Here is a 57,671-nt window from a genome sequence, read left to right as displayed (position 1 = left end):
AAAAGGCCTCTTTACTCCAGTGATAGCTAGCCCAATGTTGATATTAGAGATACAGACACGCGGCGGTATTGCATGGATAATCTTGTCGTTCCCAAGATAAATTGCAACATGCCCTTTGTAGAAGATCAAATCACCCCGCCGGCGGTCTTTGATTGGTACACTCATTAGGCGTGTGTCCACACGCATGTTTTCAGCATTGTGGTCCTGCCAGGGATCGTACATGTGAAGATATGGATTATAAATCGTATCCATTCCAACCGCATAGAAGCACTGATTAACCAAACCAGAACAATCGACACCCACACCTGGCGCACAAGCATAATCCCAAACATATTTTGTGCCGAGATAATCATATGCACGTTGGATAAACGCCTCGACAACTTGTCCCCTCGATGCATCAACGGAAATCTTCGAAGGGCTCACATACGAGTAAATTCCAGCGTTCGCATTGTAGGGGGGAACATTTTGACAGCTTACTTGGTAGTATTGAGCAGGGTTTTGCCATCCATATTTATCAACGGCGCCACTCGGCGAGAAACGCCTCTGACACCCATCTATGACGTGCGTCCCCGTGAGCATCGCGCCATTGTTGCTGTCATCGAGATAATAGTAAGAACCACCGACTCGCTGCCAGCCTGTGAGCATCGCTCCAGAAGAAGAGAGCAGATACCACCTGGATCCCACCTTTTGCCATCCAGTCTTCATAGCGCCTGAAGAAGGATCAAGGTAATACCGAGCGCCGTCAACTTCCTGCCAACCTGTCTTCATCTCGCCAGAATCAGCAAGGAGATACCAAGCAGACCCAATCTTTTGCCAGCCGGTTTTCATTGCGCAAGTGGAGGAATCAAAGTAATACCAAATGCCATCAACTTTCTTCCAGCCAGCATGGGCTTTGTACGTTTCAGTGTCGAAGAAATAGGTTGTACCATCTGGCAGATTAAAAAAGCCCGACGAAATCGACCCTGTGATTTCGTCGGCGTGGAACAATGACTCGTCCACCCTTACCATGCCATTTACGATAAAAGAGCAAGAAATATCTTGATACAGAATCCCATTCTTTAAGAACAGCGAACAGATGCCAGCTTTAGAAACATAGCATTGAGTCGAATCTCCAATATCAAACCAACCGTCTCCATTAAGCGCGCCACTGGAGCTTGCATAGTACGGAACACTATCTACCTCAAATACCCCACTTGCCATCCGTCCATCCGAGTAGAAATAGTAGGTTTTGCCATCTATCTTTCTCCAACCGGTCACCATTAAGCCGTTGCTCTGCAGGTAATACCAATCACCATCATAGAGAAGCCAGCCAGTATGCATTGCGCCAGATTGTTCAAGATAATAATTGCCACCTGATGAATCTACGATCCAGCCAGTCTGCATGACACCTTTGTTGTTAAACCAATACCAGGCGCCATTGATATAAGACCAACCAGTCCGCAGGACACCATTGTCTACGTAATACCAGACAGAGTTTACTTTTATCCAACCAGTACAATATCCAAGCCAATGACCCGATCCATTCGCTCGCGAATATCTTGAACCATCAAAAAACGTACCTGTTTTCATGGATCCCGAAGTCGGATCGAGATAATACCAATATCCCCCGACCCTCTGCCATCCAGTTGCCATGGCACCCGAAGACTGCAGGTAATACCAGAGTCCGCCAAGTTTGAGCCAGCCTTTTGCCATTGCTCCCGACCCGGAAAGGTAATACCACGTAGTACCGTCAAGGAGCCAACCCGTCTTCATGGCACAGGACTTAGAGGCTTCAAAGTAGTACCAATTACCTCCGATTTGTTTCCATCCTTCGCACAATACGCCAGAAGCTGAAGCGTAATACCACTTATTCTGGTATTTAATCCAGGAGGTTCGCATTGCCCCACCTGCAGCGGGATCAAATAGATACATTTTTCCGTCAATAGAGACGATTCCCGTTGCCATGGCACCATTCGAAGCTGGATCGAGCCAATACCAAGAGTTTTTCTCTTTAAACCATCCAGTTCTATTCGTTCCATCAAACTGGCCGTAATACCACGTACCGTCGACACGGTACCATCCGAGATTATCAAAAGAGGCATAGCAGTAGTTCATGTCGACGTTACCGCTGATTCCGTTCACGCTACCCTGACTGCTGTACTGCCACATGGAGTAAGTACCCTGATACGTGCATTCCGTATAGTACTGAGCAACCCAACGATCCCAATTGTTAAACACAGGGTCAGTCAGATAGTTTCTCCACCAGTTCAAATTCGCATACACGCCAGGTGTGAAGCCATTTGCAGAAATGATTGAACAAAAAGACGTTGCCATTTTTGCAAACGTCGCATTATCCCTAATGACGTGATACTGGTTGTTAAAGTCAACGCCGGCAGGCTTACCGTAATCCGGGTGATTCTTTTTTCCAACGGTATTCTCCAGGTCATAATACACGGGAAAAGCAAGGTCGCCTGGCTTGACACCCGCGTTGGACAGGAGATTCAATACGCCTTGCGCTTCGGATTTCGCGCTTTGCTCATCCCAGGCATAGGAATACAGATACACGCCAAACGGGATGCCATTCTCCTTGCATCCTTTTACGTTCTCAATAAAACGACCATCGGAATTACCAATACCGTATCCGACTCTCAAAATGGCGTAATCAACACCTGCAGCCTTGACCTTAGCCCAATCAATAGCACCTTGATGGCTGCTTACATCAATACCCCAGCCGGTTACACCCGCAGGGAGATTTCCGCTCGAGCGGCGCGCCCTAGCGCTCGGCTCAAGATCGCTCTTCAAAACACCATTTTCATAGCGCCACGAATTCTCGACGAAGCCATTGGCGGTGTTGTCGATTTCGGCTTCCGCGTCATCTTGATCTTCTTGCTCCGATAAGCCGTCGTCCAGGGAAGGAAGACCGGTATCCTCTCCCGATTCAGGTAGTACAGCGGAATCATCTTGGTTGGACCCAGTGTTTTCCTGATTCCCCGTTTCCTCATCGGAGACAGAGCCCTCATTTCCTTCAACGCCCTTTTCACCGTCTCCCTCGTCAGAAGCAGAAGCCGTCGTGGCGGAGTTTTGGGAATAGACCGTCTCTGCATAAATCGCAAAAGGCTGCATGGCGGACGACCATGCCAACACGCAGGTAAGAAAAACTGAAATGATAGGGCTGAAGCGGCGCATGCCGGGGCCTCCCTTGTCTAGAATTCACGAATGCCTAAATAATATCGTAAAACAAAACGCAGTAAGACTTGTTTCCTACCCTTAACTCATGCAGAAACCGTGCCCTCAAGGGAGCATGGTAGAATAATGGTTTGTCACTCAAACCGTTTGCCCAAGGAGCATTGCCCGTGGCAGATACCGCTACAACCTCCCCCGTCGTGCAATCGCACGCGAAAAACGAGACTGAAAAGGACCTGTTCATCCTCCATCAGCTCGTCACCAAGGACTTCAAGCTCAAGTACCGCCGCAGCGTGCTCGGCGTCGCGTGGAGCGTGCTCAACCCCCTGCTCATGATGATCGTCATGGCAGTCGTGTTCTCCACGATGTTCGCCGCCGCCCGCGGCGGGGACATCCCCAACTATCCCCTCTACCTCATCCTCGGCAACATCACGTTCTCCTTCATGTCCGAGTCCACCACGGCTGCCATGCACTCCATCATCGATGCCGCCCCTCTGCTCAAGAAGGTCAAAGTGCATCGCTTTGTGTTCCCCGTGCAAAAGGCCCTCTTCGCGCTGGTGAACTTCGCCTTCTCTCTTGTTGCAGTCGCACTCGTCATGCTGTGGTTCCGCATCGTCCCCACATGGCACATCATCTGGCTGCCCGTCTGCCTCGTGCTTCTCGTGATGTTCTGCATGGGCCTCGGCCTGCTGCTCTCTGCACTCTCCGTTTTCTTCCGCGATGTCATGCACCTGTGGAGCGTCGTCATCACCGCGTGGACCTACTTCACGCCCATCTTCTGGTCCATCAACTTCATCGACCAGATGCACCCGGCGCTCCAGGTTCTCATGCGCGCCAACCCCATGTACAACTACCTGGCCTTTATGCGTGACATCTTCCTGTATCAGACCAGCCCCAGCCTGCAAACCCTACTTGCTTGTGCTGTATGGGCAGTTATCGCGCTCGCACTTGGCTATGCCGTGTTCCACAAGAACGAGCACAAGTTCATTCTCTTCATTTAGGAGCCCCGCATGACTGCCGTTGCATCCTCTGCTGCTGATATGACTAGCGCCGCCTCTACCATGGCCGATTCCTTGAGCGAGGACACCACGAATGACCTCGCCATCGAGGTCAAAGACGTCACCATGATCTTCAACATGGCCTCCGAGCAGCTCAACAGCCTCAAAGAGTACTTCATCAAGCTCGTGCGTCACGAGTTGTTCTTCACCGAGTTCCGTGCACTCAAGCACATCTCGTTCAACGTGCGCCGTGGCGAGGTTGTGGGCCTGGTGGGCACCAACGGCTCCGGTAAGTCGACCATGCTCAAGATCATCGCCGGAGTCCTTGAGGCAAGCGAGGGCGAGTGCATCGTGCGCGGCAACATCGCACCGCTCATCGAACTCGGCGCCGGCTTTGACCTCGAGCTCACCGCACGCGAAAACATCTATCTTAACGGCGCGCTTCTGGGCTACACCAAGGCGTTCATCGACGAGCACTTCCAAGAGATCATCGACTTTGCCGAGCTTCCTGACTTCGTGGACATGCCCATGAAGAACTTCTCGAGCGGCATGGTGGCGCGTATCGCATTCGCCATCGCCACCATCACCGAGCCGGACATCCTCATCGTCGACGAAACTCTCTCCGTGGGCGACGTGTTCTTCCAGGAAAAATGTGAGAAGCGCATTCAACACTTCATTCAAAGCGGCAACGTCACGGTGCTGTTCGTGTCCCACTCCATCGAGCAGGTCGAGCGCATCTGTCAGCGCGCCATCTGGATAGAAAAGGGCGACCTGCGCATGGACGGCCCGGTCAAGGAAGTCTGCGAAGCCTATCGCGCCCAATTTGCGTAGTGGCAGTCTTTGCGATACGGATGGAACATGGTTGCAATCGAGCAGACATACGAGCAGATTCGACAGCTTGCCTCCGACGAGGGAGCTGAACGCGTTATCCTCTTCGGCTCGCGCGCTCGTAAAACCAACTCTCCCAAAAGCGACATAGACCTTGCCGTTGAAGGCTGTCCTTCGTTTGATCGGTTCAAAGACCGAATCGAAACAGAGCTTTGGACTTTGCTCAATGTCGACGTTGTTAACTTAGATGAATCTGCTTCACCTGAGTTGCTCCGAGAAATTGCTCGAGATGGAAAGGTGCTTTATGAAAAAGTACGATAACTTTGCTTCTGCACTTGCCACACTGCGTCTCTCGAGCGAACAAGATCTTTCCAACGAATTCGTGCAAGGTGGCATTATCGCTAAGTTTTCACTCCAGTTCGAACTCAGCTGGAAGCTCATGAAAGAACTGCTCAAATTCGAGGGAGATCGCACTGCTTCGACCGGATCGCCTCGAGAGATCATCAAGGCCGCCTACCAGTACTACGACTGGATGGATGAATCGATTTGGCTGGAAATGCTACGCGACCGCAACGACACCACGCACATCTATGACGCCGCACTTGTTGAAAAGTTGATAAGCTCAATCATCAACCGCTATATCCCGGAATTTGAGCGCTTCGATACGGAAGTCCGCAGGCGTTACGCGGATATCCTCTAGAGCGTCATATTACGCAAGCAACGATGCGGCCTGCCTTTGAATGATCCCCTCGAGCTTATTGAGCCGCCAAGCGGGCCAGTTATAACGAACGTGTTTGTCAAACACAAAGTCCAAAGCAGCGTCCAACTTTTCCCGCTGATCATCACCCAGGTACTCGCGCGCCGTCTGAACAAAACTTGAATACGCCCTAGGTATCTGCGTGGCAACGTACGCATCCAGATTGTCGGAGTCAAAGTCGCCTTCCATTGCCTGAAAGAGCAACGAGCAACCATGGTCAAACAACGGAGCGGGAGCGACAATCTGATTGGAATCGCTATCAACTAGCACGCCAAAATTACCAAAATGGCGATCGGTGTTCAGAATCAATGCATCGAACATCAACATGTCGGCAAGTGCATTGGAAAACTCAACACCAAGCTGCTGATAGTTTTCTGCTACTGCGGTCAATCCACCACGTTTTACCAAACGTGCCGCACTCACAAAAGACAAATCTTTGCTGGTAAACAATGGGCACTTGGAGCAAAAGTGCCCCTTCCACATGGTGGGAACGTAATCGACCGCGTTCACGCCAATAGACGATGCGAGGTTTGCCGCGTAATACTCCGCATAAGGCTCGCCACCTGCGTTCGCAGCGCCAACCGAACCCTCTTTGAACAGATATACTGTGCCATCGATGCGGCGCCAGCATTTGGCGTAAGCGCCGTTGGTGGTGAACTCAGGGGACGCGGACAATCCTGGGATGCCGCTGCTTCCCGTTCCCGTAAACGCCATCTGGGCGATGATGTTGCTAAAGCGGTTGTCATACAGGTTGACATTGGTAAAAGAATGCTGGTTATCTGCCTCATCAATCCAATAGGAGTCGTTGAGCGACAACCCGTGACAGAGCTTCATGATGCCAACAACATCATGTTCAGCCAACCCAAGTCTAGAAAGGAAACTGTTGACATATGCGCGGTTGGCAGGAATAGAACGGTGCCTCAACCATGCAGACAAACAGGCCGCGAGGCCTTTGGTATCGTTAAAATCGCGACATTCCCAATCGATGGGTAGCAGCTCGGGTTTGTCACTGCAAGTAGACGAGACCTCAACGATGAGCTCGCGCCCCTCGCTTACCATGTCAAATTCAAGCAGCGGATTGTCTTTTAGCTTCAAAATATACATGACTGCCCCATTTGTTCGCACCCTCACATCATAACGAATATGTGATCTTGCACGGAGTGAAAGACTAGAACAACCCTGCGATTTTCCGCACACTAAAAACGGGCGCCTAGCCCTTACAAATCCAGTTTGATCTCCGGCACTTTGGCAAGATCTGCCAGCGTGACACTGTCGACGTAGGCGTCAATCACCCGCTCAAGGCCCGTCCAGAACTTCACCGTGGAGCACAGGTCACTGCGCAGGCAAGTACCCTCCAGCCCATCGCAGGCAACCGCGGGCTTCTCCCCTTCCGCAGCGCGTAAAACATCGCCGGCCAGAATCTCACGTGCCGGCTTTGCTAGCACGTAGCCGCCGCCCTTACCGCGCACGCTCTTGAGCAGTCCCGCTGCCACAAGCGGACGAACCAGCTGCTCAAGATACTTGAGCGAAATCTTCTCCCCTTCGGCGACCTCGCGCAGCGACACCTTGGTAGCGGGCAGACCCTCCGCCGTCACAGGAGCTTCCATATCCCCGTTGCCACCAAACGCCGCGATGTAAATCATGAGTCGCAGGGCATAGCGCCCCTTCGAAGTGATGAGCATACAAGCCTTTACTCCGCCAGCATCGAGTCCAGCGTGCGCCACGCCAGCTCGGCGCACTTTACACGCGCTGGCATGTGCGAAATGTCACGCAGCTGGGCGGCCTCATCGAGGTCTTCAAAATCATCCTCAGAGAGCTCCTCGCCACGGATCATGGCCAAAAACAGCCTAGAAAGACACTTGGCCTCCTCAACCGACTCGCCCGTAATGAGATCGGCCATGATGTCGGCGCTCGCCTGGGAGATAGCGCACCCATGACCGGTGAACGCCGCCTCCTCGATGACGCCATCCTCAACGCGCAACGTCAGCGTAAGCTCGTCGCCACAACTGGGATTCACACCGTCATGTGTGTGCGTGGGCGCATCCATCTCGTACTTGTAGTCGGGATGCGAATTGTGCTCCATAAAGGTGGTGGAGGAATAAAGACTCATGAATGCTCCTCTGCGATAAACCTGTTAGCGACGGTCAGATACCTGCGACAATCTCTTACTGAAACTCTAGATGACCCAAGTGCCTCAAATCGCCCCGAAAGAGGCGGGCGCACGCCTGACGTGCGGCGCCCTACGATTGAGCAGCGAGATGGGGTGCCTGAACGCTACTTAGCCGTTAAAGACGTTCCAGACGTGCTGCAGGGACTCGATAAACCTGTCGATATCCGCCTTGTCGTTGTAGAACGCCAAGCTCATGCGGCAGCACGCCAGGTTCTCAACGCCTAGCCACGTGAGCAGCGGCTGCGCGCAATGATGGCCTGCGCGGATGCACACGCCATCCATATCCATGATGCTCGCCACGTCGTGCGGATGGATGCCGCGCACATTGAAGCTGATGGGCCCATGGTGACGGTCCCAGTAAATCGAACCGATGATGTCCACAAACGGCAGCTCGACCATACGACTCATGGCATAATGCGTGAGCGCCGCTTCGCGCTCCGCAACCGCGGCCAGCCCCACGCGCTCCAGATAGTCGAGTGCGACGCCCGTGGCGTAGATGCCTGCCGCGTCTTGCGTACCCGCCTCAAACTTCTCAGGCACAGGTGCCCAAACAGCACCCTGCTCGGTCACGGAGTCAATCATCTCACCGCCCGTGAGCAGCGGCTCTGCGGCATCGAGCAGCTCAGCCCTACCCCACAGCACGCCCACACCCATGGGGCCGAACACCTTGTGCGCAGAAAACGCAAGGAAATCCGCACCGAGTTCCTGCACGTCAACAGGCATGTGGGGGATGGACTGCGCAGCGTCGACCACCATGTGGCCACCCTGCGCATGCACTGCAGCGGCAAGCTTGGCGATGGGGTTTTCCACACCGAGCACATTGGACACGTGCGCGGCAGAGACGATCTTGGTACGCGGACCGATCTTCGCCGCAATCTCCTCGTCGGAAAACTCGCCCGTCTTGGTGGGATATAGATACACCAGCTTGGCACCTGTAGCAGCGCAAACTTGCTGCCAAGGAATCAGGTTGGAATGATGTTCCATGATGGTGATGGCAACCTCGTCGCCCGGCTCGAGTACCGTGGGTGCGAAGCACTTGGCCACGATATTCAGTGCCTCGCTCGTATTACGGCAGAACACGACCTCGCTCGCACGGGCGCGTCCATGCTCATCAACCACGCCGATAAAACGCGCAATCTGAGCACGCACGTCGGCAATCGCCTGCGTTGCCTCAACGGAAAGCGAGTACAAACCGCGCAGCGGGTTGGCATTCATCGTGCGGTAGAAGTCCGCCTGCGCATCGAGCACGCACTGGGGGCGCTGCGAGGTAGCGCCGCTGTCGAGAAACACAACTTCGGGACGAGCCGCAAACAGCGGAAAGTCCGCCTTGTACGAATTGGCCTCGATATCCACACGCGGCCAGTTGCGGCTCGCCTCGTCAGACGCATCGACCGTCATTCCAGCGGGCGCCGTACAGGTATCGCACGTAACGTTCTCAGTATCGATCATGCAATCTCCTCCTCGAGGTCTCCCTCGTCGTCGAAGTCGAATTCCTCCGCAAACTGCGGAATCAGCGCGTTGCCCAAGCGTATCACGTTGGAACGAATGGCATCGTCAGGTGCGTTCAAAGCAGCTTCCTCAAGTTTTGCGGAGAGGAACAGCGCTTCTGTCTCCTCCTGCGAAAGGCCGCGGCAAGCGGCATAAAACAGCTGCTCGGGACGCACGTGACCGATTGTGGCGCCGTGATTGCCCGCCACGTCGTCCTCGTCGCACAAAATCGTGGGCACCGTCTTGTTATCCACGCCCTTGCTCGCCAGCAGCACCGTTTCGCGCTCGTTGCCCTGTGCGCCCTTGGCTCCGTGGATGAGATCGATGGTGCCGCGCAGGCACTTCTTCGACGTGCCCGTGAGCACGCCGTTGGCATCCATATTGCTCAGCGTCCTTTTGCCGCGATGGCGGATGATGTAGTTGAAGTCACGCTGCTCCGTGCCGGAGGCAAGATAGCTCGTGTCGATGTCAATGCGCGAACGGTCTCCGCGCAGGTCGGCGGCGAGACCCGTAGCGGTAAACGCACCGCCGAGCACCACATGGCGCACCGTCACGCGCGCATCCTCGTCCAGCACAAAGCCGGAGTCCTCAACGACCGTAACGGCATCGCTCGCCGTGAGATACACCGTAAGATTCACGCGCGAACGTGCGCCGGCAAAGATACGCAGTGTAGAGCCTATAAACGCAGGTTCCTCCGCGGCGGAATCGAGCGAAAGGGCCAACTCGAGGGTCGAATCAGGAGCTGCCACGATGTCCAAACTGGCGCCCGACGCCTCACCCGCTTGTGCGGTAACGCGAATCGTCGCCTCTGCCTCACCGCCCGCCTCGGTGGCAAGCACGGGTGTACCGCCTGCAAGGAAGTTAAGGTAGGCGCGCATATCGATACCCACGCCGGTCTCGAAATCGCGGGCAACATCATCCGCGTGCTCGGAGAGCACCGCGCGACGCTCATAGGTGGAAAGCGCCGGCACATCGAGCTCCTCTGCACCGTGATCTTCTCCCGTAGCGGCGATGAGCATGGCACGCGTGTCAACGGGAGCGTCTGCACGAGCGGCATCCAAACGCTCCTGAAGCGCGGCCAATGCACCCTCAAAGCTCACGTTCGGCTCATACAGTTCGGATGCGGCCTCGATCTCAACGCGACATTTCCGCTCAAGATCGGCGGGAATCTCGATGCTGACGTCGTTCATCTTGAGCCAACCCCAGGTCGGAGCCGGCATGGCATTTACATGTTGTATCTTCAATGCGTCCATCTTGTTCTCCAACGCATACCTAACCACCAGATTCTACGGCTGTTTGCAGTGCCCCAGATTGCCCTGAAAGAGGAGGGAATACGCCTGATGCGCGATGACCGACGATTGAAGGGCAAGGTGGGGTGCTGCAGACAGCCGATCAGGTTCGTCACCCTATAGCCCCTTCCATCTCGAGCTTGATGAGATTGTTCATCTCGACGGCATACTCGAGCGGTAGCTCCTTGCTCACCGGGTTGGCAAAGCCGTTCACGATCATCGTGCGAGCTTCCTCTTCGGAAATACCGCGACTCATGAGATAGAAAATCTTGTCATCGCCGATGCGGCCGATTGTGGCCTCATGGCCGATGTCCACGTTCTTAGCGCGGATATCCATCGCGGGAATGGTGTCGGAACGTGAGATGTCATCCAGCATTAGCGACTGGCAGCTCACGCTCGCGGCTGACCCTTCGGCCGCAGGCGTTGCCACAATGGAGCTGCGGAACGTGGAGATACCGCCGCCCTTGGAAATGGACTTGGTCTCAACGCTCGCGGAGGTCTCGGGCGCACCCAGCACCACCTTGCAGCCAGTATCGAGATTTTGACCCGCGCCGGCGAACGTGATGCCCGTAAAGCTCGAACGGCTCTTGCGCCCTACCAGCACGCTCATGGGATACAAATACCCCACGTGGCTGCCGAAGGAGCCGCTGATCCACTCGATCTCGCCCTCTTCCTCGCAGCGGGCGCGCTTGGTGTTGAGGTTGTACATGTTCTTCGACCAGTTCTCGATGGTCGAGTAGCGCAGATGCGCGCGCTTTCCCACAAAGAGCTCGACCGCACCCGCATGCAGGTTGGCCACGTTGTACTTGGGCGCCGAACACCCCTCGATAAAGTGCAGGTCGGCGTCATCTTCGACAATGATGAGCGTATGCTCGAACTGACCCGCGCCTTTCGCATTGAGGCGGAAGTAGCTCTGCAGGGGGAAGTCGAGCTTCACACCTTTGGGAACGTACACGAACGAGCCGCCGCTCCACACCGCGCCGTGCAGCGCGGCGAACTTGTGGTCGGTCGGCGGGATGAGCGTCATGAACTTCTCACGGATCATGGCCTCCCATTTGGGCTCTTGCAGCGCCTCCTCGATGCCGGAGTACACGATACCCATCTGGGCAGCGGTGCCCTGCATGTTGTGATACACGAGCTCAGAGTCGTACTGGGCGCCCACGCCGGCGAGATACGAACGCTCCGCCTCGGGGATGCCCAGACGCTCGAAGGTGTTCTTGATGTCGTCGGGAACCTCATCCCACGTTGCCTGTTGATCGGTGTTGGGCTTGACGTAGGTCACGATGTGATCCATGTCGAGGCCCTCGATGCCCGGACCCCAGGTGGGATCGGGGAACTTGTTGTAAATCTCAAGCGACTTCAGGCGGTGCTTGAGCATCCATGCGGGCTCGTTTTTACGCTCGGAAATCTCACGCACGATGTCCGGCGTCAAGCCGGCATCCAAGCGCTCGAATCCCTCCTCGCCGTACCGGAAATCGTAAAGGCTGCGGTCGATGTCCGCGACCTCGGTGCGCTGTTTTGCCATTGCACCGACCTCCTAGCGCGTCTCGTCGGAAGCCTGAGCTGCAGCCTCGGCCCCACCGGCTGCCTGTGCCGCTTCGCGCTCGAAGGAGTCGAAGCCGTTGGCGTCAATCCACGGGATGAGCGACGCGTCGTCCTCACGCACGATGCGCCCGTTCACCATCACATGCACGCGGTCGACCTTGAGATGCTCGAGGATGCGCGTGTTGTGCGTGATGATGACAAGCGAGCCGTCCGTTGCCTTGCGATAGGCGTCCATGCCGCGCGAAACCACGCCGAGCGCGTCGACGTCCAAACCGGAGTCCGTTTCGTCAAGAATGGCGAGTTTGGGTTGGAGCAGCAGGAGCTGCAGCATCTCAACCTTCTTCTTCTCTCCACCGGAGAAGCCCACGCCCAGCTCGCGGTTGAGATAGGCGATGTCCATATCAAGTTCGGCGGCGAGCTCCTTCACGCGACGACGGAACTCCTTGCCCTTCATCTCAAGGCCCGGACGCCCGGCGATTTGTGCGCGCAGGAAGCTCGACAGCGGCACGCCGGGAATCTCCACCGGTGCCTGGAAGCTCAAGAACAGACCCGCACGCGAGCGCTTATCAGTCGAAAGCTCCGTGATGTCCTGGCCATCGAAAGTAATGGTACCTTCGTTCACCGTATACACGGGGTCGCCCATGATGACGTGACCCATGGTGGACTTGCCCGCGCCGTTGGGGCCCATGAGCACGTGAGTCTCCCCTGCGGCAACGTTCAAATCGATGCCATGCAAGATGGTCTTCTCATCAACGGAAGCGGTTAGATTCGATACGGAAAGCAATGGGGTTTGGGACATATCCAGCTCCTTTATCGCTTGGGCAAAGAACGAGAGCACTTCGAACGAAAGCAGGAGATACCACTGTTACGAAGATCTGTTTCTAAACCCTAGAAAATCTCTCGGATTAAGGATATGCCGCCGCCATGCAGAGTCAAGTTATTCCGACCATTCCACTCAGATTACAATCCTTTTGTTTATTCAGACATGTCGCTTCAATCGATTCACTCTTTTGGAACGCTCCAATTTATCGATAGCGCCCCTCAAAGAACAAACTAGACACGTTCCACCAATCAAATAACCCAAATTGGAACGCTCCAACTTCAAAAATATACCGTTCGCAGAAAAGAGATAGACAAATCGCGGTAGAATGGCACTGCATGTCAGGTCTGTCTAAGGTAAGCGCATGGTCCCACGCCGGCGCAACGCCACGGACACCAACTACGAAAGAGAGGAGAGGCATGCAGTACTCACAGGAAGTGGAGAACATGTGCCCCGTTGCCAAGGGCGCATACCACGGCCCGGCACCCATCCCCGAGGAGGGCAAGTGGGTCCAGGCCAAGGAGATCAAGGACATCTCCGGTCTTACGCACGGCATTGGCTGGTGCGCTCCCCAGCAGGGTGCGTGCAAGCTCACGCTCAACGTCAAGGACGGCATCATCGAGGAGGCCCTCGTTGAGACCATCGGCTGCTCGGGCATGACCCACTCCGCCGCCATGGCTTCCGAGATCCTTCCCGGCAAGACCATCCTCGAGGCCCTCAACACCGACCTCGTCTGCGACGCCATCAACGTTGCCATGCGCGAGATCTTCCTGCAGATCGTCTACGGCCGCAGCCAGACCGCGTTCTCCGAGGGCGGCCTGCCCGTCGGCGCCTCCCTCGACGACCTCGGCAAGGGCCTGCGCTCCCAGGTCGGCACCATGTTCGGCACCAAGGCCAAGGGTGCTCGCTACCTCGAGCTCGCCCAGGGCTACGTCACCCGCATGGCGCTCAACGAGCGTAACGAGATCATCGCTTTCGAGTTCATGAACCTCGGCAAGTTCACCGACGCCCTCAAGGCCGGCAAGACGCCGGAAGAGGCCATCGCCGGCGCCATGGGTCACTACGGCCAGTGGGAGAACGCCGCCAAGTACATCGATCCGCGCAACGACGAGGAGACCCACACGGTCGCCAACGTCTTCCCGGTTCACGAGTAGAAAGGGAGGGACATAACCATGGCTGTTACTTTCGAAGGTTACGAGCGCCGCGTTGAGAAGATCAACGCCTGCCTCGCTGAGAACGGCATCGCCTCCCTCGAGGAAGCCGAGCAGATTTGCCTCGACGCGGGCGTGAATGCTCGCGAGATCGTCCACGACACCCAGTCCATCGCGTTCCAGAACGCCGAGTGGGCCTACACCCTCGGTTGCGCGCTCGCCATCAAGCGCGGCGTCAAGACCGCTTCCGACGCGGCTTCCGTGATCGGCGAGGGCATTCAGGCCTTCACCGTTCCGGGCTCCGTCGCCGAGGACCGCAAGGTCGGTCTGGGCCACGGCAACCTGGGCGCCATGCTCCTGTCCGAGGACACCGAGTGCTTCGCCTTCCTGGCTGGCCACGAGTCCTTCGCCGCTGCTGAGGGCGCCATCAAGCTGGCCCTCAACGCCAACAAGGCCCGCACCAAGCCGCTGCGCGTCATCCTCAACGGCCTGGGCAAGGACGCTGCTCAGATCATCGCTCGCATCAACGGCTTCACCTATGTGAAGACCCAGTTCGACTACTTCACGGGCGAGCTCAAGATCGTCGAGACCATCCCCTACTCCGATGGTCCGCGCGCTGCCGTCAACTGCTACGGCGCCGACGACGTCCGCGAGGGCGTTGCCATCATGTGGCACGAGAACGTGGACATCTCCATCACCGGCAACTCCACCAACCCCACGCGCTTCCAGCACCCCACCGCGGGTACTTACAAGAAGGAGCGCCTCGAGGCCGGCAAGAAGTACTTCTCCGTGGCCTCCGGTGGCGGCACCGGCCGCACCCTGCACCCGGACAACATGGGCGCCGGCCCTGCCTCCTACGGCATGACCGACACCATGGGCCGTATGCACTCCGACGCCCAGTTCGCCGGCTCCTCCTCGGTGCCTGCGCACGTCGACATGATGGGTCTCATCGGCATGGGCAACAACCCCATGGTCGGTGCCACCGTCGCTTGCGCCGTTGCCGTGAACGCCGCGATCAACGGCTAGGCCGCGCGTTTACTTAGGTTGTAAGAAAAGCCGTCGTCCCCATTGGGCCGGCGGCTTTTTCGCGGGATTTCCCGTGAGCGTTGTGATGCACGGATGTCCAATCGCGCACGGTATCCCGCGTTGTTTTATCCACGGTAGCACCATCTTTTCACCTACAAATGGGATGAAGTGCACTATGCTAGTGCTGCCATAGTAATGCGGTTTTTTCCGCAGCGACAAGGAGGCTTTTATGTCCAATCGTATTGTCCTCAACACCATTTCGTATCACGGCGCCGGCGCCATCGCCGAAATCCCGGGTGAGATCACCCGCCGTGGCTACAAGAAGGTCTTCGTTTGCACCGATGCCGACCTGGTGAAGTTCGGCGTTGCCGCCAAGGTCACCGACAAGCTCGACGAGGCCGGCATCGCCTATGCCGTCTACTCCGACATCAAGCCCAACCCCACCATCAAGAACGTCCAGGACGGCGTTGATGCCTTCAAGGCCGCCGAGGCCGACTGCATCGTCACCATCGGTGGCGGCTCTGCCATGGACACCGCCAAGGGCATCGGCATCATCATCAACAACCCCGAGTTCGCTGACGTCCGTTCGCTCGAGGGTGTCGCCCCCACCAAGAACCACGCCGTGTTCACCATCGCCGTTCCCACCACTGCTGGCACCGCCGCTGAGGTCACCATCAACTACGTCATCACCGACGTCGAGAAGGTCCGCAAGTTCGTGTGCGTCGACACCAACGACGCCCCTGAGGTCGCCGTTATCGACCCCGAGATGATGGCTTCCATGCCCGCCGGCCTCACCGCCTCCACCGGCATGGACGCGCTCACCCACGCCATCGAGGGCTACACCACCCTCGGGGCCTGGGAGATGACCGACATGCTCCACATCAAGGCCATCGAGCTCATCGGCAAGAGCCTCCGCGATGCCGTCGCCGAGGCCAAGAGCGGCGAGCCCGGCTCCGGCCGCGAGGGCATGGCGCTCGCCCAGTACATCGCCGGCATGGGCTTCTCCAACGTTGGCCTGGGCATCGACCACGCCATGGCTCACACCCTCTCCGCTCACTATGACACGCCGCACGGTGTCGCCTGCGCTATGCTGCTCCCCATTGCCATGGAGTACAACAAGCCCGCTGTCACCCAGCGTCTTGCCGACATCGCCGTTGCCCTGGGCGTTGACACCACCGGCATGAGCACCGACGAGGCCGCTGACGCCGCCATCGCCGCCGTCAAGCAGCTCTCCGCTGACGTCAACATCCCGACCGTGTGCGAGGCCATCGTCGAGGAGGATCTCGACGTTCTGGTCAAGGACGCCATGGCCGACGCCTGCTTCCCGGGCAACCCCCGCGAGGCGACCGCGGACGACGTCAAGGCCCTGTTCCGCAAGATCATGAAGTAACTTGCAACAACAGATCACCGGCGTGATGAGGCGCGGTGCGGGCCAAGGTGCTCGCGCCGCGCTTTTGCTAACGGCTGCGGCTTTTTCGATTGCGATACCGCTTGCGGCTGCGGCCCTTGCCCCATCGAAGCTGCCTAATCCGACAACATCAACTTTGGGCTGTTTTTAAGCATTTGACACTTGTTTACGACCCTCAAATACGAAAAAACGGCCCAAAGTTCGAAACCGCATCCCTACAGAAGCGCCATCGCCGCGACATCATCGCATCCGACATCTGCGAAACACTCAACTGTGCTATGCGACGTACCCGCGCTCAACGTAGTCAATGAGCTCCTGCTGGCTATGCACCCCGATTTTCTGGTACACGTGACGCACGTGGGTCTTAGCTGTATTGCGTGAAATCACCAGCGTATCTTGGATATATGCGCTGTTGCGCCCGCGCGCCAGCATACGTGCGATCTCCTCCTCACGTGGAGTGAGACCTGTATCGCGGGCAATCTCTGCCACGCGCAAATCTATGACATCACTCTCGAACGTCGACGACTCGCTTGGTACCGAAGTGACAATCGGATCCGAAACTGGGACGATCGACGCAAACAACCCCGTAAAGCTAAATCCGCGCATGCCGACCCACACATACGCGACGATCACAAACGCAAAGCAACCTACCACCACGGCATCGTCCCCCGTGAACCCACGTCCCACCAAGATATGCAAAAACTGGCAGAACCCATAGCCCACCCACGAGCCGAACGTCGAGACGCCCAAGCCCAGCGGTACGACCACCAGCGCGCCGGATGGGTTTCTCGCCGCGATAAAAGCGAGCGTAGACAGCAACAATGCGTAAAAACCTTGGGAGCCGAGCGTGAGTGCAAGTGAGATGAAATCCGCGTTCGCGTGAGACGGAATGAGGACCAAAAAGCCGAACAGGACGGTTAGCCCGCACAGAGAGAAAAGCCGATCCTCATCAAACCCCCGCGTCTCCCCATCATGCGATATTGCATAGAGCGACAACAAGATAAACGCGATGGCGATGAACATCTGGTTGGAAAACGACTCGGAGCCCATCATGAGCGTTGACGCGTACCCAAACACCGTTTCAAACAGCAAAATGCAGGTAAACAGCTTGCTCCTGAGCGAAACGAAGGAGTACGGATTCGTGACCTCAAGATTTTGAGGCGTATCGGACGTGCACAGAGCGTCGAAAAGAGGACGCTCCTTCCATGTGCCCATCACCAGCAGCAACGTCACCGAAAAACAGCACATGAACACCATCGGCCCGCCTACCGTCACAAAGATGGCGTGCACCAAATATGCGAGCGACAGGCCGCTGCACGTGCAAATCACCAGGTTCTCGGGTCTTCTCATATGCGAGAGATACAGCGTGGCAAGGACGCCGCCCCAGGCGCGGGCGATGTTATAGAGAAAATCCGCTATACACAGAAGCACATAGCGATTCGGCATCGTTGTTGGGAAGAACCATGTCCAGAGCGCACATCCGGCCAACGCAAAAGCCAACGTAACGGCAAGACAGCGTGAAAGGTTGATGCGCTGCGGGGCGAGCCTGCCCATAAGCGCAATGGGCACATAGCACATCGGTGTGAAAAACAGGGTGACGCCTTTGTACCACGGATCGAAATTTGAGAGAAACGCAACGGAACGAAAAAGCATTGCAAGCGATACAAGTGTGACGAGCAATACGCCATACGCCTCCGAAGAGAACGCAATACCCTTCTCAGCCTTCTTCTTCCATGCGCTTACCTGCGACATCGCACTCCCATGTCCGCTCGAAACATTCGTTGTACAGCATGCATCATACCTAAAAATGCAACCGTTCACCCTCACACCAGCGGGGTGATATAACACATATCACCACACTTGAGAGCCCCATCACCCCACCCCCATTCCCTATGATGCGTTCCAGACGGCGCGAGAGCGGTTTGTCGACAAACGGCAAACATCCAACGCGAGCAGTTGGCCGACACCGAAAAATCGGGCAACGCGAGCGACCGTCCAACTCAAATGGTCACGTTGAGAACGGCTTCAAGAGAAAGGTAGGGGCATGAGTATCGTCGAAGAGGCACGGGCAATCCAGGGAGAGGTCGTCGAACACCGCCGCTGGATGCACCAGCATCCCGAGCTCGGGTTTGATCTACCCGAAACGCAAGCCTATGTGCGCGGCGTTTTGGAAGAGATGGGTTACAAGGTCACCGAGCCGTGCAAGGGAGGTTTGCTCACGCAGATCGGCAACCCCGACGAGGGCGCCTGCATCCTGCTGCGTGCAGACTACGACGCCCTGCCCGTCAAAGAGGAGACGGGGCTCGAGTTCGCGTCCACCAACGGCAACATGCACGCCTGCGGCCACGACACCCATGCCGCCATGCTCCTCGGTGCAGCCAAACTCCTCAAGGCGCACGAGTCCGAGATCCATGGCTGTGTAAAACTGCTCTTCCAGCCCGACGAGGAGGGCGCGCCCACAGCTGATGTCACGGGCGGCGAGGCCGTGCTCGCAGGCGGAGTGCTCGAGAGCCCCAAGGTCGACGCAGTCACCGCACTTCATGTGATGACGCCCGATAACCCCGCCGGTTCCTTTACCACGCGTTGCGGCACCATCTTCTCCTCCATCGATGACATCGAGATCAACATCCAGGGCAAGGGTTGCCATGGCTCCATGCCGCACCAGGGCATCGATCCGATCAACATCGCGTGCCACATCTACCAGGGCGTACAGAACTACATCGCACGTGAGCTCGACCCCACCGAGGTCTGCGTTGCCACGTTCGGCGTTATCGAGGCGGGCCGTGGGGCCAACGTCGTGCCCGACACCGCCCGCATGCTCGGCACGCTCCGCACGCAATCCGCCACGGTACGCAAGCACTTCCAAGAGCGCGTGACCGCCATGGCACAGGGCATCGCCGAAGCGTTCGGCGGCAGCTGCACCGTGGAGTTCCTGCGTGGCGTGCCCAACACGTATAACAATCCCGAGCTCACCGAAGAGCTGATCGACAACGTGCGGGAACTCTTTGGCGATGACCCCACCATCATGGAAAAACCCTTCCCAGGTACCGATGACCTCGCCGTCTTGTCCGAGAAGGTCCCCACTGCCTACTTCATCCTCGGCGCAACCGATGAGGACCACACCGAGTTCGGCATGCACCATCCCGGAGTTGTGTTCAACGAGGACGTTTTCTACCGCGGGTCGGCGTTCCTTGCGGGCAACGCCCTCTCCTATCTGGAAAAACGCGCGAAGTAAGCGCGCGTTGGGAGCTAGGTTCGAGCGCGCGGGTTGAGCCCCGCACCAGACATTAAACGTCAAACACTCGCACCAAACACCTAAACGCAGGCACGGCACACGCCAAACCTTGCGCATCTCATCCGTTTTGTTTGCAAGCCATATGAGAAAGGATTCTTCCATGGCAGAAACAACCAAGAAAAAGAAGAAGGGCATGCCGACCTCCTTCACCATCCTGATCGCATGCCTTATCGGCACCGCGATCCTGACCCAGATCGTGGCGCAATTCTCCCCCGACGTGACCGGCGCATCGCTTGCCATGGTCATGCAGGCCCCGTTTCTCGGCTTTGAGAGCGCCTTGCAGGTCTGCCTCTTCGTCATCGTCCTCGGCGGCTTCCTCGCCATGGTCAACAAGACCGAAGCCCTCGAGGCGGGCATCGCGGTGCTTGTGCAGAAGATCGGCAACCGCGAGACCCTGCTCATTCCCGTGATGATGATTCTCTTTGGCATCTGCGGTTCCACCTACGGCATGATGGAGGAGACCATCCCCTTCTACATCCTACTCGCCTCTGTGACCTACGCCATGGGCTTTGACACCATGGTTGGTGCGCTCATCGTCCTCATGGGTGCGGGCCTGGGCACCCTGGGCTCCACGGTCAACCCGTTCTCTATCGCCGTGGCGAGCTCCGCCCTCACCGACCTGGGCATTCCCGTCGACCAGGGCATCATCATTCCCGTCGGCCTCCTGCTCTTCGTCGTTTCCGAGGCTATGGGCATCGCGTTCGTCATGAACTACGCCAAGAAGGTCAAGGCTGACAAGTCTGCGTCCGTTATGACCCCCGAAGAGCTCGCCTCCGCCGATAAGGCCTACGCTGAGGACAATATTTCCCTCGAACATGCCACCATCACCGGAAAGCAGAAGCTCGTCCTTGTCCTGTTCGCCCTGTCCTTCCTCGTCATGATCGTATCCTTCATCCCTTGGGAGAACTTCGGCATCAACTTCTTTGCCATCGGCGCCACCGCTGAGGACGCCTCCACCGCATGGAGTGCCTTCCTCACCGGCCAGCCCCTCGGTCGCTGGTACTTCACCGAGTGCGGCATCTGGTTCCTGCTCATGTCCATCGTCATCGGCCTTATCGGTGGCCTGTCCGAGAAGGAGCTCGTAGGCACCTTTATTGAGGGTAGCTCGACCATGATCTCGACCGCTCTCGTGCTCGCCCTTGCCCGTTCCATCGCCGTCCTCATGGGTCTGACCGGTCTTGACCTCTTCATTCTCAACGCCGCTGCCGATGCGCTCGCAGGTGTTTCCGCCATCGTCTTTGCCCCGGCAAGCTACATGCTCTACTTCGTCCTCTCCAACGTGATTCCGTCGAGCTCCGGCATGGCCACTGTCTCCATGCCCATCATGGGACCCCTTGCCAGCAGCCTCGGTTTCTCTCCCGAAATCATGATCATGATTTTCGCCGCCGCTCACGGTGTCATCGCTATGATCACTCCCACGAACGGCGTCGTCCTCTCCGGCCTCGAGCTTGCCCATACAAGCTACGCTTCGTTCCTGAAGCTCACCCTCAAGTTCTTCGTGGCGCTGACGCTCGTTACCATGGCAATTCTCACCATGTTGATGCTGATCCTTTAATGAGCCCTTCCCCTTGTGGTCTTGGGGCTTGAACGTAAATGGTTCCTGCCCCTCGTATATCCGTCCCCCTTTCCTCGGAATCCTGGATGCAGCGATTACAGGATTCCAAAATCAAATGCCCTAAATGGGCAACCAAAAAAGAGCCGGTCCACCACCGGCTCTTTTTTCTTGAGACGAGTCCTCCCTGTTGCCTATGGGCAACCGCGGCTTCCTATGGTCGGTTGCCGTTGCCTATGGAATCCGACGTTTTGAAGCCTCCAAAACGCAAAAAACCATAGACAACGCAAGTAGTGATACAAATGCAATTGCCATTGCCTGTGGATTAATGCGTTTTTGAGCCACTAAAGCACAAAAAATCGTAGACAACAGTAACGAGTGCAGACTAATAGAGACCAGAAACGTAAGTGATAGAAGGAAAAATGGACGACAATTAGGGAGTTTGGACGTTACGTTTTAAGGAAATGGCCATTTTACCCCTAGGCTGGGGTGTTCGAACGATGTTAAACGACATTTTTCAAATCATCCGGCACAAGTAACTTTGCGAATCCTGCGGTTTTGTTGACGGGCATTCCCGGATGGACGTTCCCAAAGGCGTTTTGCTATCAAACCGAGGACCCAAATGCCCCAGTATGGCGTAAATTGACCACTCTTCCAAAATGCGACCTGATTTAGCGCCGGAGCAATCCTTTTAAGCTCCGCTCCGTGGGCAGGTTCGAATCCATGCGTGTGCTTCAGTCATGAAAAAAGCTCCTTTGCAGGAGCCTCAAATTCAATGGTGGACCGTCAGGGATTCGAACCCTGGACCTTGGGATTAAGAGTCCCCTGCTCTAGCCAGCTGAGCTAACGGTCCGTATGTACCAAAGGATGCAATGTGGTGGACCGTCAGGGATTCGAACCCTGGACCTTGGGATTAAGAGTCCCCTGCTCTAGCCAGCTGAGCTAACGGTCCATTTGCATCTGCGCACAAGAGAGGAATGGGGTGGGTAAAGGGACTCGAACCCTCGACCTACGGGACCACAACCCGTCGCTCTAGCCAACTGAGCTACACCCACCATGTGTCTCTCGCACAGCTAGATTATTATGCACACTAAGTGCCACGGATGCAAGCATATTTTTGGAAAACATGCTCCATCACAATGAGAACCAAAACCAGAAGAAACGTCATGTTGTCTGGACACAACAAGCCTGCACAAGCATTGCAAGGCTTCTGCAGAGATCGCAAGCGCGCGAAACTGCCCGACACCTGAACGCGCAAGCGTTCGGCGCAGGACCTCGGTCAAAAGCTCGAGCGCCCCTCGGAGACCTTCGCCCACACCCAGTCATTCGGCGCAGGACCTCGACGCATAACGCATATGAACAAACCCTTAGCGCGTTTCCTTCCGCACATGAACGTGAATCGATGCAAATCGCAACACGATGCCCGACACCGCGCCGCAGCAATCGAGCAGCACGTCTACAATCTGCCCACAGCGACCCGGAACAAGCAGCTGAATCGTCTCGTCAATAGAAGCGGTCATCACACAGGTGAGCACTACCGCAACCAGTGCTCCACGAGATACGTCATGCGCTTTAAAGGCTTGAAAGGAGACCACGCCAAGCAACAGGTATTCCATAAAATGGCCTGTCTTACGCACGATAAAGTTGGTAACCCAATCAAAGGGCAGCCCAAGTGAGGCCAACACACGTCGAATCGCCTCAACCACCGCAAGGCTCATGCCACCGCTGCCCTCGCCAGGGACGAGCGAGTTACCCCATATGCATACGATTGCGATACACATAAGGGCGAGCCATGAAAGGCTCGCCCTTGAACGAAGCTGCGTGATAAACGTTTTTTGAATCACTTACGCCTCGGCGCGTTTCAGTGCGGGCATCGCAGCGGTTCCACCCTCGATGACCTTGAGATACTCGTGTGTTGTACGACGCACGCTCTTGGACTCGACATGCTCGAACTCTTCCTCGATCAGCGAGTTGACGCGGCTGTGCAGCTTGGTCGCATTCTCCCCTTCCGCAACGGCCGCCATTCGGGCAGCCTCAGCAGAGGCGGCGTCATTTGGAACGAAGCGCGGTTCAGCCACGGGAAGCTCTTCTTCATCCAGAATCGCAAGAGCAGCCGCCCACATATCCTCATGGCCGGAATAATCCGCCGCAGGAACGTTCACCTCATGCGTAGCCACAGATGAGGCAATGGGAGACGCAGCCGCAGGCGTGGGGGCCACAGCTCCAGCAGCAGTCGCAGACGTTGGGGCGGAAATGATCGGCTGCTGGGGAATGCAGCTCTTGGGCCCGTACAGCGACTCGATGGCCGCCTGGTAATCGGACACCTCGTCAAGATCGTCATACGGCATGAAGGTCCCCGCAAAGGCATTTGACGCCTGCGTTGCAGCAGCGGAAGTGGAATACGTTGCGCCGGTGGAAGATACGGGTGCGGCAGCCGCAGAGGCGGCCTGCGGCACACCGGCGAGCGACATGTACATCGCCGTCGATCCGGCCGAGGGGGATGTATAGGCACTGCCCTGCACAGACGCAGGCGCGTCCGTTACAGCTGCAGAGCGACGCAGCTCCTCGAATGCAATCTGGTACACGTCATTGGAGTGTGCAGGGTCGCAGTTGACGGGGGATGTATCATCAAACACGGCGTCGATGTCAGTCCATGCCGCAGCCTCGTCAAGCGCATTGGCCGCACGCGAAATCACCGGAACATCGTCCGAGGCACCATGCACAAAACGTGAACCGCGACGCGCCGACTCCTCATGAACACCGCTCCCCTGCTCTTGAGAAGCCATATGGGCAAAAGCCTGTAATCCCGAGGGGATATCCCGCACCTCTTCGTCCGCAACTCGGTCCGCACGAGCATCGAGCACATGCCCGGTAACGGCGAGCATGCCCACGCCTGCGAGGATACCCGCGGCAAAAGGCATGGCGTCCATGCGGACGATTTCGTTCACACCATCGAACGGCAAGGTCGCGGCATATGCGGCGAGCGGCGCGGCAATACCCAAACCAGCGGAAATACCGATGGCGTTCTTGCGATACGCAGTCTTTGCAATTGCCATGACGTGCTCCTCCATCACCCATGCGTCCGTCACAATGGCCCACGATTTTGCCGTACGCGCAGCGAAAGAAAACCGTGAGTCGGTCGCTGGAAAAGATGATGAAAGCAGCTATGGGAGAATGTATCCCCCGAGCAACGGATTGTGGTTCGTTTCATCTGCGTTTTCCGTCGCGATCTTCGAACTATTATGCGAAAACCCGCAGGTATTTGCAAGCGTTATCACCATGTGTTTGACATCTTCTGAAACATTTCCCCCTCACACGTTACAAGTACATGGCAAGACATTTGCGAAATAAGGCGATTGAAGGAAAACATCCCTCGACAAGATGGGCAAAGAGAGCATTATGCGTAAAAAGCAATCAAGCCCAATGTGTTTGTAAAACAGGGCAATCGGGAACAAGGGTCATATTGAATGCCCGGTGCCCATTATGGAGTGGGTACCGCGATTTTGCCAGTAAGGAGCGATCATGTCGCGTATTGCCATCGTAACGGGTGCAAGTTCTGGGTTGGGCCGTGAGTTCGTCAAGCGTATCGATGCCGGAGAAGCGGGACACGTCGACGAGATTTGGGTAATCGCACGCCGCGCCGAACGCCTTGAGGCGCTGCGCCGTACTTGTTCGACCCCCGTCCGACCCTTCTGCCTCGATTTGACCGATACCGCATCATTCGAGGTTATCGAGGGCGCTCTTACCGAAATTCCTGACGTACAGGTATCGCTCCTAGTCAACAACGCGGGTTTCGGCACCTTCGGTGCGTTTGCCACTCAGGGAAAGCAGGATGCGCAAAAGATGGTCAAGCTCCTCATGCTTGCCCCCGTCGAGATGATCTGCCGCACGCTTCCCTATATGCATGAGGGCTCGCGCATCATCAACATCGCCAGCGTGGCGTCGTTCGTCCCTCAGCCCAAACTCGCGGTATACTCCGCCGCCAAACGCTTCGTGCTCGACCTTTCCCGCTCACTCGACGCCGAGCTGGGCGATTGCGACATCCACGTCACCGCCGTATGCCCCAAGTTCATGCAGACGGAATTCCTCGACAAAGCGGGCGATGAGGCAGCAGCGCAAGCGATGACCGCGATCGGATTCGAGCGTGTCGACCACGTCGTCACAGCCGCTCTCAAGGCCTCGAATACGGGAAAGGGCCTTTGCATCCCTTCGCTTGATATGAAGGCGTATTACGCCCTCTCGCGCGTTCTGCCCTATAAGGCCGCACTCGCCGTGGAGCGCCATCTCGGCATCCTGTAGATTACAGCTCAAGCCGACCATAGAGAGATCTTAGACGCGCGGACAATTTCCCTTCGGGCGTGGTTTCGCTTCGCTCCACAAAAACGCCCTACGGGAAGCAGTCCGCGCGCTGAATTGACAGCTTGTCGACCAGGCAGTGCCATTGGAAAAGGTGAGGACCTGGCATATTTCCGGAGGGTGTTTTGTGAGGCGAAGCCGAACCACACCCGCAGGAATTATGCCAAGTCCTCGATATCAAGGCGGCAGTTTGTCGGAAACCGTTACATCAAATCGGGGTGGTCGGCGGCCTTCTTGGCGGTTCGGATGAGGAACTCCTGGTTGGAATTCGTGCCCTTGAGGCCCTTTATGAACGAGGCCGCGGCGCGCTCGGTGTTGTTCATACCGGCGAGAATACGGCGGATGCCCCACACGAACGGACGCATCTGCTCGCTGATGAGCAGGTCCTCGTTGCGCGTACCACTCGCCACCGGATCGATAGCCGGGAAGATGCGGCGATCGGCAAGCTCGCGGTCGAGCTTGAGCTCCATGTTGCCGGTGCCCTTGAACTCCTCGAAAATCACCTCGTCCATCTTGGAACCCGTGTCGATGAGTGCGGAGGCCAAAATGGTGAGTGAGCCGCCATTCTCGATGTTGCGCGCGGCTCCCAAGAAGCGCTTGGGCGGGTACAACGCGGCGGAATCCACGCCACCCGAAAGGATACGGCCCGAAGCAGGCGCGGCAAGGTTGTACGCGCGGGCAAGGCGCGTAATGGAGTCGAGCACCACCACGACGTCGCCACCCATCTCCACGATGCGCTTGGCGCGCTCGATCACGAGCTCGGAAACGCGCGTGTGGTTGTCAGCGGGCATATCGAACGTCGAGGCGACCACGTCGCCCTTGATGGAGCGCTGCATGTCCGTGACTTCCTCGGGGCGCTCGTCGACCAGCAGGCAGATGAGGTGAACCTCGGGGTTGTTGATGGCAATGGACTGGCAAATCTTTTTGAGGATGGTCGTCTTACCGGCCTTGGGCGGAGACACGATCAGACCACGCTGGCCCTTGCCGATCGGGCTCACGATATCGATGGCGCGACCCGTGATGGAATCTTTGCCATGCTCCATGACGAGCGGCTCGTTGGGATAAATGGGCGTGAGGTCGGCGAACTTGGGACGACGCTTGATGTCCTCGGGGGCCATACCGTTCACTGAACGGAGCTTGCCCAAGCCGGGCAGCTTATCGTTGGGACGCATGGGACGCAGCGTACCGGCGATATAGTCGCCCGGACGCAGACCCGCGGCGCGGACGAGTGGAGCGGGTACGAAGGCGTCGTCGCGAGAGGGCATGTACCCGTGCACACGGATGTAGCCAAAACCCTGGTTGTCCATATCGAGGATACCCTCGACGTCGCGGAAGCCCTCGGCGCGGGCCGCAGCGGCGTAGATTTCCTCCACGAGCTCGGCCTTCTTCTTGCCCGTCACGTCAAGCTCGAGCTCTTTGCCCTTTTCGCGCAGCTCGGCGACCTTCATGCCCTCGAGTTCTTCGCGCGTGAGCGTAGGCTCGGTGGGTAGATAGCGGTTGTTGCGCTCTTTGCGCTTTGCCTGCTGGCGCTCGCGACGCTCGCGATTCTTGGTCGTACGGTCAACACGCTCGCGCTTTTCAGCCGCCCTGCCGTCCTTTCCCGCCTTGGCGGACGAAGACTCGTCGGCAACATGCTCGGTGCTTTCAGAAGATTCCGTATGCTCGGCATCGGTACGCTTCTGATGCATGCGGCGCGGCTTGCGTCCAGAAGCCTCCGTTGCCTCGGCGCCTTCGGTCTTCTCGCTTTCTGCGAACTGATCGACAACCTCAGCCTGCTCCGCAGGCGCAGGGCTCGCGGAATCATCGGCGGGCTCAACCTGCTCGGCGGGCTCGGAACCCGCGGCCTCAGCCTCATGTGCAGCGCGAGCGGCCTCGAGAATCGTAGCTTGCTGCGCGGCGAGTGCGGCTTTTTCGTCATTGGCAACCGCTTTGGGCTTGCGACCACGACGCTTCGGACGCGGCGCGGAATCAACGTCGGCAACTTGGGCGGTGGCGGGAGCATCGGAAGCTTCAGCAATAGAAGCGGGCTCAGATGCCTGGGCCTTGGGGGCCGCAGAAATCGCAGCGTCGGTAGACGACAGCATTTCTGCCGCTCGTTCAGCCTGACGGCGCTGACGGCGAACCACAGAAGCTTGGGAAATCTGCGCCAGCGCACGTGCCTGCAACACCTCAGATGACTCGGCAACTGCGGAAGTGGAAGCAACGGCACTCGTATCTGCCGTCTTACGCGGACGTCCGCGACGCTTGGCGGGCTTTTCCTCCGCTTCGGCAGACTCTGCGGTCTTCACCGATTTCGCAGCCCTTTTAGGCTTGGCAGCCTTTTCGGGTTTCGTATCCTCAGCAGCTTCAGCGGACTTTTGATCAGCGGCCTTCGTCTTGCGCGGGCGACCGGGACGGCGCTTGGGCTTATCCCCGGACGCCATGCTGGCGGCAGGTGCCTCAGGCTGAGCGGACACGTTCTCGATATTCTTTTCGTCAGACACGCGGTTTCACTTTCTACTCGCGTTTATCCACGGCAATCCACTTAAACGCGGATGGCAAACCAAATAATGAGAAATGGGATAACGTTGAAATGGGAGACGTACGGTTACGTCGCGACTGAATATACCACATATATTGTCCACTCACCCGCGCGCTAAACAAAAAATCGGGCCCAACCCGAAAGTTGGACCCGAAGCAGCGACTCAAATGCACTCATGCAAATAAATCACCAGACAGGTTAATTAGCCGCACGCAAGCACGCTTATGCAAACAGCCTTACATCTTGGTAGGTGCGGAAACACCGATGAGGCTCAGCACGAGCACGAGCACGGAGCGAACGGCGTCGCAGGCGGCCAAACGGGCACGGGTGACCTCGGGGTCAACCGGATGCCCCTCGCTCGGCAGCACCTGGCAAGCCTGGTAGAAGCTATGGAAACCGGCGGCGAGTTCCTCGGCGTAGTGCGTCAAACGGAACGGAGCGCGGTCGCGGGCGGCACCGGCGATGAGGTCCTCGAGCTCGGAGAGCTTGCGGGCAAGCGCCAGCTCGGTGGGATCGGACAGCAGCGCGTAGTCCACGTCAGAACCGATGGCCTTCACGGCAACGTTCTCCATGCCCATGAGCTCTGCCTGCTCGAAAGTCACGCCGGCGGCCTTGCGCAGGATGGAGCAGATACGGGCGTGCGCGTACTGCACGTAGTACACGGGGTTGGACTGGCTCTTCTCCTTGACCGCGTCGATGTCGAAGTCGATGGTCTGGTTGGAGGAGCGGCTCACGAGCGTGTAACGGGCTGCGTCGGCACCGACCTCGTCGATGAGCTCGCGGAAGGTGATCATCGTGCCCTTACGCTTGGACATACGAACCGGCTTGCCGGAACGCAGCAGGTTGACGAACTGTCCCAGCGGCACCTCGAACTGTCCGGGATATCCGAGAGCGTCACAGACGGCCTTGACGCGCGGGATGTAACCGTGGTGGTCGGCACCCCAAATGTCCAGAACGAGGTCGACGCGCTGGAACTTGTTCCAGTGGTAGGCGATGTCGGACGAGAAGTAGGTATAGTCACCGTTGGACTTCTTGATGACGCGGTCCTTGTCGTCGCCGAACTCAGTGGACTTGAACCACAGCGCACCGTCGTCGGTGGTGTAGAGGTAACCCATCTTGTCGAGCTTGTCGTAAGCGCGCTCAACCGGAGAGGTGCCCGTCCAGTCCTTCTGGTACATGGTGCGCTCGCTCATCCACACGTCGAAGTCGCAGCGAACGTCGTGGCAGGTCTCCTTCATGTCCTTGAGCATCTTCTGGTAACCGCGCTCACGGAACTCGAGCATGCGCTCCTGCGCGTCGGCGTTGACCCACTTGTCACCATCGGTCTTCCAGAAGTTGGCGGCCTCGTCGATGATATAGGTTCCACCGTAGGAGTCCTTGCCGAGGTCAGCGGTGAACTCGTCCATGTAGGGATGGCTGTCGAGATGCTCGTCAGCCTCGTCCTGCACGTAGTTGTCGCGGTCCTGAGCCAGGAAGTCGCGGGCGGCATCGATGTCGCAACCCCGCTTCTTCATGATGTCGGCAAGCTGCATGTAGCGCTTGGAGATGGAATTGCCGAAGGTGTTCATCTGATTGCCGTAGTCGTTGATCCAGAACTCGCGCTCGATGTCATAACCGGCATGCGCCATGACGTTGCACATGGAGTCACCGAGTGCGGCCCAGCGGCCGTGGCCCACGTGCATGGGGCCGACCGGGTTGGCGGACACGAACTCGATCTGGGTCTTGACGCCGCCACCGACGTTGGACTTGGCGAAGTCCATACCCTGCTCACGGGCAACGCCGAAGATGGTGGTCTGGGCAACGGTATTCAGATAGAAGTTGATGAAACCGGGGCCGGCGATCTCAACTTTCTCGATCTCAGCGCTCTCGGGCATGTGCTTGACAACAGCCTCGGCGATGGCACGCGGAGCGCAGTGAGCCAACTTGGCAGACTTCAGTGCGCACGTCGACGTCCACTCACCATGAGAGGTGTCTGCCGGTCGCTCAATGCCGCAATCCTCAAGCTCGAACGCAGGCAGGTCGCCCGCTTCCTGTGCAGCTGCAAGCGCAGCACGTACCAGCTCTTCAATCTTTTCCGGCATAGAGGTCCTCCTCAAACTTATGGCCCTGAAATGTCCTTCTCGCAGGGCCCATGTACAAGCGCGGTCTACTGTAGCATAGTGGAGCGGCTCGCAAGCATATTTCCTAATAAAATACGGCGAATTATACGAACGTAACAACTCTTACACGAAATGCGGATTTTCCTGCGCATTTGGACCTGAAGTTTGACGTTTTACCCCCTTGGTTTGTGGGGAGCGAAATGTGTTCGAATTGTAGTAATTATCATTAAAAGCCCACGTAATCATGGTAAAATTGGGAAAGTTATTCACGGAGTATCAGTTGGTTTTGCAGAGTATCGGTTGGAGTCAGCATGTTCGAAATCGGCCAGCACGTTATTCATCCCGGGCAAGGAGTTTGCACCGTTGTGGGATTCACCAACGACGACCCAACGCCCATGATTATTCTCCATGCAAAATCGGGCCATGCGGCAACGCAGCTCATGTTCCCCCAGTCTCAAGAGGGACGCCTGCATTGCGCCATCTCGCGCGAAGACGCTGAGGAAATACTCGACCGCTATGGTGAACTGGCTGTCGATACGTTTACCGAGCGCAACAGCTCGCTGGAGGAAACTTACTTTAAGCAGCAGCTCAAACTCGGCGCGCCCGAAACCGTACGTATATTCAAAACCATGCGCCACCGCATTGCGCATGCCGAAAAAATCGGCAAAAAGCCGAGTAGCTATTACACGCGCATCTTGAAGGAAGCCCGCCGGCGTGCCGTTGAGGAACTCGCCGTCGCACTCAACCTTGCCACGGAAGATGCAGACGAGCGTTTTATCGCCGCCATCTCCGCAGATGAGCACAGCTTGAACTGACGCTTTGCCGTGCTATAGTGTCCGCAGTTCATCTGCCCCGCATTGACGGGGCACCATTGGCATGCCCGTGTCGCATATCTCATTGAGTGCGTAACACGGGGATGCTTGTATCTGAGGAGGTTCCCATGGCGACTCTTTCCGCCGGAATGACGCGCGATGAGGCATTTGCCCTGCTCTCCGAGCACAACAAGGATCCGTTCCACATCGAGCATGGCGAGACGGTCGAGCAGACCATGCGCTATTTTGCCCGCGAGTTCGATCCCGAGAATGAGGAGTTCTGGGGCATCGTCGGCCTCCTGCACGACCTGGACTGGGAAGAGCACGACGACGAGCCTGCCAAACACACGCTGTACGCCGCGCCACTTATCGAGGAAGCGGGCGGCACCCCCGAACTCATCCGAGCCATCCAGTCGCACACCAGCGATTTCAACACGGAGCTCCCCAAGCCCGAACTCATGATGGAGAAGATCCTGTTCGCCACCGAGGAACTCACGGGCCTCATCGGCGCCGCCGTGGTCATGCGTCCGTCCAAGAGTGTGATGGACTTCAACGTGAAGTCGCTCAAGAAGAAGTTCAAGGACAAGCGCTTTGCCGCCGGCGTTTCGCGCGACGTGATCCGTTCCGGTGCCGAGATGCTCGGCTGGGAGCTTGACGAGCTGTTCGCCCGCACCATCGAGGCCATGCAGAGCTTCGCCCCCGACCGCGATACGTTCCAGGCGGAGTAAGGTCACCTTTACTGCACGTTAGCCCCGCAGATAATTTCCCTTCGGGCGTGGTTCCGCCACGCTCCACAAAACGCCCTCCGGGAAGCAATCTGCGGGGCCTGCATGTGAGCTTAGTAGGCCACTCAAATCGAGATTGAGACCAGACGGATATTGCAAACTCACCATTGAGACTAGACCTTTGTTGCACGTTTCGATGCATTTCTGCAATATCCGTCTGGTCTCATTGCCGAATATGCGACATTGATCCAGTCTCATTGCCGTGTATAGCCTGACCCGAAACAAGCCGCGAATGGGTGTCCCATATATCGTCCGCCGCGAGTTCCGCACGAACAGAAGGCGCCAGTGGCGCCTCCGTCGTGAGCAGGACTGTCCGAGCGCCGGATGATATACGGACACCCACCCTAAGGGTTGTTTGAGCATAGAGCGATTTGCGGTCCCTACGGACGCACCTGGCCAGTGCCCCTCAGCAGGTACTTGTAGGTGGTCAGAGCCTCGGCGGCGAAGGGTCCACGCGCATGGAGCTTTTGGGTCGAAATGCCGATCTCGGCGCCCAAGCCGAACTCACCGCCATCGGTGAAACGCGTGCTGGCGTTGGCATACACGGAACTTGCATCTACCTCACGCAAGAACCGCTCGCATGCGGCGGTATCCTCGGCAACGATAGCTTCGGAGTGCATCGTGCCATAGGTGTTGATATGCTCGATTGCCTCATCGATGTTACGGACCACATGCACGCTGATTTCGAGCGCCAGATACTCGCGACCCCAATCGTCTTCGGTGGCATCGGTAAACCAAGCAGAAGGCAGAGCATCGCCCAAAATCTCACGCGTCAAAGCATCACCATGCGCACACACTTCCGCGCGGGAAAGCGCATCGAACATGCCCGGCAAAAACTCTGCGGCAATCGCCTCGTCCACCAGCAGCGACTCGGCGGCGTTGCATACGCCCACACGCTGCGTTTTGGCATTCATCACAATCGCGCGCGCCTTGTCAAAATCGGCGCTTTCATGCACGTAGATATGGCAGTTGCCCGTGCCCGTCTCGATAACGGGAACCAGGCTCTCACGCACACAGCGCTGAATCAGATTTGCACCGCCGCGCGGAATAAGGACGTCGACCACGCCGCGCAGGCTCATAAGCGCACCCGTGGCCTCGCGATCCGTAGTCTCGATGATGGTGACGGCCTCACGCGGGAATCCCGCCGCCTCGACCGCGTCGGCAAGGACATGCGCAATCGCCACACACGAACGCTGTGCAAGTGATCCGCCGCGCAGGATGCAGGCGTTGCCCGTGCGGATGCAGATGCCCGCCGCATCCGCCGTGACGTTGGGGCGCGCCTCGTACACCATGGCAACGAGGCCCAGCGGCACGCTCACCTTTTGCAGTTCGACACCCTGATCGATGGTGCGCTCCTCAAGCACGCGACCAACAGGATCGGGCAGGTTGGCGAGCTTTTCCAAACCCGCGGCCATACCCTCGATGCGCTCGTTCGTCAAAAGCAGGCGATCGAGCAGACCCGCATCGATTCCCGCTGCACGAGCCGCATCCATGTCTTCGGCATTTGCCGCAAGCACCTCGTCGGCACGAGCACGCAGCGCGGCGGCCATGCCGCGCACCGCAGCACAACGCGCATCGTCAGACGCAAAGCTCAACGGGCGTGAAGCGGCCTTTGCGGACGTCGCTAAATCAGAAACATACTCGAACAAACTATCCATTTCTGCCCAACCCCCAAAAGGATGCCGAAACGAAACGTATCAATTAAACGCGTTATGCGAACACGATGAGGTTGTCGCGATGAATCGCAGGCTTATCCGCCAAATTGGCGAGCAGGCGATTGCCGGCGATCTCCTCTTGGCGACGACCGGCGGCAAGCGACAGCTCATCGCTTCCCGCCTCCGCGATACCGCGCGCCAAGGTCATGCCGTCGACATCGCGCACGTCCAGGATGTCGCCCGCATTGAACGCACCCTCCACCGAGGTGATGCCAACGGGCAGCAGCGATCCACCGCGCTCTACGAGCGCCTTTGCGGCACCGGCATCCACCGTCACCGTGCCATGGGTGCTGTCGCCCAAGGCGATCCACAGTTTGCGCGGGGCAATCTCAAAACGCTCCGCAGGCGGGACAAAGCGCGTTCCCACCTGCTCGCCGCGTGCTAAGCGCACAAGTGGGCGCTGTTCCTCACCCGAGCAGATCACGCTTTCGATGCCCGCGGTCATCAGGATGCGGCTGGCGCGAATCTTCGTGATCATACCGCCCGTACCCACCGCGGTGGTCGAATCGCCCGCCGATCCGATAATCGTCGCGTCGATCTTTTCCACGCGCGGGATGAACTTCGCATCGGGGTCAAGCGAGGGATTGGCCGTATACAGGCCATCGATATCGGAGAGCGTGACGCACAGGTCTGCCGAAACCAGGCAGCTCACCAAAGCCGCCAACGTGTCGTTGTCGCCGAACTTGATCTCATCGACCGTCGTGGTGTCGTTCTCGTTCACCACGGGCACCACGCCGAGCTCGACCAGGCGCGTAAGGGCGTCGCGCGCATGCAGGTACGAGCTACGACGCGCCGTGTCGTGGCGTGTGAGCAGCACAAGCGAGGTCAGCAGGTCCGCAGCGCGGAACTCCTCGTCATACACGGCCGAAAGGATGCACTGCCCCACCGAAGCGCACGCCTGCAAGCTGGGCATATCGGTGGGTCGACGTTCAAACCCAAGCGACGGTGCACCGCATGCAATGGCACCGGAGCTCACCACCACAAGATTCCACCCGAGTTCGCGCAGCTCGCGAGCCTGCGAGGCAAGCTCGGCGATAAAATCGCGACGCAGGGCGCGGTCCTCGCCCACCAGCGTGGACGAGCCGATTTTCACAACCATGGTCTTACGCGTAGAGGCCATATCCAATCCTTCGTCACATCGATTCGAAAACGCCTACTTGGTCTTCCACGGAAGCACGTTCGAAGCGGCGGCCATGCGCTCGCGCACGAGGTCATCGCGCATGGACGCAAGCCCCTGCTCCATGCCCACCACATACGTCTGCGGATACAGGAAGCGCTTGTAAGCTCCGTCGAGCGACGCGAGTGCGGCGGCGCAGCGAGCGCGTGCGTCCTCGATGTCCTCACGTGGAGCCACGCTCTTGCCATCGCGGGTCACGGGAACCAGCAGCTCGCGCGACTCGAAGCCGGAGACATCCGTCACCAGCGCCGCGTCGTTCACCGAAACGAGCGTCTGTCCGCGCTGGGCGCCCTCACCTTGCAGGTACGCCTCGTCGTAAACCATATCGCATACGGGAGAGCCCGAGGCGTCCATGTAGCGGCGCACGTTTTGAATGCCGGGGATCGTGCGCTTGTAAGGCTGCTCTGAGAGCTTCATGACCGGCGTCCACGGCTCGTCGACGCTATCGCGACGCGCGGCGAGTTTGTACACCGCACCCAACGCCGGCTGATCGTAGCAGGTGGCAAGCTTGGTACCCACGCCGAACGCATCCACCGGGGCGCCCTGGTTGAACAGCGAGGTGATCGTATGCTCGTCCAAATCGTTGGACACCACGACCTTGACGTAATCGAGACCCTCCTCGTCAAAGCGACGGCGCGCATACGCGGACAGCTTGGCCAAGTCGCCCGAGTCGATGCGGATACCCGCCAGGCGCTCGCCCGCCGCCTCCATCTCCCGAGCGACGATGATGGCGTTTTCGATGCCGGCACGAACGTCGAAGGTGTCGACGAGCAGCGTGCAGTTGCGCGGGGAGCTCTTGGCAAACGCGCGGAACGCCTCAAGCTCGTTTTCAAAACTCATGACCCAGCTGTGCGCATGCGTACCCGAAACGGGAATGCCATAGCGACGACCGGCGAGGATATTCGAGGTGGAAGCGGCACCCGCCACATAGCTGGCACGGGCAACTGCCACGCCGCCATCGGGGCCCTGAGCGCGGCGCAGGCCGAACTCGGCCACGGGACGACCCTTCGCAGCCTGAACCACGCGGGCGGTTTTGGTCGCCACAAGCGTTTGGAAGCCGACGATGTTGAGCAGCGCCGTCTCAACGAGCTGGCAGTCGAGCATGGGTCCGATCACGCGGACCATGGGCTCGCGCGGGAACACGAGCTCGCCCTCCGCAATGGCGTCGATATCCACATGCGGGCGGAAATCGCGCAGGTACTCGAGGAATCCGGGCTTGAAGAGCTTGCCGCCCGCCGGAGCCTCAAGCTCCGCGAGATAGGCGATGTCCTGCTCGGTGAAACGCAGATTCTCAATGAGCTCGGCGATTTCAGCGGTACCGCACATCACGGCATAGCCGCCCTCAAACGGGGCATCGCGGAAAAACGCCGTGAAGCACGCCTGCTCATTGAGGTGGCCGCACTCCCAATAGCCCTGAGCCATAGTGAGCTCGTAGAGGTCCGTGTTCATTGAAACATCGGTCGGATAAGTGGCATCAGTCAAAGCCATGTTGGGTTCCTTCTTTCCCTCTTGAAGATAGGCGCCCGTCCTTCCAGACAGGCGCCCGCGACCGTTTATTTGACGAAGTTGTAAATCACAAAGCCGGTGACGGCGAGAAGACAGATGGCGACGATGATTTTTTGCGCCATGGGCATGGTGGGGATGCCATCGTCATCCACGGAATCCGAGGTCACCATGCGTTCACCGAAGCTCTTTTCCGTTTGAACGGGTTGGGGTGCGTTCGCCGCAGCTTGAGTCGAAACCGATGTGGGCGTACGAGGTGCCGGGGCGTTCGCAGGCTTTTCCTCAGCAGGGGCGCTTACAGGCGCGGCAACGGCAGAGGCAGCCGACGCATGGGCCACCCGCTCGGCGCGCAGAGCCTCGAGCTCGGCACGTTCCGCTCGAGCGCGCTCCTCTTCTTCCCGCTTGGCCTTCTCGGCACGCAAGGCCTCGAGCTCGGCTCTCTCATCGTCGGTGAGCGGAGTAGCTGGAGAATCCACCATACGCTAACCCTTCTTTGCAGACGGCCGAACAGGCGCGTCGATAACGTTCAATGGGATAAAAGTATACTCGTCCGTCTGAGGAGATTCGCGCACCGCCGAAGGCTTAACAACACGCCCAAACGCTTAACACGGCATCTAAGCGCTCGGTTTCAGGACACCCGTGGTATCGAACGGCGGTGTGAAGCTCTCATCAACAGCTCCACCTTCCTGCCAAAACATGGTCGTGAACCCAAGGTCATCCGCGTGGTCGAGCACCTGCTCATACTCTTCGGTCGTCACGGCACGGGAGAGCAGTCCGCCTGCCACGCGCATCGCGGCGTTGGGCGTGTACTGGTTCATAACGGAAATCGGCACGTCGCCCACTGCATTCCAAATGCGGTCGAGCACTGCGCACGAATCGTCCGCATGTCCGGGAAGCACCAGATGCCTCACGATGGTGCCTCGCTTCATCATACCGTCGGCATCTGAAAGCGCTCCACCGCGGCGCTCGATCTCCTTGCACATCTGCACGAGCGCACGCTCGGCAACGTCAGGGTAATCGGAAACATGGGACAGCTCGCGACCCAACTCGTCGCTTGCGTACTTGTAGTCCGTGAGCCAGACATCCACCACATCACCCAGTTCGGCCACGGCCTCCACCCGTTCATATCCGCTCGTGTTGTACACGATGGGAATGGCAAGCCCCTGCGCGCGAGCCTGGGAAACGGCGTGTGGCAGCAAGTGCGCGTAATGCGTCGCCGTCACGAGATTGATGTTGTGAGCACCTTGGTCTTGCAGCTCGAACATGATTTCGACCAAACGCTCAGCTGGCACTTCGATACCGAAGTTCCCCGTCGAAATCTCGTGGTTTTGGCAGTACACGCATTTAAGCGGACAGCCGCTGAAAAAGATCGTCCCCGATCCGCGCTCACCCGAAATAGGCGGCTCTTCCCACATATGAAGCGCCGCGCGAGCGAGCTTGAGCGCATCGGCAGCCCCGCAAACGCCGCTGTCACCGAACGCTCGATGTGCCCCGCATGCGCGCGGACAAAGTGCACACGATTCGATCGACGTGGGTTTGAGCAGGGAATTCATGGCGATCAAAGACCTCTCGATATAAAGAAAGCCGCAGAGATGCGGCCTGCACACCATCATCCGCTAACAATTTTTGTAAGTCAAGACTGGTATCGCAGGCGGCGTATTTTATGATAAAGGTGTTCCGCCCCTCGCGGAGCAACTGGGTGAACCGTCGCGTTTATTTAGGGAGCCCAAACGTCGTGCGTAGTACAGGTATCCTTCGTTGTTAAGGAAGCTGGAACTGGACGATGAGGGCACCCACCTTGCAGAGGTGGGTTCATTTACGTGAAGTGAGGGGCGGTTTCTTTGTGCCTCGAATGCGAAGCGTGTTAGTTTTTCATTGACAAGCGGCACATGGTTGCTAGAATAATCACTTGTCCTGGGGACGTAGCTCAGCTGGGAGAGCGCCTCGGTCGCATCGAGGAGGTCGAGGGTTCGATCCCCTTCGTCTCCACCACAGGATTTTTCAAGACCCCGGCAACGGGGTCTTTTCATATACATCCATCGAGCCGGGATCGAACCCGAGAGGGCGCGAGCGAACCAGGAAACGCGGAGCGTTTCCCGCAAGCGGGCGAGGGCACCGGAGGCGCCCGAAGCCGGAGCGGGCGGCGAAGCCGAACGCGGATCCCCTTCGTCTCCACCACAGGATTTGTCTAGGCTCCGGTAACGGGGCCTTTTTCGTATGTATCGGGTATTTGCAGCTTGCAGCCGAGAGGACCGACCATGCAGCTCACCATCGAAACCATGACCTACGGGCCAAACGGATTGGCTCGCACGCCTGAAGGCAAAGCGGTGTTCGTCTCGGGCGGCTTGGTCGGCGACGTCGTTGATGCACGCATCGTCGAGGATGGCCCCTCGTTTTCGCGCGCTGTCGTCGAAGATGTGCTCGAGCCCTCTCCTTCCCGTATAAGCGCTCCCTGTCCGTTCATCGGTGTATGCGGGGGCTGCCCGTGGGGCAACCTGTCGTGGGAGGCTCAACATGCGGCGAAGGTGGAAAACCTGCGTTCGACGCTCGCACGTATCGGCAAGTTCACCGCAGACGAGGTCGACGAGCTCGTGCAACCCCTGCGCCATGCCAAGGATGCCTGGGGATATCGCAATAAGGTCGAGCTCGCCCCCGTGCGTGAAAACGGACGTTTTCGCCTGGGGATGCACGGGCGTGACCCCAAGCAGATCGTGAAGGTCGGCACCTGCCCCCTCTTTGAGAAAAAGCAGGCCAAAAACATCAAGGCGGTCGTGGGCGCCCTGGGATACCTGAGTAATTCCCGCGACCTCGAACTTGAGCGCGCGGGCATCCGCGCCTCGCGCCGCACAGGTGCAGTCGAAGTGGCACTTTGGACCCCCACAGGCGGTTTCCCGCGCGCTCAGGTGTCGCGCGTACTCGGCGACGCCATCAAAGCGACGAGCATCGTACGCGTGATGTCCAAAGGCGAAAAACGCGCACGTAAGGTCACGGGCGTCGAGGCGCTCTCGGGCGAGGGCTCGTGGACCGAAAAGATCGGCGACGAGAACATGCGCCTTTCCGCACCCTCCTTCTTCCAGGTAAACACTGCCGCCGCCGAGATTCTTATCGACCTGGTGATGGAGGCGCTCGACCCGCAACCCGACGAACTCGGCATCGACCTGTATTGCGGCGCGGGCACGTTCACACTGCCGCTCGCCCGTCGCTGCGATTTCGTGAGCGCAGTTGAATCGTACGGACCATCCGTGCGCGACCTGCGCCGCAACCTTGATATTGCCAATATCACCAACGTTGATGTCATCGGCGGCGATGCCGTGCGCGAGTTCCCCGATGAGGACGCCGACGTGCTTATCGTCGATCCCCCGCGCGCGGGACTTGCGCCCGACGCGATTGAGCTTATCGCGAGCACGAGTGCGCGCGACGTGGCATATGTGTCATGTGATCCCGCCACACTCGCACGCGACCTGCGCAGATTCGTAGACGAGGGAACGTTCAAGCCCGTTTCCGCCACTCCGGTCGACCTGTTCCCGCAAACGTTCCATTGTGAAACGGTAGTGCATCTTACGCGGGTCAAGCGGGTATAACACCCTCAATTCAACCCCACGAGAGAGGACCTGTCATGGCCGGTGTCGCCGTACTCGCCGCAGATGGATTTGAAACCATCGAATGTCTGACCGTTGTTGACGTGCTGCGTCGAGGGGGCGTCCACGCAGCGCTCATCTCAACTATGGATACGCGCGAGGTTGTGACCTCCCAGCAGATTCCGCTCATTTGCGACCAGCTGTTCAACGAGGTCGATTTTTCCGAATACGACTACGTGGTGCTTCCCGGTGGTCTACCCGGCGCCACCAATCTGCGTGACGACGAGCGTGTGTGCGATGTCGTGCGTGAGTTTGCCGTCACCAAACACGTTGCCGCCATTTGCGCCGCCCCGTTTATCCTGGCGGAGCTCGGTTTACTTGAGGGGCACCAGGCAACCTGCTTCCCCGGCTTTGAAGAGAACTTCCCCGCAGGGTGCTATGTGGGCGACCGAGGCGTGGTTGTGGACGGCAACATCATCACCGCATCGGGCATGGGCCAGGCGCTCCCCTTTGCGCTGGCGATTCTCAACGACATCGCAGGTGAAACCGCCGTCACAAAAGTTAAAGAATCCATTCAGCTGTAAATCGCCGAAAGGAACCTCACGTGATTTTGGCCTCACAGTCCCCGCGTCGCATCGATCTTATGCGCGAGGCGGGGTTTGACGTGCGCGTTATCCCCGCAGACATCGACGAGACCGCGCTCCCGAACGAGGGGCCCTTTGAATTGGTGGAACGGCTGGCACGCGCCAAAGCCAAAGCGGTCGCATCCGAATATCGTGAACAGGGAGAGACGGTTATCGCCGCCGACACCATCGTCACGCTTGATGGCAAGTTGCTCGGCAAGCCCGTTGACGAGGCAGACGCCTTCCAGATGTTGCGCGAACTTTCCGGGCGCACACATCAAGTTGCCACCGGTGTCTGTATTGTACGAGACGATTCGGTTCGCTCGTTTGTCGATATCACCGACGTCGCCTTTTATGAATTGGACGACAGCGAAATCGAGCGTTACATCGCGACAGGTGAGCCGATGGACAAGGCTGGCGCCTACGGTATCCAGGGTACATACGGACGCATACTGATCGAAAAGATCGACGGCGATTTTTACAACGTCGTCGGGCTGCCCATCGCCAAAGTCGTCCGCGCTTTGAAGACAGACGAACGGTCCGCTTAAGGACAGCTCGCTCGAATCGTTTCGAACCATCTGACCCATCCGTTGAGGAAAGGAAAGCCCATGAGCCTCTCTCCTATCGCCATCACCGCAATCCCCGGTTTTTGCTTTGGACATTACACCGACTTGGACGCCGCCACCGGATGCACGGCGATCGTCGCACCACAGGGTGCCACGGGCGGCGTCGATGTGCGCGGTGCGGCGCCCGCAAGCCGCGAAACGGATCTGCTGCGACCCGAAAATACAGTTGATAAAGTTCACGCCGTCATGCTTTCCGGCGGTTCCGCCTACGGACTCGAAGCTGCGTCCGGTGCCATTCGCGAACTTGAAGCACATGACATCGGCCTTGACGTGGGCGTGGGCAAGGTCCCCATCGTCTGCTCCAGTTGCCTGTTCGACTTGGGTTTTGGCCGCTCAGATGTGCGCCCAACCGACCAGGCGGGCATCGCTGCGGTGCGCGAGGCGCTCGGAAGTGACCCCGGTTCCCCGTTGGCAGAAGGCAGCGTAGGCGCCGGTACAGGTGCGACGGTCGGCAAGCTCGCGGGACCTCAGTGCGCCATGAAGGGCGGACTCGGTGCTCGCGCCTTCGCACTCGGTCCGCTGCAAGTCGGTGCCATCTCAGCCGTCAACGCCGTGGGAAACGTCGTCGACCCCGCCACGCTCAAACCCATCGCCGGCATGCGCGCAACCGCAGACGGAACCGACATCATCGACATGGAAGAAGCGATGATCGCCATGGCGTCTCAGCTTTCCATGCCGCTTGACCGCACGAACACCACCATTTCGTGCATCGTCACCAACGCCGCGCTCACCAAAGCACAGGCGACCAAAGTCGCCCAGATGGCGGCAGACGCCTACGCCCACACCATTCGCCCCACGCACACCACCAACGATGGCGATACCATCTACGTACTTGCATCGGGCGCTCTGGATGCGGAGGCAGGCGCCGCAATCCCTCTCGACCTTATCGGTCTTGTGGCAACGCGCGCGCTTGAGGCTGCGATTGTCGCAGGGTGCACCGAGGCGACGAGTCTTTATGGACTGCCCGCACATCGAGATTGCATGGAATAGACGGGGCTTTTGCCGTATTCTGTATCGTGACGCTACGTCGCCGAACTGTTATCCGCATGAAACGAGGTCTGCACCGCCATGTCCGCCAAAACGCCCGTTCCGTCCTATGATGCCCGCACGACGCAATCGCCTAAGAAAACCGGCATCAACCTGATCGGCCTCGTGGCACTCGTCATCAGCTCGTCAATCGGCTCGGGCGTATTCGCGCTTTCGACCGACATCTCCGCTGCCGCGACACCCGGCCCCGCCATGCTCGCCTGGGTCATCACAGGTATCGGCTTTATGGCACTCGCCACGACATTCGGACGCCTCTCGATCGTCCGCCCCGACCTTGACGGCATCGTTTCTTACGCGAACGCAGGCTTCGGCCCGTTTGTGGGCTTCGTCTCGGGTTGGGGTTACTGGCTTTCCATCTGGATCGGCAACGTCGCGTTCGGCGTCATGCTCGTCACTGCAATCGGCTACTTTTTCCCACCGTTCTCCAACGGACTCACCGTCGGCAGCATCGTCTTCATCTCCGTGCTCAACTGGCTCATCGTCTTGCTGGTCAATCGCGGCGTAGAAGAGGCGAGCGTCCTTAACGCCATCGTCATGGTGTGCAAGCTCGTTCCCATCTTCGCGTTCATCGTCGTGATGATCTTCTCGTTCAGCTTTGATGTGTTCACCGTCGACTTTTGGGGAACGCTTGCCAACAACCTGGGTGGAGAGACCGCCCCTGGCAGCACAGGCAACCAAATCGTCAACTGCTTCATGGTCATGATGTGGGTCTTCGTGGGTATGGAAGGCGCTAGCGTGCTCGGTCACCGCGCCGAACGCAAGTCCGACGTGTCGCGCGCTACCGTCCTTGGCTGCACGGCGCTCGTCATCATCTATGTCGCCGCATCCATTCTCCCCTACGGCTTCCTTACCCGTGAGGAGCTCATGCAGCTCAACGCCCCATCGATGCCCTATATCTTCCAGGCTGCGGTTGGTCCGTGGGGCGGCGCCTTCATCTCGGGCGGTCTGGTGATCTCCATCTTTGGCGCATGGCTCTCCTATACCATCCTTGCCTCCGAGGCAATGCAAATCATGGCAGAGATGCGCCTGCTTCCCCATACGTTTGCCGAGCTCAACACCTATGGAGCTCCCACCAAGTGCCTCCTCACCACAGGCATGATGATTCAGCTGCTTGCCATCATCATGCTGTTCTCCGAGGCGGCATATCAATTTGCCTATTCGCTGTGCACCGCGTCCATCGTCATCGCATGGGCCCTTGCCGCCGCTTTCATGGTTGAACAGGGATCGAAAGGACCCGAGGCGCGCCAGAAATTTGGTATCACCACAAGTGACATGGTGCGCGCCGCATTCGCCGTCATCTTCCTCGTGGTCGCCGTGGTTATGTCGGGCGTGCATCAGCTCATGCTCTGCTGCATCGCCTATATTCCCGGCATCTTCTTCTACGTGCGCGCACGTCGTGAATTCGGGGACGAAAAGATCATGACTCCTTTTGAGCGCGTACTTGCCGTCGTAATTCTGGGCATTGGCGTTGTTACCCTCGGCATCACCATCTACCAAGCGGTCGCTCTCGGCGGCATTGCAGTGTAACGGCCGGATGCCCAAAAAAAGACGGAAATGCATAAATCATCTCCGTCTTCCCGAGTAGACAGCGATTTTTGATAGCAAAAGCGCAGGTAGGACGAGTGTCAAATCTGCCTGTACCCGCCATGTTCGAAAAGAATTGCGCATTTCCGTCATTTTTGAAAAAACGCGCCATGAACCACAGTGGTTCATGGCGCGTAACATCATGCAAGACAAATTGAAAAACTAATTGAATTTGAAGATCTTGCTCGCCAGGCGGTACAAACCGATCGTCGTCGTTTCACCCGCTTTGGTAGGAAGATTCGTTCCCCAGCCAATCAGGCTGTGACGCGCTTTGCGATACATCTTTTCGTCGTATGCCTTGAGGTCGGCCCAAAGCTTCTTGAGCTCCTCATCGATACCCGGCTTGTCGGAAAGCTTAGTCATAACCGAGCAAATCGCCATCATCATGGTGAAGTAGCCCATCATATACGAGCGAAGCTTGTCCTGCTCGACATCGTCATACAGGTGATAGGCCTCCATCATGATGCGCGTGATGCGATACTGCTGGTCGAGACGGCTAATCATGGTCTTCTCGTTAACGCTCTGCCCCTCACGCCCGATGAAATAGCGATACAGGTCGATATCGGCGTAGTACAGCGTTTTGCAGTTGGGCAGCGGCACATACGCATAGATGTTATCCACATAGAAGGTATGCGGCGGTAGCGGAAGCTCATGCGAGCGCAACACATCCGTGCGGTAACACAGCGAATGCATAAGCAGATTTTGATCGGGACGGAAACGACCGATCTGGTCCCACGTGAAGATCTTTTTACGCGGAAGCGCCATACGGTAGCTCACCGTGTTGTGCGTCCCCTCAAACACCTTCTCATAGACGTAGTTCGAGATGAACAAGTCGACGCGCTGGTCGCGCTCCTCAAACCCGCGCAAGATGGTGAGCATGGTCGAAAGCGCATCGGCGTCAAGCCAGTCATCCGAGTCGACAACCTTGTAATAGGTGCCGCATGCCTCACGCAGTCCAGCACGCACGGCGATACCATGGCCGCCATTCACCTGATGAACGGCACGGATAATGCCCGGATACCGTGCGACCCACTCCTCGGCCTTCTGCGCCGTTTCGTCCTTGGAGCCATCGTCGACGATGATAATCTCCACGTCGGGAGCGAACTTGGATCCCTCGAGGATGGACGTGATGCAATGATCCATGTCCTTTGCGGCGTTGTAGCTCGGAATACCGAACGTCACAATTTTATGGCTCTTCCCCGCCGGCGTAACAGACAGCGTCTCAACAGGGAATTCGGCGCGCTCGCGCTCAAGATCGCGCACGGGCGCGGCAGAATCTGAACTAAGCATGACAGGCGATAATCTCATCAGACAGACTCAGGGCCGAAGCGGTTACAGCATCCATGTCGTAATAGCGATACTCCGCCAAACGGCCGACGGTATGGAAATTGGTGATGTGGCTCACGCGCTCGAGATAGCTCTCATACAGCTTGCGATTGTCGGAGCTCAGAATCGCGTAATACGGAGTCTGGCCACTGCCCGGCTCATAGGCGTGGCTGTACTCCTTCATGATGGTGGTCTTGCCTTCGACGACCTGACCAGTCATATTCTTGAACTCGGTGATGCGGGTGAAGTCCTCGCTCACGGTGTAGTTCACGGTACCCACGGGCTGGAACTGATCCATGTCGAGCGTCTCGAACTTCATGTCGAGCGTGCGGTACGGCAGCGCGCCCAAATCGAGGTTGAACAGCTCATCGAGCGGGCCGGTATAAACGACCTCGCCACCATAAACCTTGCCGCAAACTTTGACGGTGGTCTCGTCAAGCTCGAAGATGTCACGCGCGTCAACGTCTACATACACGTCGATGAGATCATGATCGAGCATGTTCTCGAACAGCACGGTATAGCCCGCCTCGGGCATGCCCTGGAACGGCGCCTGCGGGAAGTAGCGATCGTCATCGCCCACGAAAATCGGCACGCGCGCCGTCACCGACGGGTCGATTTGGTCGGGGGTCTGGCCCCACTGCTTCATGGTGTAATGCAGGAACACGTTCTCGTACACGTAATCAGCGATCTCGGCAAGATCAGGATCGTTCTTCTTGCGCAGCTCCAAGATGGGTACCTTGACGTCCCTACCAAAGGTCTCCACCAATTTGGAGAAAAGCTGCTCTCCGCGCTCCTCGCCAAAGGCGAGCAACAGGCTCTTATGGTTGAACGGCACGGGCATAAGCTGTCCATGCACGTTTGCAAGCACCTTGTGTTGATAGTCGGTCCACTCGGTAAAACGCGAGAGGAACGAGTGGACGCGCTCGTTAAACGTGTGATAAATGTGCGGACCGTACTGATGGACCAGAACGCCCGCCTCGTCGTAATAGTCGTAGGCATTGCCACCGATATGGTTGCGGCGTTCGAGCACGGCAACACGGAAACCGGAGGTCTCGGCAAGGCGACGAGCGCACACCGCACCCGCGTAACCAGCGCCTACGACGATCATGTCGTAGGAACTCGGATTAAAATCAGCCGGAAGACCAGAGTTGATCTGCATGATATTGCTCCTTGCAGACTGCGGCGGCCCCTTGCTCTCGTTCGATGGGCGGCGGCCGTCACAACCACACATCGTCTTTTCATCCCTTCGATTATAGCCACAGAGGAATATAATTGCCCCGTCATACCAAAAGCCCATCACGACCAAGCGCAGATGGACCCGTTTCTACAAGGAGCGTCATGAGCGATTTCCTGAACCGTATGAAGGCCGCGGCAAAGGTCAACAAGAAAACCGTCGTTTTGCCCGAAGGCGAAGACCAGCGCACCATCGATGCGGCTAAGATCATCGTCGAAGAAGATCTCGCGAACCTCGTCGTGCTGGGCGACCCCGCGACCATCGACCTGCCCGGCGTCACGGTCATTGATCCCAAGAGCAGCCCCAAGCATGAGGAATACGCTCAGAAGTTCGCTGAGCTCCGTGCCAAGAAGGGCGTCACCATCGAGCAGGCTCGTGCGCAGATGAACGATGCGACCTACTTTGGCACCATGATGGTCAAGATGGGCGACGCCGACGGCCTCGTGTCGGGTGCCTGCCACTCCACCGCCGACACGCTGCGTCCCGCGCTGCAGATCCTCAAGACCGCTCCCGGCACCAAGCTCGTCTCCGCGTTCTTCATCATGTGCACTGACACCCAGCAGTTCGGCACCGACGGCACGCTCATCTTCGCCGACTGCGGCCTGAACATCAACCCGACCTCCGACGAGCTGTCCGAGATCGCCATCGCCTCCGCGCACAGCTGGCAGACGTTCATGGGCGGTGCCGAGCCGCACGTGGCGCTGCTCTCCTACTCCACCATGGGTTCCGCTGGCGGCGAGGTCGCCAAGAAGGTCCAGGAGGCCGCCGCGTTCTGCAAGGAGAAGGCCCCTGAGCTCGCCATCGACGGCGACCTGCAACTCGACGCTGCCATCGTGCCGTCCGTTGCCCAGCTCAAGGCTCCGGGCTCTCCCGTTGCCGGCAAGGCCAACGTGCTTGTGTTCCCCGACCTCGAGGCTGGCAATATCGGCTACAAGCTCGTCCAGCGTTTCGCCGGTGCCGAGGCCTACGGCCCGATTCTCCAGGGCATCGCCAAGCCGGTGAACGACCTATCCCGCGGCTGCTCCGCTGAGGACATCGTGGGCGTCGTCGCCATCACCGCCGTTCAGGCTCAGATGGCCGAGTAAGCTCACGGTCTCACATATCCCGAGCATGCAAACGGGTCGTACGTCAAACGTCGTGCGACCCGTTTCTCTACCAAGCAGCACTCTCAAATGTACGGTACTGGACTATTGCCCCTCACATACCGAAGCTATTGCTCCTCAACAGGGTCGAGATCCTCTTCGATGCCAACTGCATCGAGCGGCTCCCAGTGCCCCTGCGCAAACCATTCGCAATCAAGCCCACGTACCGTAGCAGCCAGCACCTCGAGCTTTGTCCTGTCGACGCTGTGCTCGCCCTGCTCATCGCACATGCCATACACCGAGTCGCCCAAGAACACCACACGCTCCTGCGGAATATGGACGAGAACCGAATCGTCGGTATGCGGGGCTACGGAACGGAACAACCGAACCTCGACGCCACCCAAATCGAACGTCAGCGTGTCCTCGAACTGAATGTCAGACTGCACGATCGTCGGAATCGAACCAATCGGATATTCATCCGCAAAACCGCGCGTTTCCCGACGCATACCATCCCAATACGTCTCGTCGATCGCACTGAGACGCGCTTCTTCCGCCAACAGCTCATTTGTTGCACAAGAGGCGACCGTAGCGCCTTCTACACATGACATGCCAAATGCATGGTCCCAATGCCAGTGCGTTAAGACCGTATAGGTAGGATGCGGAAGCCCCTCTGCGTCGAGAGCCCGATAAAAATTGGAAACGTGTGCAGGCGAGGCACCGGCATCAATTGCCAAGGAATAACGATCCCCGCGCACATACCCCAAAATCGGGCGATCGGTGGGCTCAAAATGAGGCAGATAATACACGCGATCGGTGAGGCGAACCACAGACTCCGGAGCCTGGTCGATTTTCATAGGCATCTGTCCCTCAATCGAACGGTAACAAAAAGCCCCCTGCAGCGCAGGGGGCCAAGTTGTTGTTATTTGGCGAGGCGTTCCACGTCGCACGCAATCATGTACTCCTCGTCGGTGGGAAGCACCATGACGGTCACCGCGGAATCATCGGTGGAAATCACACCGCTCGCACCGAAGCACGTGGCAGCGTTCTTCTCGCGGTCCACGCGCACACCCATCCAGGCGAGGCACTCGCAGATGGCCTGACGGGTCTCCCAGTCGTTCTCACCGATGCCGCCGGCAAAAGTGATGACGTCGACGCCCGACATGCAGGCGATCATCGCGGCGGCCTGGGCAACCGCCTTGTAGATGAAGAGGTCAAGGGCGAGCAGGCAATTCTCGTCGCCCTTGTCCGCAGCCTCGCGGATGTCACGGACATCGCTTGTGAGCTCGCTCACAGCCAGGAAACCGGACTGCTTATTCATCATGGTGTCGACCTCGTCGGCGGTGTAGCCGCCCTCGCGCTGCAGATAGCAGACGGTCGCCGGGTCGATGGAGCCGCAGCGGGTACCCATCATAAGGCCATCGAGCGGGGTCAGGCCCATGGTGGTGTCACGGCACACGCCGTCCTCGATAGCGCACAGCGAAGAGCCGTTGCCCAGGTGGCAGGACAGCACGCGATGGCAGGACTCGCCAATCATCTCTTTAGCGGTCTTCCACTCGTAACGATGGCTCGTACCATGGGCACCGTACTTGCGAATGTGGAGCTTGTCGCGAACCTCGCGCGGCAGCGCATAGGTGTAGGCCGCGGGCGGCATGCCCATGTGGAAGGAAGTGTCGAACACGGTGACGTTCGGAAGCTCGGGGTATGCCTCACGGCAGAACTCGATTACGCCCGCCTCTGCGTAGTTGTGCAACGGAGCCAGCGGGGCAACCTCGTAAATCTTGGCGAGCACCTCGTCGTCAACGAGCGCGGAGTCCATAAAGTGCCAACCGCCCTGAACGATGCGGTGGCCGAAGGCCTCCATGGTGAAGCCGTTCTCCTCGATAAGGCCCATCACCTTGCGAATGGCGGCACCGTGATCGGGGAACACGACGGTTTCCTTGACCTTGTCGCCATCGCCCACGGTGTAACCGAAGATACCGTCCTCAAGACCGATCTTCTCGCAGTTGCCCTTGGTGAAAACCTCACGGGTTTCCGTGTTCATCAGCTGGAACTTGAGGCTCGAGCTGCCTGCATTGAGGACGAGAACGTTCATAACTCTCCTTTAGGTACGATGTGCCCGCACAAAACCGACCGTGCAAACACGGTTAACACAACGCAATGGTAACGCAATCGACACGCCGAAATGACGGTGTTAGATAAACGCCGCAGCATCTTTGGATTTACGAAATTAGATCAAACCCTCGCCCAGGGGCTTTCCTCCCAGTACATGCATATGGAAATGCATGACGGTCTGGCCAGCCGCCTCGCCCTTGTTGGAAATCAAACGGAAGCCGTCATCGAGCCCCTTGATGCGCGCAACCTCGGAAACGGCGTGCATCATGGCGGCGAGCGTCTCGGCGGGAACCCCATCGATGGCGTTCTCGTAATGCTCCTTGGGAATCACCAGCGTATGCACGGGTGCCTGGGGATTGAGGTCGTCGAAGGCGATAACCAAGTCGTCCTCATACACCACGGTGGAGGGAATCTCGTGCTGAGCAATCTTGCAGAAAATGCAATCGGTCATGTCGATCAGCTCCTCATGCTATCGATAACGTACATGTGCGGAACTGAGTGCGCGCGCCTTGAGATCGGGCTCGTCAGCCGAATTATTAGAGCGCTCTGCGCATTCAGCTCTTTACAGGTTCAGTGTATCCGAATCGTCTGCAGGCGTGCCCTCGACGAGGCGATCGGTGCCGTCTACATCTTTAAGCAGTACGGATACCTTCTGCTCTGCATCCGCGAGACGCGTACGCAAGCTCTTGAGCAGCTCGACGCCGCGGGCGTATTTCTCAAGTGAGGTCTCGAGCTCCATATCGCCGCTCTCCAGCGCGCGGATGATAAGCTCGAGCTCGGTCGTCGCTTCCTTATAGGTCAGCTCATCAACGTTCTTGTAATCTGCCATGTCAAATCCTTCCCATCGGATACTTATGCGTGAGTGGAAACTGAGGTGACCGTTCCGAACACATCTCCGTCTGCCATACGAACACGCAACTCGTCGCCCGGTGTAAACGAACTCACCTGCGTAACAACCCGGTTATCGCCGTCATACGCAATCGAATAACCACGGGCGAGCACCTTGAGCGGAGAAAGCGCGTCGAGGGCCGCCGCATCGCGCGCCAGCGTGGACTGCGGTTCCGTCAAAAGCTGCGCCGCGGCACCACGCAAACCAGAGGAAGCAAGATCAAGCGCATGCCTGCGAGCGGCAAAACTCGAGGTGCTTGAAAGCAAGCGCGGCGCCAAACGATCCAAATCGGCCGCATAGCGCTCCTGAACTCGATCGCATGCGGCAACGAAACGATCCAACGTTTGCGACAGCTCGATACGGCGGCGATCGATGATGTTCGTTGGGTCGGTGAGGCACGGACGCGTGCTGGCGTTATCCACCACCAACTGCAACCGGTCAAGATAGGTGCGCATCGCCCGCCGAATGCGTTCTGAAGCAGCATCGGTATCAGAAGCAGCATTACCCACCTGCGAGACCATAACGTTTTGCAGGCGCTGTTCGCGCTGATCGAGCGCGGCTACAAGCTCGGAAAACTCGGGTGCAACCGACTCGGCCGCCGCAGTGGGCGTGGAACAGCGTCGATCGCTCACCATATCGCAAATCGAATTGTCTGGCTCGTGCCCAATGCCCGTCACCACGGGAATCGGGCTCGCCGCGACCGCACGTGCGAGCGCCTCATCGTTGAACGTCATGAGGTCCTCAAATGAACCGCCGCCGCGAACGAGCAAAATGCAATCGGGCGCGGGTACCACGCTTGCCGCGCGGCGCAATCCCTCAATCAGTTCGGCGGGAGCGCCCTGTCCCTGCACCTTTGATCCAACGCACACGAGTTCAACGAGAGGATTGCGCCGCCGCAGCGTGCGCTTGACGTCGTTGATCACCGAACCGGAAAGCGATGTAACCACCGCGACGCGCATGCAAAACGCTGGGATGTGCCGTTTGCGCTCGGGCTCCATCAACCCCTCAAGCCGCAGCTTCTCTGCGAGTTGGGCAACCTGCTGACGCAGCAAGCCCTCACCGGCCAAGGTAAAGCTACTGGCCTTGAAGCTCATTTTGCCGGTAGGCTTATACAGGTCAAACGTACCCGTAAACAGCACCTGCAAGCCATCGCGCAAGTCAAACAATCGTTTGTCGTAAACACCGCGCCACACGATGCAATCCAACGCCGAAGACTCGTCTTTTATCTGAAAATAGCAATGTCCGCTCCGCGCATTGGGACCGCGAAAACCGGTGACTTCGCCCAAAACGGTGATTCTTGGAATAGTATTGAGCGCTCCAGCCGCCATTTCGGCAGCCTGCGATACGGTTAAGGCTTCCGCCTTCTCAGCTCCGCTTGCGCTCGAACTTGAACCCGTGAGATCCCATCCAGCCACACATGCCCCCTCTCGTCAAACTCGTTATGCACCTATCGTAATTGCCCGTGCGGACACAAAATCTCGCAACGGTTAGTCGTCGTTGCGACGCGTGCTGAAAAGCAGGTAAACCAACTGCAAAATGCTGGTCAGGGCAGCCGCGACGTAGGTGAGGGCAGCGGCGGTGAGAACCTTACGGGCACCACGAACGTTAACAGACCCCATACCGGAACGCTCGATGTAGGCGACCGCACGGCGACTCGCGTCAATCTCAACCGGCAACGTGACCAACTGGAATATCACACAGAACGCGAAGAGTGCGATGGCCAATGTGGTAAGGCCGGACATGTTCATCACAATGCCCAGCATGAACACGAGCGTCCAAAGGCTCTGGGAAATGTTGACCACGGGCACAAGCGCAGTTCGAACCTTTATCATGAAGTAGCCCTTTTCGCGCTGGGCGGCGTGACCGGCCTCGTGGCACGCAACGGCGACACTCGCCACCGAACCGCCGTTGAGATTGTCGTTGGACAAGTACAAGTTGTTATCGCGCGGATCATAGTGGTCGGTCAGATGACCCGCCACGGCCCTGATGCCCACACGCTGGCAGCCATTCTCGTCGAGCATACGGCGCGCGACATCGGCGCCACGCGAACCGTCGGACTCCACGCGGCTCCACACCTTGTACGTGGAGTTGATGTATCCCTGCGCAGCAAGGCCCAAAACCGTGGTGACCAAGATAAGCAGCAGGTACAAGGGGTCAAACCCATAGCCATATCCATAGTATCCGTAATAGGGCATACCAAAATCCTTTCGAATGTCCTCGAAGCATATCCCTGTGCTTGTACCCACTTTGCCCACATGTGCGCAAAGTGGGTCACACAGCAAATGCGTCAAGTCACTCCCCTAGCGTTTCGCTTGCCTCAAGCCACGCGAGCTCGAGCTCGTCGAGTTCGTCCTTCGCTGCAGCAATGGTCTGTTGCTGAGCGGTTAGCGCAGCGAAGTCCGTGGGGTCGATGGTAAACATCGCGGCCTCAAGTTCCTCAAGCTTGCCTCGGCGTGTCTCCATCTTGCGCTCAAGCGAGGCGATCTCCTTCTTGAGGCGCTGGCGCTCCGCATTCGAAAGGCCAGGTGCAGCAGACGAGGAACCACCTATAGACGTATCCGCGCCCTTATCCGCAGGACCGCCATCGAACCCCGGAGCCTGCGTGCAAGAAGAGGAAGACGACCCGCGCTCAACCAACCGCAGGTATTCGTCCACGCCGCCGGGAACATGCCGCAGGCTACCGTCGATGAGTGCCCACTGTTGATCGGTCACGCGCTCCATGAGGAAACGGTCGTGCGTGACCAAGATGAGCGTACCGGGCCAGCCGTCGAGCAGATCTTCCACAATGGCGAGCATATCGGTATCGAGGTCGTTACCCGGCTCGTCCAAAATGAGAACGTTAGGCTCGTCGATGATAGTGAGCAGCAACGACAGACGGCGCTTTTGCCCACCGGACAAATCCTTGATTCGGCTCCACAACTGTTGCTGGGTGAATCCCAGACGCTCAAGGAGCTTTTCGGGCGTCGTGTCTTTGCCCTCGACCACAACGGATCGCTTACCACGTGCCAGCACCTCGCGAATGGTATCGTCCTCAAAAGGCTTGAGCTCGTCGAGCTGCTGAGATAACACGCCGAAGCGCACCGTGGCACCGATTTTCACACGGCCTCGCAACGGCTTGAGATGCCCTTGGATGATGTTGAGCAGCGTCGTTTTTCCCGCTCCGTTCTCTCCCAGCAAACCATAGCGGTCGCCCGCGCCGATAAGCCACGTTACGTCGGAAAGCACGGGAGCCGACGCTCCACCCTCGCCCTCATCGCCCACATACCCGGCGTCGACATCGATCACGTCGATGACCTGCTTGCCCAAACGGCTCACCGCCAAGCGTTTGAGTTCGAGCTCATTTCGCACGGGCGGCACGTCGGCGATGAGCTCGCGGGCCGCATCGACGCGGAACTTGGGTTTGGTGCTGCGGGCCTGCGCGCCACGCGAGAGCCATGCGAGCTCCTTGCGCGCCATATTGCGTCTGCGCTCCTCCATCACCGCAGCCATTCGGTCGCGCTCGACGCGTTGCAGGATATAGGCGGAATAGCCGCCTTCAAACGGGTCAACGACACCGTCATGCACCTCCCACATGGACAGGCACACCTCGTCGAGGAACCAGCGGTCGTGCGTGACGACGAGTAGCCCGCCCTGACCCGCTTGCCAGCGCGTTTTGAGATGATTGGCAAGCCAGTTGATGGTGCGGATGTCCAAATGGTTGGTGGGCTCGTCGAGCATGAGGATGTCATAGTCACCGATGAGCAGGCGCGCGAGGTCCACACGGCGGCGCTGACCGCCGGAGAGCTCCCCCACCAGGCCTTCCCAGGGCACGTCGGAGATCAAGCCATCCAAAATCTGGCGGATGCGCGGGCTTGCCGCCCATTCATACTCAGATAGGTCGCCTACAACGGCACGGTGCACCGTATCGGCGTCATCGAGCGAATCACGCTGACCGAGCATACCCACAGTCACATCTCGACGGTGCGTAACCCGACCCTCATCGGGCTCGATCTCGCCGGCCAGAACTGAAAGCAACGTGGACTTACCGTCGCCGTTCCTGCCCACGATACCGATGCGGTCGCCCTCGTTCACGCCGAGCGCCACGCGCTCCAAAATCAGCTTGGTGGGATATTCCAGATGTACGTTGTCACAGCTCAGCAAAATAGCCATGCGCGCTTGCTCCCGTCATTCGCTTACCAGCCAACCATCTTAAACCAAAGTCGGTATCACGTGCCGCCCGCCGAGCTGATGGAGACTGAAAGATTCTCTCTGTGACTCAATGGGTATAGACGATGTAATGCCGTTCGCGCCGCACGTTAGGAGCATCTATGTCACTCGACGACATCACCATCCGCGAATCCAAGCTTGAGGACCTCGAGTCCCTTGCCGATCTGTATTGCACGCTTTGGACCAACAGCCTGCGCAATCGCGGCGATTTTGAAGACGCCCTGCTTGCCGGCCGCTACAACATTGCCATGCAGTTCCAGCGCTCCCCCATCGCCCTGGTCGCCGAACATGACGGCGAGCCTATCGCGGCGTGCTGTGTGGGTATTTTCGATGAGGGTGTTCCCCGTACGAACCCCTACTGGCAAGCGCGCTATGACGAGCTTCTGGCCATGGCGACTGAGCGCGCAAAAGACGCCGACGAGCGCCTTGAGGGCTGTCTCTTTGGCGACACGCGCGAGAAGGCGACCGCCGATCGTTTTGCCGCCACGGGAAACGACTACGCTCAGGGCCAGATCAACCTCATCATTATCCGTCCCGAGTGGCAGGGCAAGGGTCTGGGCCGCGCACTCATCGACCGTGCCCGCACCGAACTGCACAACGCGGGTTGCACCAAGTTCTTCCTCATGAGCGACAACCGTTCCGACTACGAGTTCTACGACCACATCGGCATGACCCGCATCGCCGAGGATCACAGCCAGGACACGGGAGACGGATTCATCGTCTACGTCTACGGTGACGAAGCGTAAGTTCGCTCTCTCCCCGATTTCACGATTCCCGAGCATATCATCCGACGCTCGGACGGTCCTACTCACGACGAAGGCCCCGCTGGGGCCTTCTATTCGTGCGGAACTCGCGGCAGACGATATGCTCGGGTCTTACGAAATCAGAGAAATTATTTCTTTTTGCGGCCTCCGTGGCGCTTTTTGAACAGCTGGTTACCGAAAAGCATCGCAACCACGATGATGCCGATGTAAATGAGCTGTTGCACAAACGGCGGAAGGTTTTCCATCTTACAGCTCCAATTCATTCAGTCGCAAAATGGCGAGGATGTACATCTTGAGCGCGTCTTTGAGCAGGCTCTCGTTTGCCGCCTCATTGGGACCATGCATAGTGCCCGCCCAGTCGGGCAGCTCGATACTGCCGTCCTCGGGACCAAAGGAAACAGCGCACGCGAAGTTACGCGCATAGGTTCCGCCGCCCATCGAGAACGGCTGCGCAGGCTTGCCCGTGGTCTGACGGTAGATGTCAAGCAGCGTCTGTACTGCAGGGCTATCGGCCGAAACGGAGAACGGCTCTTTGGCGCGATCGAGCGTGAACGTGGCACCGTACTGCGATGCGCATGCGCTGCAGATCATGGTCATCTCATCGACCTCGATGGAGTCGGGGAAACGCACATCGATGGTCTGCGCAAGACGACCGTCCTTGACCTCGATGGTGCCCGCATTGCAAGTGAGCGGTCCAAATGCGGGACTCGATGTCGCTATACCGATACCGTTGCCCGCCGTATCCTCGTGCACGGTCGAAAGCAAATCAAGGAACGCACGCTCCGCAGGGTCGAAAAGCTCCGGCGTCACAGCCGTAACTTCCTGCAGATACGTCACGATAAGAGAAATCGCATTCAGCGTGCCCTCGGGCATCGACGCATGGCCACCGATGCCATGGGCGGTAATGCGCACGCCGTCCTCGATTGCCTCAATGGCCAGGCGATCGGCATGCGCGTGCGGTTCAGGCAACTCATCGACGGACACCGTGAGCTCGCAAATCGACTCACTGGGGATGGCGTTCGTCGCCTCGGCACCGCTCCAAAAACGAATCGCCCCGTGCTCTATTTCTCCACTGGTAAAGGTGCCGCCAAAGCAGCCCTTCTCCGCATTGCACACGGGGAACTCCGCGTCGGGCGTGAAGAGGAACGCAGGGTCATCATGAGACTCAAGATAGTGGTGCACGTCGGTCATACCCACCTCTTCGTCGCAACCAAGCAACGCGCGGAAGGTATAACGCGGCGTGACGCCTTCGCGCAGCAGATACGCACCCGCATACAGCGATAGCACTGCTGGACCCTTGTCGTCGATAACACCGCGTCCGAGCAGCCAGCCCTCGCGGCGCTCCATGGTAAACGGGTCGGTATTCCAGCCAGGACCGGCGGGAACCACGTCCACATGAGCGATGGTCGCCACCTGCTCAGCGCGCTCACCCGGGATATCGGCAATGCCGAGATATCCGTCGTCATCGCTCACCTGATACCCCAGGCGCTCAGCGATACCTAATGCGCAGTCGAGCGCGGCGCGCACAGACTTGCCAAAGGGAGCGCCCACTTCCGCCTGTGCAGAGTCGGCAACCGACGGGTGAGAAACGAGTGCGGCGATATCCCTCACCACGTCCTCCCAGACTTCATCAACATAGGATTCTACCTGGAACAACAAACCGCTATCCATCGATTGCCCCTTTCGCACAAATCGATTCACATCTGTTTAGCATACCGTTAGACATACCTTCACATGCAGGATATCTGCTAAAGAACCCCCATCAGCAGTATACGGCACTCCGTAAACTATTCGAATTCGGTTCAATTTTTTGGGAGGGGGTAGTAGACACCCGTTTTCTTGCAACAAAACCCCAGTTGATGCGAGTCTATGTACCCGCTCTACTCAGACTAACAAGATAATTGAACCGAATTCACGTGATAGAATGCCATTCCGCGCGTGCAGCGCCAAATAAAGCGTCAAGTTCCTCAGTCATTCATCCAGCCATATCTCGGCTGTCAGCTTGCGAAACACCAAACAACGTGGCAAGCTCCTCGGTGCCATGCACTGTTGCCAACGCACCCGCCTGTTCCAGCTCGCCTTGGGCAGCCGCCCCCGTATACACTCCTACGCAGGGAATTCCCAAAGCGGCGGCCCCCTCTAC

General features: G+C 58.1%; 48 protein-coding genes and 4 tRNA genes (2 of these 52 cut by a window edge). 20 read left to right on the top strand and 32 right to left on the bottom strand.

The genetic code is table 11. The features are described 5' to 3' along the window. On the bottom strand, positions 1-3,165 hold the 5' portion of the coding sequence (locus C1711_RS00750; protein WP_102337352.1) for a GH25 family lysozyme. 9 nt of this gene lie to the left of the window's left edge; only the first 3,165 of its 3,174 coding nucleotides appear in the window; the start codon lies at positions 3,163-3,165; the stop codon falls past the left edge of the window. Between the two features lie 167 nt (positions 3,166-3,332). On the opposite strand from C1711_RS00750, the gene C1711_RS00745 reads away from it, so the two are divergent. From C1711_RS00745 to C1711_RS00730, 4 genes are read left to right on the top strand one after another with little or no spacing between them, the layout of a single operon-like run. Continuing rightward, positions 3,333-4,163 carry an ABC transporter permease gene (locus C1711_RS00745; RefSeq protein WP_102337351.1) on the top strand — a complete coding sequence of 277 codons (831 nt, stop codon included), beginning with the start codon at positions 3,333-3,335 and terminating at the stop codon, positions 4,161-4,163. Positions 4,164-4,223: 60 nt separating this feature from the next. After that, positions 4,224-4,991 (top strand): ABC transporter ATP-binding protein, encoded by a 768-nt coding sequence (locus C1711_RS00740; RefSeq protein ID WP_102338496.1) that lies wholly within the window; start codon positions 4,224-4,226, stop codon positions 4,989-4,991. A gap of 27 nt (positions 4,992-5,018) precedes the next feature. After that, positions 5,019-5,309: a nucleotidyltransferase family protein gene (locus tag C1711_RS00735; protein WP_102337350.1), complete on the top strand. Its 291-nt coding sequence runs from the start codon at positions 5,019-5,021 to the stop codon at positions 5,307-5,309. Next, entirely contained in the window at positions 5,293-5,688 is a 396-nt protein-coding gene (locus C1711_RS00730) for an HI0074 family nucleotidyltransferase substrate-binding subunit (protein ID WP_102337349.1), read from the top strand. The genes C1711_RS00735 and C1711_RS00730 overlap by 17 nt, the downstream gene beginning before the upstream one ends. A gap of 9 nt (positions 5,689-5,697) precedes the next feature. Here the strand turns inward: C1711_RS00730 and C1711_RS00725 are convergent, their stop codons facing one another. From C1711_RS00725 to sufC, 7 genes are all read right to left on the bottom strand, one after another. Beyond that, positions 5,698-6,849, bottom strand: coding sequence for a HipA domain-containing protein (locus tag C1711_RS00725; protein WP_102337348.1), 1,152 nt, complete (start codon positions 6,847-6,849; stop codon positions 5,698-5,700). Between the two features lie 113 nt (positions 6,850-6,962). Continuing rightward, positions 6,963-7,427 carry an RrF2 family transcriptional regulator gene (locus C1711_RS00720; protein ID WP_102337347.1) on the bottom strand — a complete coding sequence of 155 codons (465 nt, stop codon included), beginning with the start codon at positions 7,425-7,427 and terminating at the stop codon, positions 6,963-6,965. A gap of 8 nt (positions 7,428-7,435) precedes the next feature. After that, positions 7,436-7,855, bottom strand: a complete 420-nt coding sequence (gene sufU, locus C1711_RS00715; RefSeq protein WP_102337346.1) for a Fe-S cluster assembly sulfur transfer protein SufU — start codon at positions 7,853-7,855, stop codon at positions 7,436-7,438. 168 nt (positions 7,856-8,023) lie between these two features. Beyond that, on the bottom strand, positions 8,024-9,364 hold the full coding sequence (locus C1711_RS00710; RefSeq protein ID WP_102337345.1) for an aminotransferase class V-fold PLP-dependent enzyme: 1,341 nt from the start codon (positions 9,362-9,364) through the stop codon (positions 8,024-8,026). After that, positions 9,361-10,656: a SufB/SufD family protein gene (locus C1711_RS00705; protein WP_102337344.1), complete on the bottom strand. Its 1,296-nt coding sequence runs from the start codon at positions 10,654-10,656 to the stop codon at positions 9,361-9,363. Before C1711_RS00705 ends, C1711_RS00710 begins: the two co-directional genes overlap by 4 nt. Before the next feature lie 148 nt (positions 10,657-10,804). Continuing rightward, on the bottom strand, positions 10,805-12,217 hold the full coding sequence (gene sufB / locus C1711_RS00700) for a Fe-S cluster assembly protein SufB (RefSeq protein ID WP_102337343.1): 1,413 nt from the start codon (positions 12,215-12,217) through the stop codon (positions 10,805-10,807). A gap of 12 nt (positions 12,218-12,229) precedes the next feature. Further along, complete coding sequence (gene sufC, locus C1711_RS00695; RefSeq protein WP_102337342.1) at positions 12,230-13,036, bottom strand: Fe-S cluster assembly ATPase SufC; 807 nt, start codon at positions 13,034-13,036, stop codon at positions 12,230-12,232. A gap of 440 nt (positions 13,037-13,476) precedes the next feature. Between sufC and C1711_RS00690 the strand changes: the two genes are divergently transcribed. The 3 genes from C1711_RS00690 (at position 13,477) to fucO (ending at position 16,624) form a co-directional block, all read left to right on the top strand. Further along, positions 13,477-14,211, top strand: coding sequence for an iron-sulfur cluster assembly scaffold protein (locus tag C1711_RS00690; RefSeq protein ID WP_102337341.1), 735 nt, complete (start codon positions 13,477-13,479; stop codon positions 14,209-14,211). Positions 14,212-14,229: 18 nt separating this feature from the next. Then, positions 14,230-15,234 (top strand): GGGtGRT protein, encoded by a 1,005-nt coding sequence (locus C1711_RS00685; protein WP_102337340.1) that lies wholly within the window; start codon positions 14,230-14,232, stop codon positions 15,232-15,234. A gap of 229 nt (positions 15,235-15,463) precedes the next feature. Further along, positions 15,464-16,624, top strand: a complete 1,161-nt coding sequence (fucO, locus tag C1711_RS00680; RefSeq protein ID WP_102337339.1) for a lactaldehyde reductase — start codon at positions 15,464-15,466, stop codon at positions 16,622-16,624. A gap of 294 nt (positions 16,625-16,918) precedes the next feature. Here the strand turns inward: fucO and C1711_RS00675 are convergent, their stop codons facing one another. After that, entirely contained in the window at positions 16,919-18,394 is a 1,476-nt protein-coding gene (locus tag C1711_RS00675; protein WP_102337338.1) for a response regulator transcription factor, read from the bottom strand. 292 nt (positions 18,395-18,686) lie between these two features. Between C1711_RS00675 and C1711_RS00670 the strand changes: the two genes are divergently transcribed. Both C1711_RS00670 and C1711_RS00665 read left to right on the top strand, forming a co-directional pair. Then, positions 18,687-19,877 (top strand): M20 metallopeptidase family protein, encoded by a 1,191-nt coding sequence (locus C1711_RS00670; protein WP_102337337.1) that lies wholly within the window; start codon positions 18,687-18,689, stop codon positions 19,875-19,877. A gap of 160 nt (positions 19,878-20,037) precedes the next feature. Beyond that, complete coding sequence (locus C1711_RS00665; protein WP_102337336.1) at positions 20,038-21,492, top strand: YfcC family protein; 1,455 nt, start codon at positions 20,038-20,040, stop codon at positions 21,490-21,492. 773 nt (positions 21,493-22,265) lie between these two features. Here C1711_RS00665 and C1711_RS00660 read toward each other — a convergent pair. The 5 genes from C1711_RS00660 to C1711_RS00640 all read right to left on the bottom strand — a co-directional run bounded on the left by C1711_RS00660 (position 22,266) and on the right by C1711_RS00640 (position 24,545). Further along, positions 22,266-22,342 (bottom strand) — tRNA-Lys (locus C1711_RS00660). A 22-nt stretch (positions 22,343-22,364) separates the two neighbouring features. After that, positions 22,365-22,441: transfer RNA gene (locus tag C1711_RS00655), tRNA-Lys, on the bottom strand. A gap of 26 nt (positions 22,442-22,467) precedes the next feature. Then, a tRNA-His gene (locus C1711_RS00650) sits at positions 22,468-22,544 on the bottom strand. Between the two features lie 312 nt (positions 22,545-22,856). Beyond that, complete coding sequence (locus C1711_RS00645) at positions 22,857-23,333, bottom strand: VanZ family protein (RefSeq protein WP_234346133.1); 477 nt, start codon at positions 23,331-23,333, stop codon at positions 22,857-22,859. Beyond that, positions 23,334-24,545 carry a hypothetical protein gene (locus C1711_RS00640; RefSeq protein WP_102337335.1) on the bottom strand — a complete coding sequence of 404 codons (1,212 nt, stop codon included), beginning with the start codon at positions 24,543-24,545 and terminating at the stop codon, positions 23,334-23,336. A gap of 466 nt (positions 24,546-25,011) precedes the next feature. Here C1711_RS00640 and C1711_RS00635 point away from each other — a divergent pair, with 466 nt between their 5' ends. Beyond that, entirely contained in the window at positions 25,012-25,788 is a 777-nt protein-coding gene (locus C1711_RS00635; RefSeq protein ID WP_102337334.1) for an SDR family NAD(P)-dependent oxidoreductase, read from the top strand. Positions 25,789-26,048: 260 nt separating this feature from the next. Here the strand turns inward: C1711_RS00635 and rho are convergent, their stop codons facing one another. Next, on the bottom strand, positions 26,049-28,268 hold the full coding sequence (rho, locus tag C1711_RS00630) for a transcription termination factor Rho (RefSeq protein ID WP_102338494.1): 2,220 nt from the start codon (positions 28,266-28,268) through the stop codon (positions 26,049-26,051). Between the two features lie 334 nt (positions 28,269-28,602). Then, complete coding sequence (argS, locus tag C1711_RS00625; RefSeq protein ID WP_102337333.1) at positions 28,603-30,447, bottom strand: arginine--tRNA ligase; 1,845 nt, start codon at positions 30,445-30,447, stop codon at positions 28,603-28,605. Between the two features lie 329 nt (positions 30,448-30,776). On the opposite strand from argS, the gene C1711_RS00620 reads away from it, so the two are divergent. Both C1711_RS00620 and C1711_RS00615 read left to right on the top strand, forming a co-directional pair. Further along, a complete protein-coding gene (locus C1711_RS00620; RefSeq protein ID WP_102337332.1) occupies positions 30,777-31,280 on the top strand; it encodes a CarD family transcriptional regulator in 504 nt (167 codons plus the stop codon). A gap of 125 nt (positions 31,281-31,405) precedes the next feature. After that, entirely contained in the window at positions 31,406-32,005 is a 600-nt protein-coding gene (locus C1711_RS00615; protein WP_102337331.1) for an HD family phosphohydrolase, read from the top strand. Between the two features lie 437 nt (positions 32,006-32,442). Here C1711_RS00615 and C1711_RS00610 read toward each other — a convergent pair whose 3' ends face one another. The 5 genes from C1711_RS00610 to C1711_RS00590 all read right to left on the bottom strand — a co-directional run bounded on the left by C1711_RS00610 (position 32,443) and on the right by C1711_RS00590 (position 38,010). After that, positions 32,443-33,720 carry a glutamate-5-semialdehyde dehydrogenase gene (locus C1711_RS00610; protein WP_102337330.1) on the bottom strand — a complete coding sequence of 426 codons (1,278 nt, stop codon included), beginning with the start codon at positions 33,718-33,720 and terminating at the stop codon, positions 32,443-32,445. A gap of 52 nt (positions 33,721-33,772) precedes the next feature. Beyond that, on the bottom strand, positions 33,773-34,897 hold the full coding sequence (gene proB / locus C1711_RS00605) for a glutamate 5-kinase (RefSeq protein ID WP_102337329.1): 1,125 nt from the start codon (positions 34,895-34,897) through the stop codon (positions 33,773-33,775). Between the two features lie 33 nt (positions 34,898-34,930). Further along, positions 34,931-36,442: a nicotinate phosphoribosyltransferase gene (locus C1711_RS00600; protein ID WP_102337328.1), complete on the bottom strand. Its 1,512-nt coding sequence runs from the start codon at positions 36,440-36,442 to the stop codon at positions 34,931-34,933. Between the two features lie 65 nt (positions 36,443-36,507). Beyond that, positions 36,508-36,936 carry a hypothetical protein gene (locus C1711_RS00595; protein ID WP_102337327.1) on the bottom strand — a complete coding sequence of 143 codons (429 nt, stop codon included), beginning with the start codon at positions 36,934-36,936 and terminating at the stop codon, positions 36,508-36,510. Positions 36,937-37,071: 135 nt separating this feature from the next. Beyond that, positions 37,072-38,010 carry a radical SAM protein gene (locus C1711_RS00590; RefSeq protein WP_102338493.1) on the bottom strand — a complete coding sequence of 313 codons (939 nt, stop codon included), beginning with the start codon at positions 38,008-38,010 and terminating at the stop codon, positions 37,072-37,074. 363 nt (positions 38,011-38,373) lie between these two features. Here C1711_RS00590 and C1711_RS00585 point away from each other — a divergent pair. From C1711_RS00585 to C1711_RS00560, 6 genes are all read left to right on the top strand, one after another. Further along, positions 38,374-38,449 (top strand) — tRNA-Ala (locus tag C1711_RS00585). 266 nt (positions 38,450-38,715) lie between these two features. Further along, the gene (gene rlmD, locus C1711_RS00580; RefSeq protein WP_102337326.1) at positions 38,716-40,038 is read left to right on the top strand and encodes a 23S rRNA (uracil(1939)-C(5))-methyltransferase RlmD; all 1,323 of its coding nucleotides are present in this window, start codon (positions 38,716-38,718) and stop codon (positions 40,036-40,038) included. Between the two features lie 35 nt (positions 40,039-40,073). Next, complete coding sequence (locus tag C1711_RS00575) at positions 40,074-40,619, top strand: DJ-1 family glyoxalase III (protein ID WP_102337325.1); 546 nt, start codon at positions 40,074-40,076, stop codon at positions 40,617-40,619. A 20-nt stretch (positions 40,620-40,639) separates the two neighbouring features. Next, positions 40,640-41,206: a Maf family protein gene (locus C1711_RS00570; protein WP_102337324.1), complete on the top strand. Its 567-nt coding sequence runs from the start codon at positions 40,640-40,642 to the stop codon at positions 41,204-41,206. A gap of 60 nt (positions 41,207-41,266) precedes the next feature. Continuing rightward, positions 41,267-42,274, top strand: a complete 1,008-nt coding sequence (locus C1711_RS00565; RefSeq protein WP_102337323.1) for a P1 family peptidase — start codon at positions 41,267-41,269, stop codon at positions 42,272-42,274. Positions 42,275-42,352: 78 nt separating this feature from the next. Further along, positions 42,353-43,858 (top strand): basic amino acid/polyamine antiporter, encoded by a 1,506-nt coding sequence (locus tag C1711_RS00560; RefSeq protein ID WP_102337322.1) that lies wholly within the window; start codon positions 42,353-42,355, stop codon positions 43,856-43,858. 219 nt (positions 43,859-44,077) lie between these two features. Here the strand turns inward: C1711_RS00560 and C1711_RS00555 are convergent, their stop codons facing one another. Both C1711_RS00555 and glf read right to left on the bottom strand, forming a co-directional pair. Beyond that, the gene (locus C1711_RS00555; RefSeq protein WP_102337321.1) at positions 44,078-45,205 is read right to left on the bottom strand and encodes a glycosyltransferase family 2 protein; all 1,128 of its coding nucleotides are present in this window, start codon (positions 45,203-45,205) and stop codon (positions 44,078-44,080) included. After that, positions 45,198-46,400 (bottom strand): UDP-galactopyranose mutase, encoded by a 1,203-nt coding sequence (gene glf / locus C1711_RS00550; protein ID WP_102337320.1) that lies wholly within the window; start codon positions 46,398-46,400, stop codon positions 45,198-45,200. The genes C1711_RS00555 and glf overlap by 8 nt, the downstream gene beginning before the upstream one ends. Before the next feature lie 179 nt (positions 46,401-46,579). On the opposite strand from glf, the gene pta reads away from it, so the two are divergent. Continuing rightward, entirely contained in the window at positions 46,580-47,560 is a 981-nt protein-coding gene (gene pta, locus C1711_RS00545) for a phosphate acetyltransferase (RefSeq protein WP_102337319.1), read from the top strand. 125 nt (positions 47,561-47,685) lie between these two features. Here pta and C1711_RS00540 read toward each other — a convergent pair whose 3' ends face one another. The 7 genes from C1711_RS00540 to C1711_RS00510 all read right to left on the bottom strand — a co-directional run bounded on the left by C1711_RS00540 (position 47,686) and on the right by C1711_RS00510 (position 54,707). After that, positions 47,686-48,411 (bottom strand): MBL fold metallo-hydrolase, encoded by a 726-nt coding sequence (locus C1711_RS00540; protein ID WP_159060013.1) that lies wholly within the window; start codon positions 48,409-48,411, stop codon positions 47,686-47,688. A 65-nt stretch (positions 48,412-48,476) separates the two neighbouring features. Continuing rightward, positions 48,477-49,649, bottom strand: a complete 1,173-nt coding sequence (locus C1711_RS00535) for an acetate/propionate family kinase (RefSeq protein WP_102337317.1) — start codon at positions 49,647-49,649, stop codon at positions 48,477-48,479. 135 nt (positions 49,650-49,784) lie between these two features. After that, a complete protein-coding gene (locus C1711_RS00530; RefSeq protein WP_102337316.1) occupies positions 49,785-50,120 on the bottom strand; it encodes an HIT family protein in 336 nt (111 codons plus the stop codon). A 111-nt stretch (positions 50,121-50,231) separates the two neighbouring features. Beyond that, on the bottom strand, positions 50,232-50,498 hold the full coding sequence (gene xseB, locus C1711_RS00525; protein ID WP_102337315.1) for an exodeoxyribonuclease VII small subunit: 267 nt from the start codon (positions 50,496-50,498) through the stop codon (positions 50,232-50,234). A 23-nt stretch (positions 50,499-50,521) separates the two neighbouring features. Further along, positions 50,522-51,973 carry an exodeoxyribonuclease VII large subunit gene (gene xseA / locus C1711_RS00520; RefSeq protein WP_102337314.1) on the bottom strand — a complete coding sequence of 484 codons (1,452 nt, stop codon included), beginning with the start codon at positions 51,971-51,973 and terminating at the stop codon, positions 50,522-50,524. Between the two features lie 72 nt (positions 51,974-52,045). Continuing rightward, on the bottom strand, positions 52,046-52,753 hold the full coding sequence (locus tag C1711_RS00515; RefSeq protein WP_102337313.1) for a zinc metallopeptidase: 708 nt from the start codon (positions 52,751-52,753) through the stop codon (positions 52,046-52,048). A 97-nt stretch (positions 52,754-52,850) separates the two neighbouring features. Then, on the bottom strand, positions 52,851-54,707 hold the full coding sequence (locus C1711_RS00510) for an ABC-F family ATP-binding cassette domain-containing protein (protein WP_102337312.1): 1,857 nt from the start codon (positions 54,705-54,707) through the stop codon (positions 52,851-52,853). Between the two features lie 158 nt (positions 54,708-54,865). Here C1711_RS00510 and C1711_RS00505 point away from each other — a divergent pair, with 158 nt between their 5' ends. Beyond that, positions 54,866-55,510 (top strand): GNAT family N-acetyltransferase, encoded by a 645-nt coding sequence (locus C1711_RS00505; RefSeq protein WP_102337311.1) that lies wholly within the window; start codon positions 54,866-54,868, stop codon positions 55,508-55,510. 264 nt (positions 55,511-55,774) lie between these two features. Here C1711_RS00505 and C1711_RS00500 read toward each other — a convergent pair whose 3' ends face one another. After that, positions 55,775-57,199, bottom strand: a complete 1,425-nt coding sequence (locus C1711_RS00500) for a Sapep family Mn(2+)-dependent dipeptidase (RefSeq protein ID WP_102337310.1) — start codon at positions 57,197-57,199, stop codon at positions 55,775-55,777. Between the two features lie 304 nt (positions 57,200-57,503). Next, positions 57,504-57,671: the 3' end of an HAD family hydrolase gene (locus C1711_RS00495; protein ID WP_102337309.1), read on the bottom strand. It continues 537 nt past the right edge of the window; only the last 168 of its 705 coding nucleotides appear in the window; its start codon lies beyond the right edge, outside the window; the stop codon is at positions 57,504-57,506.

The organism is Collinsella provencensis (assembly GCF_900199705.1).
Classification (GTDB): Bacteria; Actinomycetota; Coriobacteriia; order Coriobacteriales; family Coriobacteriaceae; genus Collinsella; species Collinsella provencensis.
Note: the sequence above shows the minus strand (reverse complement) of the source record. Positions and strands in the feature narration are given on the sequence as shown.

What these genes read in the sequence shown, in the direction of transcription:
- C1711_RS00690 (WP_102337341.1), top strand. Translation starts at nt 13,477, where the DNA reads ATGCAGTACTCACAGGAAGTGGAGAACATGTGCCCCGTTGCCAAGGGC.
- C1711_RS00725 (WP_102337348.1), bottom strand. Translation starts at nt 6,849, where the DNA reads ATGTATATTTTGAAGCTAAAAGACAATCCGCTGCTTGAATTTGACATG.
- sufU (WP_102337346.1), bottom strand. Translation starts at nt 7,855, where the DNA reads ATGAGTCTTTATTCCTCCACCACCTTTATGGAGCACAATTCGCATCCC.
- C1711_RS00600 (WP_102337328.1), bottom strand. Translation starts at nt 36,442, where the DNA reads ATGGCTTTGACTGATGCCACTTATCCGACCGATGTTTCAATGAACACG.
- argS (WP_102337333.1), bottom strand. Translation starts at nt 30,447, where the DNA reads ATGCCGGAAAAGATTGAAGAGCTGGTACGTGCTGCGCTTGCAGCTGCA.
- C1711_RS00535 (WP_102337317.1), bottom strand. Translation starts at nt 49,649, where the DNA reads ATGAACGTTCTCGTCCTCAATGCAGGCAGCTCGAGCCTCAAGTTCCAG.
- C1711_RS00635 (WP_102337334.1), top strand. Translation starts at nt 25,012, where the DNA reads ATGTCGCGTATTGCCATCGTAACGGGTGCAAGTTCTGGGTTGGGCCGT.
- C1711_RS00575 (WP_102337325.1), top strand. Translation starts at nt 40,074, where the DNA reads ATGGCCGGTGTCGCCGTACTCGCCGCAGATGGATTTGAAACCATCGAA.
- C1711_RS00720 (WP_102337347.1), bottom strand. Translation starts at nt 7,427, where the DNA reads ATGCTCATCACTTCGAAGGGGCGCTATGCCCTGCGACTCATGATTTAC.
- C1711_RS00685 (WP_102337340.1), top strand. Translation starts at nt 14,230, where the DNA reads ATGGCTGTTACTTTCGAAGGTTACGAGCGCCGCGTTGAGAAGATCAAC.
- C1711_RS00710 (WP_102337345.1), bottom strand. Translation starts at nt 9,364, where the DNA reads ATGATCGATACTGAGAACGTTACGTGCGATACCTGTACGGCGCCCGCT.
- sufC (WP_102337342.1), bottom strand. Translation starts at nt 13,036, where the DNA reads ATGTCCCAAACCCCATTGCTTTCCGTATCGAATCTAACCGCTTCCGTT.
- sufB (WP_102337343.1), bottom strand. Translation starts at nt 12,217, where the DNA reads ATGGCAAAACAGCGCACCGAGGTCGCGGACATCGACCGCAGCCTTTAC.
- C1711_RS00560 (WP_102337322.1), top strand. Translation starts at nt 42,353, where the DNA reads ATGTCCGCCAAAACGCCCGTTCCGTCCTATGATGCCCGCACGACGCAA.
- C1711_RS00555 (WP_102337321.1), bottom strand. Translation starts at nt 45,205, where the DNA reads ATGCTTAGTTCAGATTCTGCCGCGCCCGTGCGCGATCTTGAGCGCGAG.
- C1711_RS00620 (WP_102337332.1), top strand. Translation starts at nt 30,777, where the DNA reads ATGTTCGAAATCGGCCAGCACGTTATTCATCCCGGGCAAGGAGTTTGC.
- C1711_RS00615 (WP_102337331.1), top strand. Translation starts at nt 31,406, where the DNA reads ATGGCGACTCTTTCCGCCGGAATGACGCGCGATGAGGCATTTGCCCTG.
- C1711_RS00670 (WP_102337337.1), top strand. Translation starts at nt 18,687, where the DNA reads ATGAGTATCGTCGAAGAGGCACGGGCAATCCAGGGAGAGGTCGTCGAA.
- C1711_RS00705 (WP_102337344.1), bottom strand. Translation starts at nt 10,656, where the DNA reads ATGGACGCATTGAAGATACAACATGTAAATGCCATGCCGGCTCCGACC.
- C1711_RS00540 (WP_159060013.1), bottom strand. Translation starts at nt 48,411, where the DNA reads ATGAAAATCGACCAGGCTCCGGAGTCTGTGGTTCGCCTCACCGATCGC.
- C1711_RS00530 (WP_102337316.1), bottom strand. Translation starts at nt 50,120, where the DNA reads ATGACCGATTGCATTTTCTGCAAGATTGCTCAGCACGAGATTCCCTCC.
- C1711_RS00610 (WP_102337330.1), bottom strand. Translation starts at nt 33,720, where the DNA reads ATGGATAGTTTGTTCGAGTATGTTTCTGATTTAGCGACGTCCGCAAAG.
- rho (WP_102338494.1), bottom strand. Translation starts at nt 28,268, where the DNA reads ATGGCGTCCGGGGATAAGCCCAAGCGCCGTCCCGGTCGCCCGCGCAAG.
- C1711_RS00730 (WP_102337349.1), top strand. Translation starts at nt 5,293, where the DNA reads ATGAAAAAGTACGATAACTTTGCTTCTGCACTTGCCACACTGCGTCTC.
- C1711_RS00665 (WP_102337336.1), top strand. Translation starts at nt 20,038, where the DNA reads ATGGCAGAAACAACCAAGAAAAAGAAGAAGGGCATGCCGACCTCCTTC.
- C1711_RS00640 (WP_102337335.1), bottom strand. Translation starts at nt 24,545, where the DNA reads ATGGCAATTGCAAAGACTGCGTATCGCAAGAACGCCATCGGTATTTCC.
- C1711_RS00500 (WP_102337310.1), bottom strand. Translation starts at nt 57,199, where the DNA reads ATGGATAGCGGTTTGTTGTTCCAGGTAGAATCCTATGTTGATGAAGTC.
- glf (WP_102337320.1), bottom strand. Translation starts at nt 46,400, where the DNA reads ATGCAGATCAACTCTGGTCTTCCGGCTGATTTTAATCCGAGTTCCTAC.
- C1711_RS00510 (WP_102337312.1), bottom strand. Translation starts at nt 54,707, where the DNA reads ATGGCTATTTTGCTGAGCTGTGACAACGTACATCTGGAATATCCCACC.
- rlmD (WP_102337326.1), top strand. Translation starts at nt 38,716, where the DNA reads ATGCAGCTCACCATCGAAACCATGACCTACGGGCCAAACGGATTGGCT.
- C1711_RS00590 (WP_102338493.1), bottom strand. Translation starts at nt 38,010, where the DNA reads ATGAATTCCCTGCTCAAACCCACGTCGATCGAATCGTGTGCACTTTGT.
- proB (WP_102337329.1), bottom strand. Translation starts at nt 34,897, where the DNA reads ATGGCCTCTACGCGTAAGACCATGGTTGTGAAAATCGGCTCGTCCACG.
- fucO (WP_102337339.1), top strand. Translation starts at nt 15,464, where the DNA reads ATGTCCAATCGTATTGTCCTCAACACCATTTCGTATCACGGCGCCGGC.
- pta (WP_102337319.1), top strand. Translation starts at nt 46,580, where the DNA reads ATGAGCGATTTCCTGAACCGTATGAAGGCCGCGGCAAAGGTCAACAAG.
- C1711_RS00505 (WP_102337311.1), top strand. Translation starts at nt 54,866, where the DNA reads ATGTCACTCGACGACATCACCATCCGCGAATCCAAGCTTGAGGACCTC.
- C1711_RS00740 (WP_102338496.1), top strand. Translation starts at nt 4,224, where the DNA reads ATGGCCGATTCCTTGAGCGAGGACACCACGAATGACCTCGCCATCGAG.
- C1711_RS00675 (WP_102337338.1), bottom strand. Translation starts at nt 18,394, where the DNA reads ATGTCGCAGGTAAGCGCATGGAAGAAGAAGGCTGAGAAGGGTATTGCG.
- C1711_RS00565 (WP_102337323.1), top strand. Translation starts at nt 41,267, where the DNA reads ATGAGCCTCTCTCCTATCGCCATCACCGCAATCCCCGGTTTTTGCTTT.
- xseB (WP_102337315.1), bottom strand. Translation starts at nt 50,498, where the DNA reads ATGGCAGATTACAAGAACGTTGATGAGCTGACCTATAAGGAAGCGACG.
- C1711_RS00595 (WP_102337327.1), bottom strand. Translation starts at nt 36,936, where the DNA reads ATGGTGGATTCTCCAGCTACTCCGCTCACCGACGATGAGAGAGCCGAG.
- C1711_RS00735 (WP_102337350.1), top strand. Translation starts at nt 5,019, where the DNA reads ATGGTTGCAATCGAGCAGACATACGAGCAGATTCGACAGCTTGCCTCC.
- C1711_RS00515 (WP_102337313.1), bottom strand. Translation starts at nt 52,753, where the DNA reads ATGCCCTATTACGGATACTATGGATATGGCTATGGGTTTGACCCCTTG.